Below are 55793 nucleotides of genomic sequence, written 5' to 3'. Positions count from 1 at the left end.
ACAGCACAACCGGTCGCCGAGCCAGACAGGCCGACGTCCGCTCCAGGGAAGGACCCTTCGTGAGCGACACCACCGATCTGATGGGCGTGACTGCCGACACGCCCGCCACGGACGCCTCTGCGGCGCCTGCCACCGGTGCTTCGGCCGGGTCCCGGCGGCGCCGCGGCACCGGCCTCGAGGGCATGGTGCTGGCGGAACTGCAGCAGGTCGCATCCGGCCTCGGTATCAAGGGCACCGCGCGGATGCGCAAGAGCCAGCTGATCGAGGTCATCAAGGAGGCGCAGGCCGGCGGGGGCGCCCCCGCGAAGAGTGCCGCGCCGTCCACGGACGCCGAGACCAAGCCGAAGCGCCGCGCCACCTCCAAGGCCCGCACGGGCGAGGACGCGGCTGCCGGCGCCAAGGCCGAGAAGGCCGAGAAGGCGGAGACCACCGCGGGCGGCAAGGCCGAGGAGGCCGTCACCCAGCAGCAGATCGACATCCCGGGCCAGCCCGCGGGTGCCGACAAGGGCGAGCGTCGGCGCCGCCGGGCCACCGCGGACGCGGGCAGCCCCGAGACCGTCACCGCCGAGGCGAAGAGCGAGCCCAAGGCCGAGGCCAAGCAGGACGCGCAGGCCGAGGGCCGCGGCGAGGGCGACGGCGGCGCGGAGGGCCGCCGGGACCGCCGTGACCGCCAGGGCCGTGGCCGCGACCGCGACCGCCGGGGCGGCAACAAGGGCGACGACCAGCAGGGCGGTGGCCGTCAGGACCGTCAGCAGGGCGGTGGCCGGCAGGACCGCCAGGACCGTCAGGGCCGGGACAACGGACCGCAGGACGACTTCGACGACGAGGCGGGCGGCCGTCGCGGGCGTCGCGGCCGGTACCGCGACCGCCGTGGCCGCCGTGGGCGCGACGAGTTCGGCGCCAACGAGCCGCAGGTCTCCGAGGACGACGTACTGATCCCCGTCGCGGGCATCCTGGACATCCTCGACAACTACGCGTTCATCCGTACGTCGGGCTACCTTCCCGGCCCGAACGACGTGTACGTGTCGCTCGCCCAGGTCCGCAAGAACGGTCTGCGCAAGGGTGACCACGTCACCGGCGCGGTCCGTCAGCCCAAGGACGGCGAGCGCCGCGAGAAGTTCAACGCGCTCGTCCGCCTCGACTCGGTCAACGGCATGGCGCCCGAATCCGGGCGCGGGCGCCCGGAGTTCAACAAGCTGACGCCCCTTTACCCGCAGGACCGGCTCCGCCTGGAGACCGACCCGGGCATCCTGACCACCCGCATCATCGACCTCGTGTCGCCGATCGGTAAGGGTCAGCGAGGGCTGATCGTGGCGCCGCCGAAGACCGGCAAGACCATGATCATGCAGGCGGTCGCCAACGCGATCACCACCAACAGCCCCGAGTGCCACCTGATGGTCGTCCTGGTCGACGAGCGTCCGGAAGAGGTCACCGACATGCAGCGGTCGGTGAAGGGCGAGGTCATCTCCTCGACCTTCGACCGCCCGGCCGAGGACCACACCACGGTCGCCGAGCTGGCCATCGAGCGCGCCAAGCGTCTCGTCGAGCTGGGTCACGACGTGGTCGTCCTGCTCGACTCGATCACGCGTCTGGGCCGTGCCTACAACCTGGCGGCGCCCGCCTCCGGCCGCATCCTGTCCGGTGGTGTCGACTCGACCGCGCTCTACCCGCCGAAGCGCTTCTTCGGTGCCGCGCGCAACATCGAGGACGGCGGCTCGCTGACCATCCTGGCCACCGCGCTCGTCGACACCGGCTCGCGCATGGACGAGGTGATCTTCGAGGAGTTCAAGGGCACCGGCAACATGGAGCTCAAGCTCGACCGGAAGCTCTCGGACAAGCGCATCTTCCCGGCGGTGGACGTCGACGCGTCCTCCACCCGCAAGGAAGAGATCCTGCTCAACAGCGAAGAGCTGGCGATCGTCTGGAAGCTGCGCCGGGTGCTGCACGCGCTCGACTCGCAGCAGGCCATCGAGCTGCTTCTCGACAAGATGAAGCAGACGAAGTCGAACGCCGAGTTCCTGATGCAGATCGCGAAGACGACGCCGACGCCGGGCAACGGCAACGACTAGTCGTAGCGACACAGCAGCGCGAAAAGGGCCGCCCCCGTCATCCGACGGGGGCGGCCCCTTTCGTATGCCCATAGGCCAAAGGGCCTGACGAGAGACCTTGGCCACACACATAAGAGATTCTCACGGTCACGGGCAGTAGCCCGGTCGGCGAAGAATTCGCAGGTGGGACGCTTGAAGGAGGAAGTGGAGTGCACGATGCGTCACCCGTGCGCTCCGGGGGCGCACACAACGCGCTGTGCAACCCTTCAAGCGGTTTGCACGTCTGACAAGTGACGACAAAGCCACGCCTGACCCTGAAAGCAGGGGGTAACCGACCCGACGAGGACTGAGGAGCACATGACCGACGAGACCGCGCCCGAGGATACGAAGCCCCAGCGCGCCCGAGGCGGTGGCGGCCGGCGCCGCAAGCCGCGCACCAGGCGGCACAAGGCCCTCGTCATCACGGTGTGGACCGCCGCATCGGTGATCGTGCTCGGCGGTGCCGGCCTCGGCTTCGTGTACTTCAAGCTCAACGGCAACATCAGGGGCGTCGACATCAACGCGGCGCTCGGCACCGACCGCCCCGCGAACGTCGACAACGGCTCGCAGGACATTCTGGTGCTCGGCTCCGACTCCCGCTCCGGGGACAACGGGAAGTACGGCAAGGACGAAGGCGCGGCCCGCTCCGACACGGCGATGATCGTGCACGTCAACAAGGGCCACAAGTCGGCCAGCGTCGTCTCCATACCCCGCGACACCCTGATATCCCGCCCCGAGTGCAAGACCGAGGACGGCGGGACCGATCCGGGCGGCCAGCGGCAGATGTTCAACACGGCGTACGAGGTCGGCGGCCCGGCCTGCGCCGTCAAGACCGTCGAGAAGATGTCCGGCATCCGCATGGACCACTACATCGAGGTCGACTTCACGGGCTTCAAGAAGCTCATAGACACCCTCGGCGGCGTCGAGATCACCACCAAGAAGGCGATCAACGACAAGGACAGCCACCTCAACCTGGAGGCCGGCAAGCACCAGCTGACCGGCGAGCAGGCACTCGGCCTCGTCCGCACCCGGCACGGCGTCGGCGACGGCAGCGACCTCGGCCGCATCCAGCTCCAGCAGGCCTTCATCAAGGCCCTGCTCAACCAGGTCAACGACATCGGCCTCTTCGGCAACCCGAAGAAGCTGTACGACCTCGCGGACGACGCGACCAGCGCCATCACCACTGACTCCGACCTGAACGACGTCAAGAGCCTCGCGAGCTTCGCGAACGGCCTCAAGGGCATCGGCGCGGGCGACATGCACATGGTCACAATGCCGATCCAGTACGACCCGGCCGACCCCAACCGCGTACTGCCCCTGGAGAAGGCCGACCAGCAGGTCTGGGCCGCGCTCAAGGCCGACAAGGCGATACCGAAGTCCGCCACCGAGCAGTCCGCGGGCGACAAGGGCGACGCGAGCGACGTCGTGACGAGCAACTGAACCGTCGCGACCAGTGACTTAACCGTCGTGACCAGCGGCTGAGCCCCGGGAAAGCCCGCCGGGAATAGATCCGTGCCCACCCCGGTTTGGGCAGATGCGACCAGTCCTGGCAGACTGGTACGTCGGCCCCGGTTCACGTACGAGCAATCCGCGCGTACGACCCGGCGCCCTCCCGAAACTAGGAGACACCTTGAAGCGCGACATCCACCCCGAGTACGTCGAGACGCAGGTCAGCTGCACCTGTGGCGCGTCGTTCACCACCCGCAGCACGATCTCCAGCGGCACCGTCCGTGCCGAGGTCTGCTCCGAGTGCCACCCGTTCTACACGGGCAAGCAGAAGATCCTCGACACCGGTGGCCGCGTGGCCCGCTTCGAGGCCCGCTTCGGCAAGGCTGCCGGCGCCAACAAGTAGCGAGCCACTGCGCCGGTCTTCGGCCGCCCTCGGGAGGGGGTGGCCGGGACCGGCGCTTTTGCCGTCCCGCAGCCGAATTCGCGTAGAACCTTCGCGTTGAGAACGCAGAAAACCAGGAGCCCCCGATGTTCGAGGCGGTCGAGGAACTGATCGGCGAGCACGCCGATCTGGAGACGAAGCTCGCGGACCCCGCGGTCCACGCCGACCAGGCCAACGCGCGCAAGCTCAACAAGCGCTACGCCGAGCTGACCCCGATCGTGTCGACGTACCGCGCCTGGAAGCAGACCGGCGACGACATCGCGACGGCCCGTGAACTCGCCGCGGAGGACCCGGAGTTCGCCGCCGAGGTCAAGGACCTGGAGCGGCAGCGCGAGGAGATCACCGAGAAGCTGCGGCTGCTCCTGGTGCCGCGCGACCCGTCCGACGACAAGGACGTCATCCTCGAGGTCAAGGCCGGCGCCGGCGGCGACGAGTCGGCTCTCTTCGCCGGCGACCTCCTGCGCATGTATCTGCGGTACGCGGAGCGCGTGGGTTGGAAGACCGAGATCATCGACGCCACCGAGTCCGAGCTGGGCGGCTACAAGGACGTCCAGGTCGCCGTGAAGACCAAGGGCGGCCAGGGCGCGACCGAGCCCGGCCAGGGCGTCTGGGCCCGCCTCAAGTACGAGGGCGGTGTGCACCGCGTGCAGCGCGTGCCCTCCACCGAGTCGCAGGGCCGCATCCACACCTCCGCCGCCGGTGTCCTGGTGACGCCGGAGGCCGAGGAGATCGACGTCGAGATCCACGCGAACGACCTGCGGATCGACGTCTACCGCTCCTCGGGACCCGGCGGCCAGTCCGTCAACACGACCGACTCCGCGGTGCGCATCACGCACATTCCCACCGGAGTCGTCGCCTCCTGCCAGAACGAGAAGAGCCAGCTGCAGAACAAGGAGCAGGCGATGCGTATCCTGCGCTCCAGGCTCCTCGCCGCGGCCCAGGAGGAGGCGGAGAAGGAGGCGGCGGACGCCCGTCGCAGCCAGGTCCGCACGGTCGACCGGTCCGAGAAGATCCGTACGTACAACTTCCCGGAAAACCGGATCTCGGACCACCGCGTCGGCTTCAAGGCGTACAACTTGGACCAGGTGCTCGACGGAGACCTCGACGCGGTCATCCAGGCCTGCGTCGACGCGGACTCCGCCGCCAAGCTCGCGGCCGCGTAAGCACCCGACAACCGCACTGCCCCCGGAGGACCAGCGTGAACCTGCTGCTCGCGGAAGTGGCCCAGGCCACCCAGCGGCTGGCCGACGCCGGCGTGCCCTCGCCGCGCAACGACGCCGAGGAGCTCGCCGCGTTCGTGCACGGCGTGAAGCGGGGCGAGCTGCACGCCGTCAAGGACGGCGACTTCGACGCGCGCTACTGGGAGGCGATCGCCCGCCGCGAGGCCCGCGAGCCGCTCCAGCACATCACCGGGCGTGCCTTCTTCCGCTACCTCGAACTCCAGGTGGGGCCCGGTGTCTTCGTGCCGCGCCCGGAGACCGAGTCGGTCGTCGGATGGGCCATAGACGCCGTGCGCGCGATGGACGTCGTCGAACCGCTCATCGTCGACCTGTGCACCGGCTCGGGCGCCATCGCGCTCGCCATGGCGCAGGAGGTGCCGCGCTCGCGGGTGCATGCCGTGGAGCTGTCCGAGGACGCCCTCAAGTGGACGCGGAAGAACGTCGAGGGGTCCAGGGTCAAGCTCGTCCAGGGAGACGCCAGGGAGGCCTTTCCCGAGCTCGACGGCCAGGTCGACCTCGTCGTCTCCAATCCGCCGTACATCCCGCTCACGGAGTGGGAGTACGTCGCTCCGGAGGCCCGCGACTACGACCCGGAGCTGTCGCTCTTCTCCGGGGAGGACGGCCTCGACCTGATCCGCGGCATCGAGCGCACCGCGCACCGGCTGCTCCGCCCCGGCGGCGTCGTCGTCATCGAGCACGCGGACACCCAGGGCGGCCAGGTCCCGTGGATCTTCACCGAGGAGCGGGGCTGGGCCGACGCGGCCGACCACCCCGACCTCAACAACCGCCCGCGCTTCGCGACGGCCCGCAGGGCGATGCCGTGAGGACCGCGACTTCTGACCAGCAGTACCTGGACCAGCAGTACCTGTACGAGGAGGCCCGCTAGATGGCACGGCGATACGACACCAACGACGCGACCGACCGTACGACCGGTCTGCGCGAGGCCGCGTCCGCCGTCCGCCGTGGCGAGCTGGTCGTGCTGCCCACCGACACCGTCTACGGCATCGGTGCCGACGCCTTCACGCCGGAGGCCTGTGCGGATCTCCTGGACGCCAAGGGCCGGGGCCGCAATATGCCCACCCCTGTCCTCATCGGCTCCCCGAACACGCTGCACGGCCTGGTCACCGACTTCTCCGAGCAGGCCTGGGAGCTCGTCGACGCCTTCTGGCCGGGCGCCCTGACGCTGGTCGCCAAGCAGCAGCCGTCGCTGCAGTGGGACCTCGGGGACACCCGCGGCACGGTCGCCATCCGCATGCCGCTGCACCCCGTCGCCATCGAGCTGCTCACCGAGGTCGGCCCCATGGCCGTCTCGTCCGCCAACCTCACCGGACACCCGGCTCCCGAGGACTGTGACGCCGCGCAGGAGATGCTCGGGGACTCCGTCTCCGTGTACCTGGACGGCGGCCCGACGCCGGGCATCGTCCCGTCCTCGATCGTCGACGTGACCGGGAAGGTGCCGGTGCTGCTGCGTGCCGGTGCGCTGACCGCGGAGGAGCTCCGCAAGGTCGTACCCGACCTCGAGGTGGCGAATTGACAGCCCCTGAGACGGGGCGTGGCATAGCGGCTTACCGGGACTCGTTCCGCATCCTCCACGTCAGCACCGGCAATGTGTGCCGCTCGCCGATCACCGAGCGGCTGACCCGGCATGCCCTGGCGGACCGCCTCGGCGACCCCTTCACCGGCGGCCTGATCGTGGAGAGCGCGGGCACCTGGGGGCACGAGGGCGCGCCCATGGAGACCAACGCCGAGACGGTCCTCGCGGACTTCGGGGCGGACGCCTCCGGCTTCATGGGCCGTGAGCTGCTCGACGACCACGTCATCCGGGCGGACCTCGTCCTGACGGCGACGCGGGACCACCGGGCGCAGGTCATCTCGATGGGCCACTCGGCGGGCCTGCGCACCTTCACCCTCAAGGAGTTCACCCGCCTGGTCCGCGCCATAGACCCGGCCACGCTGCCGGACCCCGAGGGCGGCATGGTCGAACGGGCTCGCGCGCTGGTCCGCGCGGCGGCGGCGCTACGGGGCTGGCTCCTCGCCCCGAGCGTCGAGGCGGACGAGGTGTACGACCCGTACGGGGCACCCCTGCCCTTCTTCCGCTCGGTGGGCGACGAGATCAACGAGGCACTCGATCCGGTGGTGACGGCACTGACGGGAGTCCGGGCAAAGGCTTGAACCTTTCCCCGGCCCGCCCACGGCGGCGCGCGAGGGGCGTGGGGCAGGCCTACATTGGAGGGACTTCCATACCTCCGCGAGGCCCGGAGCCCATCATGTCGGTCACCATGGAAACGCTGCCCCCCGCGGGAGCGGACGCGCTGCGGCGCGAGGACCCGCAGATGGCCGAGATCCTGCTCGCCGAGGCCGAGCGGCAGGCGACCGGCCTGCAGCTCATCGCCGCCGAGAACTTCACTTCACCGGCGGTCCTCGCGGCCCTCGGCTCACCCCTCGCCAACAAGTACGCCGAGGGCTACCCCGGCGCCCGCCACCACGGCGGCTGCGAGCTGGTGGACGTCGCCGAGCGCATCGCCATCGACCGCGCCAAGGCCCTCTTCGGCGCCGAGCACGCCAATGTGCAGCCGCACTCCGGATCGTCCGCCGTCCTCGCCGCGTACGCCGCCCTGCTGCGCCCCGGCGACACCGTCCTCGCCATGGGGCTGCCGTACGGCGGACACCTCACGCACGGCTCGCCCGCGAACTTCTCCGGCCGCTGGTTCGACTTCGTCGGGTACGGCGTCGACCCCGAGAGCGGCCTCATCGACTACGAACAGGTGCACACCCTCGCCCGTTCGCACCAGCCGAAGGCGATCGTCTGCGGGTCCATCGCCTACCCCCGGCACATCGACTACGCGGCCTTCCGCGACATCGCCGACGACGTGGGCGCCTATCTCATCGCCGACGCCGCGCACCCCATGGGCCTGGTCGCCGGGGGAGCGGCCCCCACCCCCGTGCCGTACGCCGACGTCGTCTGCGCCACCACCCACAAGGTGCTGCGCGGCCCGCGCGGTGGCTTGATCCTGTGCGGGGCCGAGCTGGCGCAACGTATCGACCGGGCGGTCTTCCCGTTCACCCAGGGCGGCGCCCAGATGCACACCATCGCCGCCAAGGCCGTGGCGTTCGGCGAGGCGGAGACCCCCGCCTTCACCGCGTACGCCCATCAGGTCGTCGCCAACGCGAGAATCCTCGCCGAGGCCCTGGCCGCCGGGGGCTGTCTCATCTCCACCGGCGGCACCGACACCCATCTGATCCTGGTGGACCCGGCCCCCCTCGGCGTCGACGCGAGCACCGCCCGCGGCCGTCTCGCCGCCGCGGGAATCGTCCTCGACACCTGTGCCCTGCCGTACGGCGACGGGCGCGGACTGCGGCTCGGCACGGCCGCCGTCACCACGCAGGGCATGGGCGACGCCGAGATGGTGCGCATCGCCGGGCTCTTCGTCGACGCGCTGCGCGAGGACCCGGGAGCACGAGAGGAAGTGCGCGAATTGGCGGGCAGATTTCCGCCGTATCCGGGCTAGGTCGGGGTAGACGCGTCCGGGAAGGGCGCGTACTCGTGCAACCATCGTCGCTACCCGGAAGTCCCCAGCCATATGCCCGCAGAGCTAGGCTGTGGGGCTGAGATGGCCAGCGATACCTGTGGGGAAGCCCGTGCGTGAATACCTGCTGACGCTCTGCATCACGGCCGCGGTGACTTACTTGCTGACCGGCCCGGTGCGGAAGTTCGCGATCGTGGCCGGCGCCATGCCGGAGATCCGCGCCCGCGACGTGCACCGGGAGCCCACGCCCCGGCTCGGCGGGATCGCGATGTTCTTCGGCCTGTGCGCGGGTCTGCTCGTCGCCGACCACCTGCCGAACCTGAACGACGTCTTCGAGCGGTCCAACGAACCGCGCGCGCTGCTCTCCGGCGCCGCGCTGATCTGGCTGATCGGCGTCCTCGACGACAAGTTCGAGATCGACGCGCTGATCAAGCTGGGCGCCCAGATGATCGCCGCGGGCGTCATGGTCATCCAGGGTCTGACGATCCTGTGGATCCCCGTGCCGGGCTACGGAATGGTCCTTCTGGACCAGGGGCAGGGCACGCTCCTGACGGTCGCCCTGGTGGTCATCACGATCAACGCGGTGAACTTCGTGGACGGCCTCGACGGCCTGGCCGCGGGCATGGTCTGCATCGCCGCCACCGCGTTCTTCCTGTACGCCTACCGCCTCTGGTACGGCTACGGCATCGAGGCCGCGGCCCCCGCGACGCTCTTCGCCGCGATCCTGATCGGCATGTGCCTGGGCTTCCTGCCGCACAACATCCATCCCGCCAGGATCTTCATGGGGGACTCCGGCTCGATGCTGATCGGCCTGGTCCTCGCGGCCGGCGCGATCTCGGCCACCGGGCAGATCGACGGCGACGCCCTGAAGCTGAACTTCGGCGGCACCCGCGATGCCACGCACGCGATGCTCCCGGTCTTCATCCCGCTGCTGATGCCGCTGACGATCATCGCCATCCCGTTCGCGGACCTGGTCCTCGCGATCGTCCGCCGTACGTGGAACGGCAAGTCGCCGTTCGCCGCCGACCGGGGCCACCTGCACCACCGGCTCCTGGAGATCGGCCACTCGCACAGCCGCGCGGTGCTGATCATGTACTTCTGGTCCGCGCTGATCGGCTTCGGCACGGTCGCGTACTCGGTGCACTCCACCAGCATGTGGATCCTGCTGGCGATCGTGGCGCTGAGCGCCGTGGGTCTGGTGCTCCTGCTGCTTCCGCGCTTCACTCCGCACATCCCGGGCTGGGCCGAGTCCTTCGTGCCGCCGCGCTACCGGCGCCGCCGGGCCGCGAAGCTGGAGGCAGCCGCGGCGAGCGATGAGACGAACGCGACAGCCGGGACGGCTGAGCAGAGGGAGACGGAAGTGGAGTCGGACTCCCGTCCTCCGGTCGGCGCAGCCGTCAACGGAGCGACCGCCGTGGGCACCCGCTCGCGCTTCGAGGATCGGCACAGGGCCGAGTCGTCGAGCTGACGCCGACAGCCAAACGGTCCCAATACCAGACAAGTCACCCCGCTGCATGCACAGACGCGCGGATTAGCTCTCATGTGTGACAGCGAGCACACCTGACAGGTAAAGACCTCATCAAATAGTTTGTGATACCGTTCACGAAACCAGGGGATAGAGCCGAAGGACCGTAGTGCGACGGTCCACCGGCCCGAGGGACGCTCTCGACCCCGGACTACGCTCGTCCATGACGACACCCTGCCCCCATCAGTAAGCGGAGCTGCCGCCATGCCGTCTCAAGACACCCGAACTCTCCTGCAGACCGCCGTGCCCACGGCTGCCGCCGGCGCGATCGTCGCCGCCGTCAGCGCTGTGGTCGCCGGCGGCAAGGGAGCGCTCGGCGCTGTCGTCGGCACTCTGGTGGTCATCGCCTTCATGGGCCTCGGAATGTTCGCACTGCAGCGGACGGCCAAGTCGCTTCCCCATCTTTTCCAGATGATGGGGCTGCTGCTCTACGTCCTCCAACTGCTGCTGCTTCTCGTCTTCGTGGCCCTTTTCAAGGACACCACGCTGTTCAACCCCAAGACCTTCGCAGTGGGCCTTGTGGTGGCGACCGTCGTATGGATGGCGTCGCAGGCTCGCGCACACATGAAGGCCAAGATCCTTTACGTCGATCCCGACTCCGGGCAGCAGGACAAGCCGGAGAAGTCGGGGTCCTCGACGTGAAGGGTAGGGCCGGGATAAATGCCCGTTCGAGATGCTGCTATCGTCCGGTGCCAACTGCGGCACTGCTGGCGCGGGCATCTGAGCTGACGCCTGCACGATCGCGAGGCTCGATGCCTGAACGCCGCGCCCACATCCGAAACACCAGTCTGGTGCCGAATCGCGGCTTCGCGCCGCGCCGACACGACAACGAGGTTGCCGTACCTATGCGTCACGCCGAAGGAGCCCGCGGTGAGTGCTGACCAAACTGAGCTCGCCTTTGACTGGAGCTGTCGGATCATGTCCGACAACGGCTGTGGCTTCCCGGCTCCGGGCCTGCACTCGTTCCTCTTCAAGCCGATCTTCGAGGTCGGCGGGTTCGAGTTCAACAAGGTCATGCTGCTCGCCCTGCTGACCACGCTCGTCGTCGTCACCTTCTTCTACTCGGCGTTCGGCAAGGCCAAGGTCGTCCCGGGCAAGCTGCAGATGATCGGTGAGGCCGGCTACGACTTCGTACGCCGCGGCATCGTCTACGAGACGATGGGCAAGAAGGAGGGCGAGAAGTACGTCCCCCTGATGGTCTCGATGTTCTTCTTCATCTGGATCATGAACATCTGGTCCGTGATCCCGCTGACCCAGTTCCCGGTCTCGTCGATCTTCGCGTACCCGGTCGTCCTGGCCGCGATCGTCTACTTCATCTGGGTGCCCCTGACGTTCAAGCGCCACGGTTTCGTCGGCGGCTGGAAGAACATCACCGGCTACGACAACTCGCTCGGCCCGATCAAGTGGCTCGTCTCGTTCATCGAGTTCTTCTCGAACCTGCTGGTCCGGCCGTTCACGCACTCGGTGCGACTCTTCGCCAACATGTTCGCCGGTCACCTGATGCTGGTGATGTTCACCGTCGCCTCCTGGTACCTGCTGAACAGCTTCATGATCCCGGCGGCCGGTGTCTCCTTCGTGATGACCATCGCCATGATCCTCTTCGAGCTCTTCGTGCAGGCGGTTCAGGCGTACGTCTTCGTGCTGCTCTCCGCCACCTACATTCAGGGCGCTCTCGCCGAGCACCACTGAGTGCCCCCCCGGCTCTCTAGCCCCCCAGATCGCCCGGTGGCCAACCCCCACCGGTCCTTGAAAGAGAAGGAAGTAACGGCATGTCCGCGACCCTCGAACTCGCCGCAGGCGTCTCCGGCTCCCTCGGTTCCATCGGCTACGGCCTCGCCGCGATCGGCCCCGGCATCGGCGTCGGCATCGTTTTCGGTAAGGGCACCGAGGCCCTGGCCCGTCAGCCCGAAGCTGCCGGCCTGATCCGTTCGAACCAGATCCTCGGCTTCGCCTTCTGTGAGGCGCTCGCCCTCATCGGCATCGTTATGCCGTTCGTGTTCGGTCAGTAATAACTGCTTACCGACACTTCGACGAAAGGCACTGATGTGATCGCCAACCTGGTGCAGCTGGCGGCCGAGGAGAAGCAGAACCCGCTGATCCCGCCCGGCCCCGAGCTGCTCGTCGGCGCCATCGCCTTCGCCATCGTCTTCTTCTTCTTCTGGAAGAAGCTCCTCCCGAACATCAACAAGGTTCTGGACGAGCGCCGTGAGGCGATCGAAGGCGGTATCGAGAAGGCCGAGGCCGCTCAGACCGAGGCCCAGAGCGTGCTCGAGCAGTACAAGGCTCAGCTCGCCGAGGCCCGGCACGAGGCCGCGCGTCTGCGCCAGGAGGCGCAGGAGCAGGGCGCCCAGCTCATCGCCGAGATGCGGGCCGAAGGCCAGCGTCAGCGCGAGGAGATCGTCGCCGCCGGTCACGCGCAGCTCGCCGCCGACCGCAAGGCCGCCGCGCAGACGCTGCGTCAGGACGTGGGCCAGCTGGCCACCGACCTGGCCGGCAAGCTCGTCGGCGAGTCCCTCGAGGACCACGCCCGGCAGAGCCGCACCATCGACCGCTTCCTCGACGAGCTCGAGGAGAAGGCCGAGGCTGCTCGATGACAGCGCACGGAGCTAGCCGCGAGGCCTTGGCCGCCGCGCGCGAGCGCCTCGACGCGCTGACCGACAACACGTCGGTCGACGCGAAGAAGCTGAGCGACGAGCTGGCCGCTGTCACCGCGCTCCTGGGCCGTGAGGTCTCCCTGCGTCGGGTCCTGACCGACCCGTCGCAGAGCGGCGAGGCCAAGGCCGAGCTCGCCGGGCGGCTGCTCGGCGGGCAGGTGGGCGGCGAGACCGCCGACCTGGTGGCCGGCATGGTCCGCTCGCGCTGGTCGCAGTCGCGTGACCTGGTGGACGCCCTCGAGGAGCTCGCCAACCTCGCCGACCTGACCGGTGCGCAGAAGTCCGGCGCGCTGGACGACGTCGAGGACGAGCTGTTCCGGTTCGGCCGGATCGTCTCTTCGAACCCCGCCCTCCGGTCCGCGCTCACCGACCGCGGCGCCACCGGCGCGGCCAAGAGCGAGCTGCTGCGCAGCCTGCTCGGCGGTCGTGCGAACGCGGTGACGGAGCGGCTCGTCGAGCGCCTTGTGACCGCGCCCCGTGGACGTAGCCTGGAAGAAGGACTCGAGTCCCTCTCCAAGCTCGCCGCGGACCGCCGCGACCGGATGGTCGCCGTCGTCACCTCTGCCGTTCCGCTCTCGGACCAGCAGAAGCAGCGTCTCGGTGCCGTCCTTGCGAAGGTCTACGGCCGCCAGATGCACCTGAACCTGGATGTGGACCCCGAGGTCCTCGGTGGGATCACGGTGCAGGTCGGCGACGAGATCATCAACGGCAGCATCGCGGACCGCATCGAGGACGCGCACCGCCGCATGGCGAGCTAGCAGTAACTCAACACGTAGTAATGACGGCCCTAGTTGGGCCGTGCAGAGGATTCACCTCGTTGCTTGGGGGGAGTCCCCAGACCCCCAAAGTGAAACTTCGGGCCCAACAAGGAGAGCAGGGAACCCAGATGGCGGAGCTCACGATCCGGCCGGAGGAGATCCGGGACGCACTGGAGAACTTTGTCCAGGCGTACAAGCCGGACGCGGCCTCGCGCGAGGAGGTCGGTTCGGTCACCGTTGCCGGTGACGGCATCGCGAAGGTCGAGGGCCTGCCCTCGGCCATGGCCAACGAGCTGCTGAAGTTCGAGGACGGCACCCTCGGTCTCGCCCTCAACCTTGAGGAGCGCGAGATCGGCGCCGTCGTCCTCGGCGAGTTCAGCGGCATCGAAGAGGGCCAGCCGGTCACCCGTACCGGCGAGGTCCTGTCCGTCGCGGTGGGCGAGGGCTACCTCGGCCGCGTCGTCGACCCGCTCGGCAACCCGATCGACGGCCTCGGCGAGATCGAGACGTCCGGCCGCCGCGCCCTCGAGCTGCAGGCCCCCACGGTCATGGACCGCAAGTCGGTCCACGAGCCGATGGAGACCGGCTACAAGGCCGTCGACGCGATGACCCCGATCGGCCGTGGCCAGCGTCAGCTGATCATCGGCGACCGCCAGACGGGCAAGACCGCCCTGGCCGTCGACACGATCATCAACCAGCGCGACAACTGGCGCTCGGGCGACGTGAACAAGCAGGTGCGCTGCATCTACGTCGCCGTCGGTCAGAAGGGCTCCACCATCGCCTCTGTGCGCGGTGCCCTCGAAGAGGCCGGCGCGCTCGAGTACACGACCATCGTCGCCGCCCCGGCGTCCGACCCGGCGGGCTTCAAGTACCTGGCGCCCTACACCGGTTCGGCCATCGGCCAGCAGTGGATGTACGAGGGCAAGCACGTCCTCATCGTCTTCGACGACCTCTCGAAGCAGGCCGACGCCTACCGCGCCGTGTCCCTGCTGCTCCGCCGCCCGCCGGGGCGCGAGGCCTACCCGGGTGACGTCTTCTACCTGCACTCGCGTCTGCTCGAGCGCTGCGCGAAGCTCTCGGACGAGATGGGCAAGGGCTCGATGACGGGTCTCCCGATCGTCGAGACCAAGGCGAACGACGTGTCGGCGTTCATCCCGACCAACGTCATCTCCATCACCGACGGCCAGTGCTTCCTGGAGTCGGACCTGTTCAACGCCGGTCAGCGCCCCGCGCTCAACGTCGGTATCTCCGTCTCCCGAGTCGGTGGTTCCGCGCAGCACAAGGCGATCCGTCAGGTGTCGGGCCGCCTCCGCGTGGACCTCGCCCAGTTCCGTGAGCTGGAGGCGTTCGCCGCCTTCGGTTCCGACCTGGACGCCGCGTCGAAGGCCTCCCTCGAGCGCGGTCAGCGGATGGTCGAGCTGCTCAAGCAGCCGCAGTACCAGCCGATGGCCACCGAGGACCAGGTCGTCTCCATCTGGGCCGGTACCACGGGCCGCATGGACGAGGTCCCGGTCGCCGACATCCGTCGCTTCGAGACCGAGCTGCTCGAGTACCTGCACCGCAAGGAGCAGGGCCTCATGACCTCCATCAAGGAGGGCGGCAAGATGTCCGACGACACGGTCACGGCCATCGCGGACGCCGTCGCGGAGTTCAAGAAGCAGTTCGAGACGTCGGACGGCAAGCTGCTCGGCGAGGACGCCCCGGCCGGCCCGGTCGCCGTCAACGCGTCCAAGTGACGACGGAAGGGACCTGACTCATGGGAGCCCAGCTCCGGGTCTACAAGCGTCGCATCAAATCCGTCACCGCGACCAAGAAGATCACCAAGGCGATGGAGATGATCGCTGCCTCGCGCGTCGTCAAGGCGCAGCGCAAGGTGGCGGCCTCCACTCCGTACGCGACCGAGCTCACGCGCGCGGTCACCGCGGTGGCCACGGGTGCGAGCGACAAGCACCCGCTGACCACCGAGGCCGAGACTCCGACCCGGGCCGCTGTCCTGCTCCTCTCGAGCGACCGCGGTCTGGCCGGCGCCTTCAACTCCAACGCCATCAAGGCCGCGGAGCAGCTGACGGTGAAGTTGGAGAGCGAGGGCAAGGAGGTCGACACGTACATCGTCGGCCGCCGTGGCATCGCGCACTACAACTTCCGTGAGCGCACGATCGCCGGGCAGTGGACGGGCTTCACGGATGCCCCTTCCTACGCGGACGCCAAGGCGATCGCCGGACCCCTGATCGAGGCCATCGAGAAGGACTCTGTCGAGGGCGGCGTGGATGAACTCCACATCGTCTACACCGAGTTCATCTCGATGATGACGCAGGACGCGGTCGGTTCCCGGCTGCTCCCGCTGAGCCTCGACGAGGTGGCGAAGGAGGCGGGCACGGCGGACGAGGCCCGCCCGCTGTACGACTTCGAGCCGTCGGCGGAGGACGTCCTCGACGCCCTGCTGCCGCGCTACGTCGAGAGCCGCATCTACAACGCGCTGCTTCAGTCGGCTGCTTCCAAGCACGCCGCCACGCGCCGTGCGATGAAGTCGGCGACCGACAACGCGGGTGACCTGATCACTGCGCTCACCCGCTCTGCCAACGCGGCCCGCCAGGCCGAAATCACCCAGGAAATCAGCGAGATCGTCGGTGGCGCCAGCGCCCTGGCCGACGCGACCGCGGGGAGTGACAAGTAATGACGACCACTGTTGATACGGCCGTTGCCACGGGCCGCGTCGCCCGGGTGATCGGCCCGGTCGTCGACGTGGAGTTCCCCGTCGACGCGATGCCGGACATCTACAACGCCCTGCACGTCGAGGTCGCAGACCCGGCTCAGGACGGCGCCCTGAAGACGCTGACCCTTGAGGTCGCCCAGCACCTGGGTGACGGCATGGTCCGCGCGATCTCCATGCAGCCCACCGACGGTCTGGTCCGCCAGGCCCCGGTGACCGACACCGGCGACGGCATCACCGTCCCGGTCGGTGACATCACCAAGGGCAAGGTGTTCAACACCCTCGGCGCGATCCTGAACGAGCCGGAGGCCGAGAAGGACGTCACCGAGCGCTGGGCGATCCACCGCAAGGCGCCGGCCTTCGACCAGCTCGAGTCGAAGACCGAGATGTTCGAGACCGGCCTGAAGGTCGTCGACCTTCTCACCCCGTACGTCAAGGGTGGAAAGATCGGTCTGTTCGGTGGTGCGGGCGTCGGCAAGACCGTCCTCATCCAGGAAATGATCATGCGTGTGGCCAAGCTGCACGAGGGCGTTTCCGTGTTCGCCGGTGTCGGCGAGCGCACCCGTGAGGGCAACGACCTCATCGACGAGATGGAAGAGTCGGGCGTTCTGGACAAGACCGCCCTGGTCTTCGGCCAGATGGACGAGCCGCCGGGCACGCGTCTGCGTGTCGCCCTCGCCGGTCTGACCATGGCGGAGTACTTCCGCGATGTGCAGAAGCAGGACGTGCTGTTCTTCATCGACAACATCTTCCGCTTCACGCAGGCCGGTTCCGAGGTCTCGACCCTGCTCGGCCGTATGCCCTCCGCGGTGGGTTACCAGCCGAACCTGGCCGACGAGATGGGTCTCCTCCAGGAGCGCATCACCTCGACCCGTGGTCACTCGATCACCTCGATGCAGGCGATCTACGTCCCCGCGGACGACCTGACCGACCCGGCCCCGGCCACCACCTTCGCCCACCTCGACGCGACGACGGTTCTCTCCCGTCCGATCTCCGAGAAGGGCATCTACCCGGCCGTGGACCCGCTGGACTCCACGTCCCGCATCCTGGACCCGCGCTACATCGCGCAGGACCACTACGACGCCGCCATGCGCGTCAAGGGAATCCTGCAGAAGTACAAGGACCTCCAGGACATCATCGCGATCCTCGGCATCGACGAGCTCTCGGAAGAGGACAAGCTCGTCGTCTCCCGCGCCCGTCGCGTGGAGCGCTTCCTGTCGCAGAACACCCACGCGGCCAAGCAGTTCACCGGCCTCGACGGTTCGGACGTGCCGCTCGACGAGTCGATCACCGCGTTCAACGCGATCATCGACGGCGAGTACGACCACTTCCCCGAGCAGGCGTTCTTCATGTGCGGTGGCATCGACGACCTGAAGGCGAAGGCCAAGGAGCTGGGCGTCTCCTGAATCGGCGGCTCAGTCCGCTGAGCCTCGACTCCCGGGAGGGGTGGGTGCGTCCCGCCCCTCCCGGTACGCCCACTAGAATTTGACCCAACACCCGGCGATACCGCCGGGTGGTGACCCGAGGAGCCACCCTTGGCTGCTGAGCTGCATGTCGAGCTGGTCGCCGCGGACCGCAGTGTCTGGTCCGGCGAGGCCACCCTGGTCGTCGCGCGCACCACGTCCGGCGACATCGGCGTCATGCCCGGTCACCAGCCGCTGCTCGGTGTGCTGGAGTCGGGCCCGGTGACCATTCGTACGGTGGACGGCAACACTGTCGTCGCCGCGGTCCACGGAGGATTCATCTCCTTCGCGGACAACAAGCTGTCGCTGCTTGCTGAGATCGTCGAGCTGTCGGACGAGATCGATGTCCAGCGCGCGGAGCGGGCGCTCGAGCGCGCGAAGGCGGAGGCCGACGCCTCCGCCGAGCGCCGTGCGGACGTCCGACTGCGGGCGGTGGCGACGCGCTGAACCCAGCGTGTCGGCGTTGACGTGACTCAGCCGCGGCCAGGTCCGGAGCAATCCGGACGGGCCGCGGCTGAGGCAATGCGGGTGCAATGTTGGTCCGTTTCGGAGAGGCGAGGAGGTCGGTGCCGATGATCCTCACTCTGCTCGTGTGCGGACTCGTATTGGTCGCGTTGGTATTGGTGGGGCTCTTCGTCTTCGGACTGCGCCGCCGGCTGATCCAGCGCTCGGGCGGCACCTTCGACTGCAGCCTGCGCTGGAACGCCCCGGAGAAGGGCGACACCTCCGGCAAGGGCTGGGGCTACGGGGTCGCCCGCTACAACGGCGACCGGATCGAGTGGTACCGCGTCTTCTCGTACGCTCCCCGCCCGCGCCGTGTCCTTGAGCGCTCGGCCATCGAGGTCGTCGACCGCCGCGCCCCGGACGGCGAGGAGGAGCTGGCCCTGCTCTCCGACGCGATCGTGCTCGGCTGCCTCCACCGGGGGGTACGCCTTGAGCTGGCGATGGGCGAGGACGCGCTGACGGGCTTCCTGGCCTGGCTGGAGGCTGCGCCGCCGGGGCAGCGAGTGAACGTGGCCTAGTACGCGAGAAGCCGGGGAGACAGGGGGCGTTCCTGTCTCCCCGGCTTCGTTCTGGGGTGGGTTACTTCAGGCCGTCATTGATGGCAGACACCAACTCCCCGTTCGCGGTGTCCCCGCTGAACTCCCAGAAGAAGGCCCCGCCGAGCCCCTGCTGCTTGGCCCAGGCCATCTTGCTCTTGACCGTCGCAGGAGTGTCGTACGACCACCAGTTGCTGCCGCAGTGCGCATAGGCGGTCCCGGCGACCGTGCCGTTGGCGGGGCAGGAGTTCTTCAGGACCTTGTAGTCCTCGATGCCCTGCTCGTACGTGCCGGCGGCGGGCCCTGTCGCCGTGCCGCCCGGTTCCTTCTGCGTGACGCCCGTCCAGCCGCGTCCGTAGAAGCCGATGCCGAGCAGCAGCTTGGCGGAGGGGACGCCCTTCGCCTTCAACTTGGCGATCGCGTCGGCGGAGTTGAAGCCTTCCTGCGGGATGCCGGGGTAGGAGGTGAGGGGGGAGTGCGGGGCCGTCGGGCCCTTCGCCGCCCACGCGCCGAAGAAGTCGTACGTCATCACGTTGTACCAGTCGGTGTACTGCGCGGCGCCGCCGTAGTCCGCGGCGTCGATCTTGCCGCCGTTGGAGGCGTCGGCGGTGATCGCCGCCGTCACCAGGGCGTCCTTGCCGAACTCGGTGCGGAACGCCTGCATCATGGTCTTCATCGCCGCCGGGCCGCTGGTGTCGCAGGTCAGGCCGCAGGCGTTGGGGTACTCCCAGTCCAGGTCGATGCCGTCGAAGACGTCGGCCCAGCGCGGGTCCTCCACCAGGTCGTGGCAGGACTTGGCGAAGGCGGCGGGGTTCTTCATCGCCTCGCCGAAGCCGCCGGACCAGGTCCAGCCGCCGAAGGACCAGATGACCTTGAGGTTCGGGTGCTTGGCCTTCAGCTTGCGCAGCTGGTTGAAGTTGCCGCGCAGCGGCTGGTCCCAGGTGTCGGCCACGCCGTCGACGGACTGGTCGGCGGTGTAGGCCTTGTCGTAGTCGGCGTACGCGTCGCCGATGGCGCACTTGCCGCCGGTGACGTTGCCGAAGGCGTAGTTGATGTGGGTGATCTTGGCGGCGGAGGCCGAGGTGTCGATGTTCTTCACGTGGTAGTTGCGTCCGTAGACGCCCCACTGCGCGAAGTAGCCGAGCTTGACCTTGTCACCGGGGCCGGGGCCCGGATCGGTGCCGCCCGTGGTGCGCACCTTCACGGCGCCGGATGCGGGTCCGGTCTGGTCGGCCGTGTCGCGGGCCTGGACCGTGTACGAGTAGTCCGTGCCGGCGGTCAGACCGCTGTCGGCGTACGAAGTGCCGGTAACGGTGGCGACCTTGGCGCCGTCGCGCAGGACGTCGTAGTTCTTGACGCCCTTGTCGTCGGTGGCCGCCTTCCAGGCCAGCTTCACCGACGTATTGGTGATGTCGGAGGCGGTGGGGGTGCCCGGGGCGCTCGGCGGGTTGTCGCCGGGGACGCTGCCGCCGTCACAACTGCCGCCGTTGAGCGAACAGTTGGCGGGCGAGCCGGAGCCCGTGCCGTTGAACCCGAAGGAGACCGAGGCGCCGGGGGCGAGCGTCCCGTTCCAGCCGAGGTTCTTGGCGGTCCAGCGGGTGCCGGAGTTGGTGACCGTGGCGTCCCAGGCGGAGGTGACCTTGGTGTCGGCGGGGAAGTCCCACGCGACGGTCCAGGAGCTGATCGTGGTCGTGCCGGTGTTCTTGACGGTCCACTTGCCCTCGAAGCCGCTGCCCCAGTCCTGGGTCTTGGCGTACGTGGCAGTGGCTTCCGGGGCGGCTTCGGGTGCCGCTTCGGCGGGACCCGAAAGGGCCACCAGGGTGGCGAGGGGGAGCAGCAGGGTGGTGAGGCCTGCCACGGCTCTGTGTCTGAAGCGCACAGTGTGCTCCTCGGGTGAGATACGGGGGTTAGGGGTGGGACCCTGCGCCGCCCGTGAGCACGTGGAACACGTGGGGGAGTGCTCACCGCAGTGCGGTGAGAATAGAAAGGTCTGGACCAGCGGTCAAGAGGTCTGAACCAATGGCCGAATCACGCCCCCGGTCCCGGCCTCAGACGCCCAACTCCTGTGCGAGGACGGCCGCTTGGACCCGGCTGCGCAGCTCCAGCTTCCCGAGCAGCCGGCTGACGTGGGTCTTCACCGTCGCCTCCGCCATCGCGAGCCGGCCCGCGATCTCCGCGTTGGAAAGCCCCTGGCCCAGACAGGAGAGCACCTCGCGCTCCCGCCGCGTCAGACAGTCGAGCACCGCGGGATCCGGCGCGTTCTCGCTGCGTACGACCGTCTTCGGGGCGGCGAACTCGGCGATCAGACGCCGTGTCACGGCAGGCGCGATCAGGCCCTCGCCGCGCCCGACCGCTCGGACCGCGTCAAGCAGGTCCTTGGCCTCGGTGTTCTTCAGGAGGAACCCGGAGGCGCCCGCGCGCAGCGCCCCGAAGACGTACTCGTCGAGGTCGAAGGTGGTCAGGACGAGCACGTCGGCGAGGCCGTCGGCGACGACCTGCCGGGTCGCGGAGACGCCGTCGAGCCGTGGCATCTGGATGTCCATGAGGACCAGATCGGGCCGGAGTTCACGGGCGAGCGCCACCGCCTCCTCGCCGTCGGCCGCCTCGCCGACCACCTCTATGTCGGGCGCGCTGCGCAGGATCAGGACAAGTCCCGCGCGTACGGCGGACTGGTCCTCGGCGACGAGCACTCGGATCATTCGTACGACACCTCTTCGTCTGCGGGGTCGACGGGCAGGGTCGCGGACACGATCCACACCTTGCCGTCAGGGCTGTTCTCCGGGCCCGATGCGAAGCTGCCGCCGAGCAGTTCGGTGCGCTCGCGCATGCCCACCAGACCGGCTCCGGAGCCGGGGGCGCGGGGCCCGGCCGGATCGTCGTACGGGCTGGTGACACGGATGACCAGGGCGCGGGGCGGCTGGTCGAGCGCCACGGTGACCCGGCCGGGGGAGGCGTGCTTGAGGGCGTTGGTCAGGGACTCCTGGACGATGCGGTACGCGGCGAGCTCGACCGGGGCGGGGAGCTTCGCGCCCCCGGGAGCGCGGGTGTCGTCCAGGGTGACGTCGAGACCATTGGTACGGGCGCCCGCGAGCAGGGCGCCGAGTCCGTCCAGGGTGGGGGCGGCCGCCGGCTCCCGGTCGTCGCTGGAGTCGCGCAGGATGCCGATGAGGCGGCGCATCTCGGCCAGGCCCTCGACGCTGTTCTCGCGGATGACGGCGAGGGCGTCCTTGCTCGTCGCCGGGTCGTCCAGGGAGAGCGCGGCCGTGGAGTGGATGGCGATCGCCGAGAGGTGGTTGGCGACCATGTCGTGCAGCTCGCGGGCCATCCGGGCGCGCTCGGCGGTGACGGCCTGGACACGGTCCATCTCGGCGAGCAGCGCGGTCTGCTCGGCGCGCAGCTTCGCGGCCTCGGCGGCCTCGCGATGGTTGCGTACGAGCACACCCGTGGTCGCGGGGCCGAAGGACACCACGCCCGTGATGACACCGATGAGGATGGCCTCCGGCTTCTGGAACCAGGCCAGGAAGCCGATGGTGACTGCCACGGTCACCAGGCCGGTGGTGACCGGGATGCGGCGCGCGGCGGCCGGAGTGCCGTAGACGACCGCCGCGTACACGAGGTCCGTGAACATCATGATCGAGGCGAGATTGCCCTCGGTGAACTGGTCGGCGACTAGCGCGAGGGTGCCGACGCTGAGGGCGAACTGCGGGGCCGTCCGGCGCATCAGCTCCAGGCACGCCAGGACGGCGAGCGGGATCAGCGCCCAGGTCGCGTCGAGCGCCCGGCCCGGCGTCGTGTGCAGCCCGAGCGCCCACAGCACGAGCCCGCTGAACAGGCTGACCGACGCGATGGTGACGTCGACGCGGTGCGGGCGGGCGAGGGGCAGGGCCATGGCCTCCATCCAACACGGGACGCGCGGCCGATGCCTGATCCTGAGGGAGGAACTGCCCGCTACATCGAAGGATGCAGTCGGGTTTCGTCACTGGTGACGACGATCAGCGGCCGCCCCGCAGGGAGCCTTGAAGGGTGACCGAGAGGAGCGAACCGTGATCGTCACACTGATCATCATCTGCGAGGTCGGCTTCTGGCTGCTCCTTGCCGGCGGCCTTGCCCTGCGCTACTGGGCGAAGATGCCGCGCGCGAGCGTCGCCGTGCTGCTCTGCGAGCCGATCCTGGAGGTCGTCCTCTTCGTCGTCACCGCGATCGACCTGAAGAACGGCGCGGAGCCGGACTGGAAGCACGGTCTGGCCGCGGTCTACATCGGCTACTCGATCGCGCTCGGCCACTACACGATCAAGTGGGTCGACGTCCGCGTCGCCCACCGTTTCGCGGGCGGTCCGCCGCCGTCGACCCCGAAGTACGGCATGGCCCGCGCGATCCACGAGTGGAAGATCGCCGCCCGCTGGATCCTGGCGGGCCTGATCGCGATGGCGCTGCTGCAGGGCGCGGTCTGGTACGTGGGCGGCGACGGCGACATCGGCTCGCTGCGGATGTGGCAGCAGAAGATGCTGTGGCTGATCGGCATCAACGTGATCATCGCCGGGAGCTACACGCTCTTCCCGAAGAAGTCACCTGCCGCCGAGCCCGAGCGCCCCAAGTCCCTGAGCGGGCTCTGAGGGCTACCGCTCGCCGCCGGGAACCCACAACACGTCCCCGACCTCCTTGTTCGCAATCCGCGCCAGGATGAACAGGAGGTCGGAGAGGCGGTTCAGATAGGTCGCCGTCAGGGGGTTCATGACCTCCCCGTGCACCTCGAAGGCGGCCCACGTCGACCGCTCGGCCCGCCGCACCACCGTGCACGCCTGATGCAGCAGCGCCGCCCCCGCCGTGCCGCCCGGCAGGATGAAGCTCCGCAGCTTCTCCAGCTGCTCGTTGAAGTGGTCGCAGTCCGCCTCCAGCTTGTCGACGTAGAACTGCTCGACCCGCAGCGGCGGGTACTCCGGGTTCTCGACGACCGGCGTGGACAGGTCGGCGCCCACGTCGAAGAGGTCGTTCTGGACCCGGACCAGGACCTTCACGACCTCTTCGGGGAGCCCGCCGAGCGCGATCGCCGTGCCGATGACCGCGTTGGCCTCGTTGGCGTCGGCGTACGCGGAGATCCGCAGATCGGTCTTCGCGGTCCTGCTCATGTCGCCGAGGGCCGTCGTGCCCTGGTCGCCGGTGCGGGTGTAGATGCGCGTCAGATTGACCATGGGGCCAGCGTAGTTACGCTCCGGCCTTCCGGAAGACACGTGTGCCCACCGTCACGGACAGCAGCACGAAGCCGAGGGCCATCAGCACGCCGTACAGCATGGTCGTGGTCGCGTAGTCGCCCACATAGCCCGCGCGGACCGCGTCGACCAGATAGCGGAACGGCATGAAGTGCGAGAGCACGTCGAGCCACGCGGGTGCGAGCGCCATCGGCAGCATCAGGCCGGAGAGCAGCATCGAGGGCATGCTCACCGCGTTCACGGCGGGCCCGAACTCGTGCGGCTTGGAGACCTTCATCGCCAGTGCGTACGACAGTGACGCGAGCCCCGCCGTCAGGAGCGCCACGAACGCGAACCCGATGAGGATGCCGCCGACCGGCGCCCTGAGCCCCATCACCAGCGCGGCGAGCACCAGCAGCACCGCCTGGAAGACGAAGAGCATGGCATCGCGCAGGATCCGGCCGAGAAGCAGCGCGAGCCGGCTGACGGGCGTCACCCGCATCCGCTCCACCACGCCGAACTGCTTCTCGATGATGAGCGCGAAACCGCTGAACGTGGCGCCGAACAGGCCGAGTTGGAGCAGCAGCCCCGGCACGAGCACCTGCCAGGAGTCGCCCTGCGAGCCGAGCGGCAGATCGGTGAGCAGCGGGCCGAAGAAGAGCAGATAGAGCAGCGGCGTCAGGACGCCGAAGAAGATCTGGAACTTGGAGCGCAGGGTCTGCCGGGCGTACCGCCCGAAGACCAGCGCGGTGTCGGAAAGAAGTGTGGGCATTTCTCTGGGGTCCCGGGGTGTCAGACGGCGACCGGCGCCGTGTCCTTGGGGGCGATGTCCCGGCCGGTGATGGCGAGGAAGGTGTCCTGGAGCGTGGCGTCGATCGAGCCGCCGTAGCGGAGCTTGAGCGCGCTGGGCGTGCCCTCGGCGACCACGACGCCCTTGTCGACGACGACCAGTCGGTCGGAGAGCGCGTCGGCCTCGTCGAGGTAGTGCGTCGTGAGGACGACCGTCGTGCCGTGCTCGTCGCGAAGGCGTCGCACCAGCGCCCACAGGTCGGCCCGGCTGCCCGGATCGAGGCCGGTGGTCGGCTCGTCGAGGAAGAGCACGGCGGGCCGGTGGGTGAGCCCCATGGCGATGTCGAGCCGCCTGCGCTGGCCGCCGGAGAGCGCGGCGCAGGGGCGCTCCAGCAGCTCGGTCAGGCCGAGGTCGCGGGCCAGCTCGTCGGCGCGGGCGGCGGCCTGAGCCTTTGTCAGGCGGTAGAGCCGCCCCTGGGTGACCAGCTCCTCGCGTACGGAGATGTTGAGGTCGACGCCGCCGGACTGGGCGACGTAACCGATCTTCTCGCGGACGCCGGCGGGGTCCGTGGCCAGGTCGAATCCTGCGACGGTGGCGGCGCCGCCGGTGGGCGGCAGGAGCGTGGTCAGCATGCGCAGCGTCGTCGTCTTGCCCGCGCCGTTCGGCCCGAGGAAGCCGATGATCTCGCCGGGTTCGACGCGCAGGTCGATGCCGCGCACGGCCTCGACCGGGCCGCCCTTGGTCCGGAAGGTCCGGGCGAGCCCGGAGGTACTGATGATTGCCATGGCGACCACAAAAACAGAGTCGCTTAAATTTTGCAATGCCACCAAACTTTGCGGCGTCACCAATATTCCAGTCACCCAAGCCGATGGGCTTAGGGTGGGGTCATGGCTGAGGGGCTCAGGGAGCGGAAGAAGCGGCAGACGAAGCAGCGGATCTCGGACATCGCGACCGGGCTCTTCCTGAAGCACGGCTTCGTCACGGTGACGGTCGCGGAGGTCGCCGATGCCGCCGACGTCTCCGTGAACACGGTCTACAACTACTTCCCGGCCAAGGAGGACCTCTTCCTCGACCGCGGCGAGGCCGTCGTCGACCGGCTCTCCGGCTATGTGCGCGGCCGCCGCCCGGGGGAGTCCGCGGCCGCCGCCGTGCTGCGCGCACTGCGCTCGGACGTGGAGAGCGTCTCGCCCACCATCGGCCTCTTCGCGGGCTGGGCCGACTTCATGAAGGTCATCCACGAGGCCCACCCGCTGCGCGCCCGGCTCTGGGAGATCCAGCAGCAGGCGCTCGGCCACCTCGCGAAGACCATCGCCGACGAGGTGAAGGCCGCCGACGACGACCCCATGCCCGGCCTGATCGCGGGCCAGCTCTCCTGGGTCCACAGCACGCTCATGGCGTGGATCGGCGACGAGATGACCAAGTGCCGGGCGCCCGCCGAGGTCTCCCGCGACGCCCTCGTGCTGCTCGACGAGATGGAGGACCTGCTGAGCGAAAAGGTCCTCAACTACGCGGTACGGGACGCCGGATGAGCCGTATCGACGGGCGTACCAGTGTGATGTCCGTCATCTGAGACGTGACGCGCATCTCTTCACCGCCAACTCGGCGCTCACGACCGCTAATGTCCGGCGAACAGGCAAACGTAAACAGCGTGTAAGCCAGTCGTGATAAGCGGTAGGGGAGTCGGAACAGTGGCAGGGAAGCTCGCCGTCATCGGAGCCGGACTCATGGGGTCCGGCATCGCTCAGGTCTCCGCACAGGCGGGCTGGGACGTCGTCCTGCGCGACGTCACCGACGAGGCGCTGACCCGGGGCACCGACGGGATCAAGGCCTCGTACGACAAGTTCGTGAGCAAGGGCAAGCTGGCCGCCGAGGACGCCGAGGCGGCGCTCGGGCGGATCACGACGAGCACCGACATGGACGCGGTCGCGGACGCCGACATCGTCGTCGAGGCCGTCTTCGAGAAGCTCGAGGTCAAGCACGAGATCTTCCGTACGCTCGACAAGCTCGTCCGCGACGACGCGGTGCTCGCCTCCAACACCTCCGCCATCCCGATCACCAAGATCGCGGCCGTGACGGAGCGTCCGGAGCGGGTCGTCGGCGCGCACTTCTTCTCGCCGGTGCCGATGATGCAGCTCTGCGAGCTGGTCCGCGGCTACAAGACCAGCGACGAGACGCTCGCCCGCACCAGGGAGTTCGCCGAGTCCGTCGGCAAGACCTGCATCGTCGTCAACCGCGACGTGGCCGGCTTCGTGACGACCCGTCTGATCTCGGCGCTCGTCGTCGAGGCCGCCAAGCTGTACGAGTCGGGTGTCGCCACTGCCGAGGACATCGACATCGCCTGCAAGCTCGGCTTCGGGCACGCCATGGGACCGCTCGCGACCGCCGACCTGACGGGCGTCGACATCCTGCTGCACGCCACCAGCAACATCTACACGGAGTCCCAGGACGAGAAGTTCGCGCCGCCCGAGCTGATGCGCCGGATGGTTGACGCCGGTGACATCGGCCGCAAGAGCGGGCAGGGGTTCTACAAGCACTGACGTCTGCTCCCTCCCTTGCGGCCTCACCCCTCGGAGTGAATTCGGTATCGGTTCGCTTACAGACGGCAACTTCCTTGCCCAAGTGGCAGTCAGTTGCAGTGACATACGCAGACGCCTTACGGAACAGACGTCACAGGAAACTCAGCACTCTCGGGGAGCGCATATGCACATCAGGGGCGACCAGGCCCAGCTGGTCGTCGGGGGACGCCTCGACGTACGAAGCGCGGCGGACGCCCGAACGGTCCTGCACTCGGCCGTCGACGACGGAGCCGGCGACCTGGTGCTCGACCTGTCCGAACTCGACTCGTGGGACGCCACGGGACTCGGCGTGATCATGGGCGCGCACCGGCGCGCGGGACGGTGCGGACGCCGCCTCGTGCTGCGCGATGTACCGCCCCAGATGCAGCGCCTCCTCGTGGCCACCCGGCTGCACCGGATCCTCGCCATCGAAGGTGGCATCGGGGTCGAATCGCTTCCTCGCGTTTGATCCCGGCGATCCGGGTATGAAACACCCCTCGCGCACAATCCTCACGAGACTGTGACGTCTCGGACGGCGCGGTACCCCGCCCGTTCGTAGATACTGAGCCAAGGTCTAGGGTTCGGTCGCCACCGATGTGAGAACCCGAGCGGGGGCACCGGACCAGAAGCGACAGCGCAGTGTGCACAAGGCCGGAGGGGGCTGTGTACACCACGCATCTGGGGGGCTTTGACCATGGACCCGATGAACCGGGGACCGGAAGAGTACGGCCAAGACGGCATGAATGACGACGATTCGGCGCGCCGATCGCGGCCACCCCGCGATCCTCTGACTCCTGATTTCGGGCAGCCCGCACCCGCGCTCGCCCGCACTGTCCAGCTCATATCCGGCGATTTTCTGCTCACCGTGAACCCGGTCGACGGCAGCGAGATCGAACCCTGCCCGCCCGGCGAGCTGCCCGCACACCCCGCCAAGCGCACCGCCGCCGAGCGTGCCGAGCTGCGCCGCGCGTCGGCGCCGCCCGTGCCACCGGGTCCCGCACTGCCCCGGCTGCCGCTGCTCGAACGCCAGGAGGAGCGCGAGCGGCTCGTACGCCTCCTCGCACGCGGGCGCTCGGTCCGGCTCACCGGCCCCGCCGGCTCGGGGCGCACGGCGCTCCTGAACACCGTCGCCGAGGACTGCGCCGACCTCGCACCGGACGGCGTCGTCAGGCTCTCCGGCTACCACAAGAGCCCCGGCGACCTGCTCCAGGACCTCTTCGCCGCGGTCTACAACGCGCCGCTGCACCGCCCCGACCGCACCCTGCTGCTCGAACTCGTCCACGAGATCGGCGCGGTCGTCGTCCTCGACGACCTGGAGTTCGGCGGCTCGGGCCTGGAGGAACTGCTCGACGCGACACCCGAGTGCGCCTTCCTGATCGCCGCGACGCCCGACGTCGCGGCCCCGTCACCCGACTCGCACCTCGAAGAGGTCTTCCTCGGCGGCCTCGACCGCGGCGCGGGCCTCGCACTCCTCGAGCGCGGCGTCGGCCGCGTCCTCACCGACGACGAGGCGAGCTGGGCCGGCGACCTCTGGTTCGAGTCCGAGGGCCTCCCGCTGCGCTTCGTGCAGGCGGGCGCCCTGCTGCGCCAGCGCGACCAGCTGCGCGCCGACCCGCACGCCTTCGACGAATACGGCTATTACGAAGGGCCGGGGGCGGCCCCGGTCGACGCGCCCTTCGACTCCGACGGCCACGACGTCCCGCTGCCCTCGCTCGCCGACGGAGCGGCACCCGCCGCCCTGCTCGCGTCGCGGCTCAGCCCGTCGGCCCGCACCACCCTGCGGTTCGCCGTCGCGCTCGGCGGCGAGCTGCCGCACCAGGCGCATCTGCCCGCCCTCGTCGGCGACACCCACGCGGACGCGGCCCTCGCCGAGCTGGTCGCCACCGCCCTGGTCACGCCGGTCGGCGCGCACTACCGCCTCGCGGCCGGGGTGCGCACACAGCTGGAGATGTCCGGGTACGCCGACGACACGACCGAGCGCGCGCAGAGCGCCGCCCAGCACTACGCCTGGTGGGCCGGGCACCCCTCGGTCACCCCCGAGCGGGTCGCCGCCGAGGCGGACGCGGTGCTCGCGGCGCTCGGCGTCCTGGTCGGCGGGCGGCCGGAGCAGGCGTCCGGGTCCACCGGCGGCGAGCAGAGCGCCGCCGTGCTGCTCGCCCGCACCGTCGCGCCCGCCTTCGCCGCCGGACTGCACTGGGGCGCGTGGGAGCGTGCCCTGCGGTCGGGCCAGGAGGCGGCGCGCACCGCGGGAGAGGTCGCCGAAGAGGCGTACTTCCACCATGAGCTCGGCATCCTCGCGCTCTGCGGCGGCCACCTCGACCGGGCCCGTGCCGAACTCGAGGCCTCCATCGGTCTGCGCGGCGCCCTCGCCGACAAGCGCGGCATGATCGCGGGCCGCAGGGCGCTCGCCCTGGTCGCCGACCGCTCCGGCGGCGCGCTGCCCGGCGGACGCACGGCCGCGGGCGAGGAAGTGCCGGACGCGCGCTACGAGGAGTCGGCTTCGCCCCCCGGTGGCGTCCCGGCCGCGTTCTCGCTGCCGCAGCCGCCGCCTCCGGAGCCCGAGACGCTGGTGACCCGCAGGGCCACGCCGTCCCCGGGGGCCGGTGCGGCGCCCACCCGCCGCTCCATCGTCAGCGGCACCCGGCGCAACCTCGTGGCGGCGGGCGCGGGAGCCCTCCTCGCCGCGGTGCTCGGCACGGTGGTGACGCTCGGCGCGACCTCCGGCAACGACGATCCGCCGCCGGACAAGGTCAAGACGGAGCAGTCCGCGAGCGAGGACCGCGACGACGACGGCCTGACGGCGGACAAGCCGGCGAAGGACTCGACGAGCCGTCCCGGCGACACGGACCAGGGCGTGCCCAGCACGGAGGACGGCGGAGAGCCGAGCGACAGCGGGAAGCCGTCGGACGACCCCAGCGACAGCGGGAAGCCGTCGGACGACCCGAGCGACAGCGGTGAGCCGTCGGACGACCCGACGACGACCAAGCCGCCGACGACGAAGCCCCCGACCACGAAGCCGCCGACGACGAAGCCGCCGACCACGAAGCCGCCCACGACGAAGCCGCCGACGACGCCTCCGCCGACGACCACGGAGCCGGACCCGGATCCGCCGTCGTCGAACGCGCCGCCGTCGTCCCCGGACACCTCGGACTCGGCGAGCGGCCCGGCATCGAGCAGCGCGCCCGAGTCGCCGAGCGGTTCGAGCACGTCGACGGTGATCTGACACGGCGTACGGAAGCAACGGCGTACGGAAGTAACGGCGTACGGAAACGAGGAGGGCCGGGTCCACCAGGACCCGGCCCTCACGTACGTACCGTGCAACTCAAGGCAAGTCAGAACAGCCGCAGCTTGTCGTCCTCGATGCCCCGCATCGCGTCATAGTCGAGGACCGCGCAGCCGATGCCCCGGTCCGTGGCGAGCACGCGGGCCTGCGGCTTGATCTCCTGCGCGGCGAAGATGCCCTTGACCGGCGCGAGGTGCGGGTCGCGGTTGAGGAGTTCGAGGTAGCGGGTGAGCTGCTCGACGCCGTCGATCTCGCCGCGGCGCTTGATCTCCACGGCGACGGTCTGCCCGTCGGCGTCGCGGCAGAGGATGTCCACCGGGCCGATCGCGGTCATGTACTCGCGGCGGATCAGCGAATAGCCCTCGCCGAGGGTCTCGATCCGGTCGGCGAGCAGCTCCTGGAGATGGGCCTCCACACCGTCCTTGATGAGACCGGGATCGACGCCCAGTTCGTGCGCGGAGTCGTGCAGGATCTCCTCCATCGTGATGATGAGCTTCTCGCCCGCCTTGTTCACGACGGTCCAGACTCCGGCGTCGTCCCCTGATCCCTCCTTCAACGTGCAGGGCGGGGACATCCAGTTGAGGGGTTTGTAGGCCCGGTCGTCGGCGTGGATCGAGACACTGCCGTCGGCCTTCACAAGGATCAGGCGGGGGGCCGACGGGAGATGGGCGGTGAGCCTGCCCGCGTAATCCACGGAGCATCGGGCAATGACGAGACGCATGGGGCGCAACGCTACTCGACACGAGGTGGTGCGCGCGATTTCTCCGTCGATGAGGCTGTTCGATCCTGGCCGGTTATGTGCCCGATCTCCTGGTGCGGTGAGGTTGTGATGCTTACCGTATAAGCAGGAGGTCGTCATGCGTGCACGCTGCGTATGCGGGCTTCTTCCCTGTCCGTAAGCCCCCGCTCCCCGGGGGTGCGAGAGGAGAACCCATGTCGCTCGACGTCTCACCGGCGCTGTTGGAACAGGCCGAGCGAGGCGAGGTCGACGAAGCGGAATTCGTCGACTGCGTCCGGACCTCCCTGCCCTACGCATGGGAGATGATCAGCTCCCTGGTGGCCCAGCTGAAGGTGGACGGCGGAGAGTTCGCCGACAACCAGACGCCGCCGCCGGACGAGCAGGCGCGTGGCCAGCTGCTGCGCGCGCTCGCGAGTGACGCGATCCGTGGTGCCCTGCAACGACACTTCGGAGTGCGCCTGGCTTTCCAGAACTGCCACCGTGTGGCGGTGTTCCCGCTGGACGCGTCCGTGGATGACCGGCTGGCCCGATTCACCTCGATCCGGGGCCAGTTGCTCAACCAGTCGCCGGAACTGCGGGACTGCTGACGGTTGTTGCTGCCGCTCCGTACGCGGGAGGTGCTCTAGTACTGGAGCGGCAGCTCCCCGCCGTCAGCGGCTCAGCCGAGCTGGGGCAGCACTTCGGCGCCCAGCCTGCGGACGTTCTCCTCCGTCGTCGCGAGGTCTCCCGAGCCCTCGACGAGCAGCGCGAAGCGCGTGATGCCGGTGCGCTCCGACGTGGCCGCGATCCGGTCCGCGCACACCTGGGGCGTGCCCACCGGGTGGATCCCGCAGAGCAACTCCGTGTACGCGAGCGGATCCCGCATGGCCCGCACCCGGCCGTCGACCGTGACATGCGCGTCCAGGCCCTGCTTGAGCCAGCCCGGCATCGCCTTCTGCAGGGTCTCCGCCGCCTCCAGACGGCGGTCGGCGATCTGCGCGACCCCTGCCGAGACGTGCGCGGCCGCATGGACCTCCTCCGGCGTACGCCCCGAGGTGCGCGCGTGCCGCTGCCACAACGCCACCATTTCGGCCTTCTCCTCGTCGCCGACATGCATGCCGAGCAGCATCGGCAGACCGCGCTCCGCGGCGAGCCGCACGCTCGACGGCGAGGTGCACGCGACGATCACCTCGGGGCCCTCTACCGCCTCCGGGGCGTCGCCGTCCGTGCGGGGCAGAGCCTCCTGCGGGCGGGGCACCACGGCGACCTCGCGGAAGGCGAAGCGGCCCGCGTCGCTCGCGACCCGGGGCTCGCTCAGCCACCGCAGCAGCAGGTCGAGGGATTCCGGGAAGCCCTTCTCGTACGCGTCCAGACCCGAGCCGAAGACCTCCAGGTCCACCCACGGCCCGCCGCGCCCCACGCCCAGCGAGAAGCGCCCGCCGGACGTCAGATGCAGCAGCGCCGCCTGCTCGCCGAGCGCGACGGGATGCGCGGTCGGCAGGACGCTGACGGCCGTGCCGACGCGGATCCGTCGCGTACGCCCGAGAAGGAGCGCGGCGAGGGTCACGGCGGACGGACAGGTGCCGTACGGCACGAAATGGTGCTCGGCGAGCCAGACGGAGTCGAGACCCGCCTCCTCCGCCACCTCGGCCGACCGCACCGCACGGTGCAGTGCCTCCCCCTGTCCCTGTCCCGGGAACTGGGCGGCCAGAACAAAACTACCTACACGCATCGCACTCCTGCCTCCTTGGCGCCGACGCAGGTACTCCCCCTACGGGCAACAACGCGTGACACGTGCCAAAGGCACGGCCTGGCATGAAGATTGACGGATTTTCTGCGCAGCGCGCGGGGGCCGGGCGGGGGCCGGTGCAGGACGCCTACCCCTGGGCACGGCGCGTAGGCTGGACACACCCCTGACCCCCGTACATCCAGTGAGGTGTTCCGTGTCCCCGCGTCGCAACCGCCCCAAGGGCGCCGGAGCAGAAACGCCGCGTCCGGACGCGGAGCAGAGCGGCCGCTACGGCGGCTTCCAGCGAGCCGAGAGCTGGCAGGGCGAGGAGTGGAGCGTGCGCCACGTCGCGGGCGCGAGCGCGGCCGGCAAGACCTATCGCTGCCCCGGCTGCGACCAGGAGATCCCGTCCGGCATGGCCCATGTGGTGGCCTGGCCCGAGCACTCGGGCGTGGACGAGCGCAGGCACTGGCACAAGGCCTGCTGGAACGCGAAGGACCGCCGCACCTCACGGGTGCAGCGGTCCAGGAACGCGCCTCGGTACTAGCCGCCGGGGACTACACGTCGCGCTTCTCCAGGAGCGCGAAGGCGCCGACGATCGCGATCAGCGTCACGACGATCAGCAGCACCAGCTGAGAGTTCCCGTTGCCCGCGCCGGTGTCGATCTGGAAGATCTTGGCGAGCGAGTTGGGCGCGTTGTAGTCCATCATCTTCTCGCCGACCTTGCGGGTGCTCTCCGAGATCAGCAGGAACGCGGGCAGGATCGCGGGGACCAGGACCAGGCCGAGCATCGCGGTGATCGCGCCCGCCGAGTGGCGCAGCATGGAGCCGACCGCGAGGGCCAGGACGCCCAGGAGCGAGACGTAGAGCCCGCCCTTGAGGACCGTGCCGCCCCAGGCCACGTCGCCCGCCTCGGAGCCGCTGTGCATACCCGACGTCATCGCGCCGACCAGGAAGATGGCGACCGCCGAGACGATGAAGGCGATCACGAAGAAGACGATGATCTTCGCGGCGAGGACGCGGTAGCGCTGCGGGGACGCCGTGAACGTCGTACGGATCATGCCCGTGCCGTACTCGGACGAGGTCACAAGGACGCCCAGCGTGATCAGGCAGATCTGGCCGAGGACCAGGCCGAAGAAGGCCGGGATGGTGAACGGCACGTCCGCGTAGTCACCCGGCTGCGTCTGCGCGGCGACGAGCAGGCCGATGCCGATGACGAGCAGGAGGAAGACGCCGAGCGTCCACATCGTCGAGCGGACCGACTTGATCTTCGTCCACTCGGAGGCGAGCGCGTTGCCGAGGTGGGTCTTCTTGACCGGGATCGGCGAGGTGTAGGCGTTGTTCATCGCCTGCTGCCAGGCGGACGGCGGCGCGGGGGCCGCGGGCGGGGGAGCCATCGGGGCGCCCTGCATCGGAGCGCCCTGCATCGGGGCGCCGGCCTGTGCGTACGCCTGCTGGGGCTGCGGGGCCTGCTGGGGCTGCGCCTGCGGCTGCTGCGGAGTCGGAGGCGTGGTCATCGCGGTGCATCCTCGTTGTCGGTGGCGCGCTTGGTCATGTCGGGGGCGGCGGGGGCAGCCGCGGCGGGAGCCTGCGGCGCGGCGGCGTACGGGTTCGGCGTCCCGGACGCGTCCTGCGGCATCGCGAACGGCTGTCCGCCCTGCTGGGGCGGCGGCGGTGCGTACCAGCCCGGCTGGCCCTGGCCGGGCAGCGGCATCGGGGCCTGGCCCTGCGGCGGCATCCCCTGCTGCACCGGCTGCTGCAGGCCCGCGCGCTGGTCGGCCGTGGAGCGGTAGTCGACGGCGCCCTGCGTCATCCGCATGTACGCCTCCTCCAGCGAGGCCTGGTGCGGGGAGAGCTCCCACACCCGGACGTCCGCGCCGTGCGCGAGGTCGCTGATGCGGGGGAGCGGCAGGCCGGTCACCCGCAGGGCGCCGTCCTGCTCGGGCAGGACCTGGCCGCCGGCCTCGGTCAGCGCGGCCGTCAGCTTCTCGCGCTGCTGCTGATCGCCGTCCGGCGTCCGTACGCGGGCGAAGTCGGCGGAGTTGTGCGAGATGAAGTCCTTGACGCTCATGTCGGCGAGCAGCTGCCCGCGGCCGATCACGATGAGGTGCTCGGCGGTCAGCGCCATCTCGCTCATCAGGTGGGACGACACGAAGACCGTGCGCCCCTCCGCCGCGAGGGACTTCATCAGGTTGCGGACCCAGAGGATGCCCTCGGGGTCCAGGCCGTTGACCGGCTCGTCGAAGAGCAGCACCTGCGGGTCGCCGAGCAGCGCCGCCGCGATGCCGAGGCGCTGGCCCATGCCGAGCGAGAAGCCCTTGGAGCGCTTCTTCGCGACGTCCTGGAGACCCACGACGCCGAGCACCTCGTCGACCCGGCGGGCCGGGATGCCGGAGAGCTGCGCGAGGCAAAGCAGGTGGTTGCGGGCGTGCCGGCCGCCGTGCACCGCCTTGGCGTCGAGCAGCGCGCCGACCTGGCGGGGGGCGTTGGGCAGCTTGCGGTACGGGTAGCCGCCGATCGTCACCTGGCCCGTGGTGGGTTGGTCGAGCCCGAGGATCATGCGCATCGTCGTCGACTTGCCCGAGCCGTTGGGGCCCAGGAAGCCGGTGACGGTGCCGGGTCGCACCTGAAAGGAAAGGTTGTACACGGCTGTCTTGGCGCCGTAGCGCTTCGTCAGGCCGACTGCCTCGATCATTCTCCGCACCCATCGAATGGTTCAGGACGTCGGGGCACACGCCCCCGTAAGGGTTAGGAGGATATAGGTGGGCTGACGGTTCCAGCCAAGAGCAGGCAAAACCGTGGCCTCACGGAAACCCGGGCTGCGGGAGCGCCCAGCCCGCTTCGGCGATGGCCCGCGTGCCGCGCTCGCGCAGCGCCGGGTCCGCGGCGGCCCTGCGCACCCAGTCGGCGGGCCCGGGCCCGAGCAGCCTGCGCAGCACGGCCGAGCCCGCGACGAGCGAGGCGAGCAGCGCCGCCTGGTCGCCGCCGGGGCGGGGCCGGCCGGTCGCCGGGTCGGCGAGGACACCGTACGAACTGATGTAGACGTACGCGTCGTCGAGCCGCTCCCCGGACGGCAGCGTCATCGCGAAGTCGCCGCCCGGCAGCAGCGCCCGCCGGTAGTTGGGCAGCTCCGTCGCGTCGACCGCCCGCAGCTGGTCCTGATCCAGCCAGCTGACGACGAGGGAGGTTTCGGCCGCCGGATCGAGATACGGGGCCGCCGCCACGTACCCGGCGCGCCCGATGTGCGCCGAGCAGCCGACGGCGATGCCGCGCACGGTCACCGGCACCATCGGCACCGCCGACGGCAGACCGAGCCGGCCCAGCTTGTACGCGATCTGCGCCGGGGAGGCGTTCGAGCCGACGGCGACGACACGGGTGCGGTCGCCGGTGACGGCCTGGCCGAGCCCGTGCAGTGTCTCGTCCAGCGACCGCCCGCCGACCGGCCACCGGCCCACCGGCAGCCGCCGCACGCCGAGCGGGAGCAGCTCCTGGCCGGTGAGCAGGGCGGGGTGCGGGACGGGACGCCCCGGATAGGTCAGGGGCAGCAGGGCGGGCACTTGGTCGAGGCCCAAGGCGGTGAGGCTAGGCATCCCGCTTCTTAAGAAGCGCGTAGCCGCCGATCAGTACGACCACCACCCACGCCACCATGATCGCGAGGCCGCCCCACGGACCGTAGGGGGTGTCGTCGTCCAGCGGCGTCTTCACCTGCATGATCTTGCTTCCTGCCTGGTCGGGCAGGAAGCGGCCGATCTTCTTCGTGGCCGAGACGTTGCCGAGGATGCTGGAGATCAGGAAGAAGAACGGCATCAGGATGCCGAGGGAGAGCATCGGGCTGCGCAGCATCGTCGCGACGCCCATCGAGAACATCGCGATCAGCGCCATATAGAGCCCGCCGCCGATGACCGCCCGCAGCACTCCGGGGTCGCCGATCGCCGCCTTGTGCTCGCCGAGCATCGCCTGCCCCACGAAGAACGTGATGAAGCTCGTGACCAGACCCACCGCCAGGGAGAGCAGGGTGGCGACAGCGACCTTGCTGAACATGAACGTGCCGCGCTGCGGGACGGCCGAGAGCGAGGTGCGGATCATGCCGGTGCTGTACTCGTTCGACACGACGAGCACCCCGAAGACGATCATCGCGAGCTGGCCGAGGCTCATCCCGGCGAAGCTGGTGAACGTCGGGTCGAAGACCCTGCGGTCCTGGGCGTTGAGGCTGTCGTAGTCGTTCTTCGCGAGGATGCTGATCAACAGGCCGAGCCCGACCGTGACGACCAGGGCGAGGCCCAGCGTCCACACGGTCGACGCGACCGAGCGGATCTTGGTCCACTCCGACTTCAGGACCTGTGTCGCGGCCATCGATCAGGACCCCTTCTTCTGCTGCCAGCTCTCGCCCCAGCCCGCGGCCTGCTGCTGCGGTGGCGGCGGTGCGCCCGGCCCGCCCGGCCCCTGGTGGTCGGCGTGCGCGTGGTACTCCACCGACTCCGCGGTGAGCTGCATGAACGCCTCCTCCAGCGAGGCCTGCTGAGGGCTCAGTTCATGCAGCACGAGCTGATGCCGGGCGGCGAGTTCGCCGAGCTTCTCGGCGGGCGTCCCGTCGATCTCCAGCGAGCCGTTGCCCGCCTCGACGGCGGTGATGCCCTCCCGGTGCAGCACGTCGAGCAGCTGCTCGCGCTGCGGGGAACGCAGTCGGACGTACGACCGTGAGTTCTGCTGGATGAAGTCCGACATGGAGGTGTCGGCGAGGAGCCGGCCCTGGCCGATGACGACCAGATGGTCGGCGGTCAGCGCCATCTCGCTCATCAGGTGCGAGGAGACGAAGACCGTACGGCCCTGCGAGGCGAGGGACTTCATCAGGTTGCGGATCCAGTGGATGCCCTCGGGGTCGAGCCCGTTGACCGGCTCGTCGAACATCAGGATCTCGGGGTCGCCGAGCAGCGCGCCCGCGATGCCGAGCCGCTGGCCCATGCCGAGCGAGAAGCCTTTGGCCTTCTTCCTGGCGACCTGGGTCAGCCCGACGGTGTCCAGGACCTCGTGGACGCGGGCGCGCGGGATGCCGTTGCTCTGCGCGAGGCAGAGGAGGTGGTTGAAGGCGCTGCGCCCGCCGTGCATGGCCTTGGCGTCGAGCAGGGCGCCGATGTACTTCAGCGGGTCCTTCAGCTGCGCGTAGTGCTTGCCGTCGATGCGGACGGCTCCCGCCGACGGGTTGTCGAGCCCGAGCAGCATCCGCATGGTCGTGGACTTGCCGGCGCCGTTGGGGCCGAGGAAGCCGGTGACGATGCCCGGGTGCACGGTGAAGGTCAGATTGTTGACGGCGACCTTCTCGCCGTACCGCTTGGTCAGCCCCTCGAGCTCGATCATGCGCTAACGCTAAAACGGGGCAAAGCCCCCTGCCACTTAGGAGCGGCAGGGGGCTTTGCCCCGTAAGGGGCGCGGGGAGCTGCGCGACCAGCCACAGCGGACGCGCAGCTCCCCCGCAACCTCAGCGGGTCTGCTGCGCAGGCACCCCACGAGAAATCGGCTCGTCCTCCGCGGGCGTACCCGCGGCGGCGACAGCCGCACCGGTAAGCGTCGCCAGCATCTCCCGCACATTGGTGAGCTGAGCGTTGATGGAGTCACGCCGATTCGTGAGCGCCGCAAGCTCCCGCTCGGATTCCGAGCGGATCCGGTCGGCCTTGGCGTTCGCATCCGCGACGATGTCCTCGGCCTGACGCTGAGCCGTCTCCACCGTCTGGCGAGCGCGACGCTCGGCGTCCGTACGGAGCTTCTCGGCCTCAAGGCGAAGCTGCTCCGCCCGGTGCTCGATCTCCGCGAGCCGCTTCTCCGCCTTCGCCTGACGCGAGGCCAGATCACGCTCGGACTGCTCGCGGCGCTTGGCGAGGTTCGTCTCGAAGTCGGCGGCGGCCTGCGCGGCCTTCGCGCGGGTCTCCTCGAAGAGGGCGTCCGCCTCCTCGCGCTTGGACTGCGCGTCCTTCTGCGCCTCGGTGCGCAGCGCACCGGCCTCGCCCTTGGCCTTCTCGACGATCCGGACGCCCTCGTCCTCCGCCTTGGCCTTGCGCTCGGCGGCGAACGCCTCCGCGTCGTTGCGCACCTGCTGGGCCGCCGACTCCGCGAGCTCGCGGTGCTGCTCGGCCGCGCGACGGGCCTCCTCGCGCAGGTCCTTCGCCTCCTCCTCGGCGAGGCGGAGGATCTTCTCGACGCGCGCACCGAGACCGGCGTACGACGGCTCGGCGTCGGCTACCTGGGCCTGGGCGTTCTGCGTCTCGAGGTGCAGTTCCTCGATGCGCTTTTCCAGAGCAGTGATACGAGCAAGAGCGCTGTCACGGTCGGAGACGAGCTTGGAGATACGTTCGTCCACCTGAGCGCGGTCGTACCCACGCCGCACAAGCTCGAAGCCGTAGGGGGAAGTGTCGCTCATGGGGTTCCTGTCGAATGAGACCGGTGAGGTGATAGAGGGAATCCTAGGGGTCCAAGCGGCGTGTCATCGAGCAGATGCCCGTTTGATCTGGAGAATGACACCCCTTTTGAGTGGCTAACCGCCAGAGCACTTGCCAGTGACAGTGCCGAAGGTCCTTTCAAAGCACGGCAGATGTTCTTTGGCTAGCCCTCAGACGTCTTGCCACCCGATCGAGTTGCCCCTGCCGTGGCACCGGCCTTGACGCCCCCCGCGCCGGAGCCGCCGTTGGACGGCGCCTTCGCACCGGCCGACGGGGCCTCAAAAGACTCCAACGCCTCCAGCACGTCCTGGACACGGGAGATCTCCGCGTTGATGTCCTCGCGGCGCCGGACCAGGACCTCGAGCTCGCGTTTGCCCTCGGTGACCATCCGCTCGGCCTCGGCCTCCGCCTCCGCCTTGACCCGCTCGGCGTCGTGCACCAGCGTCGCGACCTTCGTCTCGGCCTCCTTGAGCAGCGCCTCGGCCTTCTTCACGGCGGCGATACGCACCTTGCCGGCCTCGGAACTCGCGTCCGACACCAGCTCCTTCGCCTTTGCCTCGGCCTCGGCGAGCTGCTCCTCGGCGGCCTTCACCAGAGCGTCACAGCGTTCGCCCGCGGTCTTCATCGCCTCGGCGGACTCGCGGCGCGCACGCTCGTGCAGCTCCTCGATCTCCGCGGTGATGCGGTCGCGCTGCTCCTCGGAACGCTCCCTTATGGCCGTCGCGTCGCGGCGGGCGCCGACGAGCAGCTCGTCCGCGTCCGTACGCGCCTTCTCCACCCGGGAGTTGCCCTCGACGGTCGCCTCGGAGACCAGCCGGTCGGCCTCCGTGCGGGCCGCGCCGACCATCGTGTCGGCCTGCGCCTCCGCGTCCGTGGTCGCCTTGAGCGCCTTCTCCTGGGCGTCCTTCGTCAGCTTCTCCGCCTCGGCCGCCGCCTCCGTGATCAGCGTGTCGACCTGCTCGGCCGCCTCCGAGCGGCGCTTGTTGGCCGCCTGGCGCGCCTCGTCCAGGGTGCGCTCCGCCTCGTCCCGCGCCTGCGACGTGAGCCGCTCGGCCTCGGCCGCGGCCTCCGCCTTGACCCGCTCGGACTCGGCCCGGATGCGCTCCGCGTGCTGCTGGGCGGAGCCCACCGTCTCGGCGGCGTCCGCGCGCAGCCGCTCGGCGTCGCCCGTGGCGTCCGAGATGAGCTTCTCGGCCTTCGCCACCGACTCCGTGCGCTGCCGCTCTGCCTCGGCGGCGGTCTCGCTCTGGAGCCGCTCGACCGCCGCAGCGGTCTCCGTACGCAGCCGCTCGGCCTCCGCGGCCGTCTCGGTCTGCAGCCGCTCGGCCTCGCCGCGTGCCTCGCCGATCAGCTGGTCGGCCTGGTTCGCGGCGTCGCTGCGGATGCGGTTGGCGTCCTCGCGGGCGTCGGCCCGCGTGCGCGAGGCGTCCTGCTCGGCCGACGCGATCGCGTCCGATGCCTCCGTACGCGAACGCTGGGCGTGCTCGGAGGCCTCCGTACGCAGCCGCTCGGCCTCCGCGATCGCCTCCGAAACCGTGCGCTCCGCCAGCGACTTGGCGGCCTCCGCCTCCTCGTTCGCCTCGCGCCGGGTGCGGCCCGCGTCCTCGGACGCGCGCTCCCGCTCGGCGTAGGCGTCCGAGCGGACGCGGTCCGCCTCCTCCTGCGCCTCGGTCCGGGTGCGCTCCGCCGCGTGCTCGGCGGCGCTGCGCAGGCCCGCGACCTCTTCCTGCGCCGTCTCGTGCAGACCGGCCACGGAGTCCCGTACGGACTGCGCGGTCTGCTCGGCGGCGGAGACCAGCTCGGTCGCCCTGCGGTCCGCCTCCTCGACCAGGCGCACGGCCTCGGCCTGCGCCTCGTCGACGCGCTTGCGGGCGGAGGCGAGCAGCTCCTCGCTCTGCTCGCGGGCGCGCTCGCGCTCCTGGTCGGCCTCGCCGCGCGCTGAGCTGAGGGTCTCCTCGGCCTCGCGGCGGCGCCGGGCGGCCTCCTCCTGGGCGGCGGACAGCGCCTCGGCGGCCTCCGTGGCGATGCGCTCGGCGGCGGTGGCCGCCTCCGCGCGGACCCGGTCGGCCGACTCCTGGGCCTCCGTCTTCAGCCGCTCCGCCTCGGCCGCCGCCTCGGACCGCAGCCGTACGGCGACGGACTCGCCCTCGGCGCGCGCCTGCGAGGCGTCCGCTGCGGCCTCGGTGCGCAGCCGCTCGGCCTCCGTCTCGGCCTGCGCCTGCAGCGTGCGGATCCGCTCGGCGGACTCGGCGCGCAGCCGGTCCGTCTCGTCGGAGGCCTCCTTGCGCAGCCGCTCGGCCTGCGCGCGCGCGTCGGTCAGCGCCTGCTCGGCGGAGGTCACCCGCTCCTCGGCCTCCGTGCGAAGCCGCGCCAGCTCGTCGGCCGCCTCGGACTGCCGTGCCGCTATCGCCCGCTCGGTCTCCTCGCGCAGGGCCCGCGCGGCCTCCTCGGCCTGAGACTTCGTGGTCTCGGCCTGCTCGGCGGCCTCCTCGCGGTGCCGCTCGGCCTCGGCGCGGGTGCGCTCCAGGGTCTCCTCGGCCTGGCCCCGCAGCGTCGTGGCGCGCTCGATGGCCTCGGTGCGGACCCGCTCGCTCTCGGCCGTCGCCGCCGTCTTCAGCTCGTCCGCGTCGGCCTTCGCCTTGGCGAGCAGCTCCTCGGCGGACTTGGCCGCCTCCTCGATCTTCTGGACGGCCTCGCGCCGGGCCTCGCCCCGGATCCGCTCGCCCTCGGTGACCGCGTCGGCCCGCAGCTGCTCGGCCTCGCCGCGCAGCCTGCGCGCCTCCTCCTGCAGCTCGACCGTCTTGGCGCGGTACTCCTTGGTGTCGTCCTTCGCCGTGCCCTTGAGCTGCTCGGCGAGGTCGTGCGCCTCGGCGCGCAGCCGGTCCGCCTCGGCCTCGGCCTCGCCGCGGATCCGCTCGGCCTCCTCGGTGGCGGCCTTCGTCGTCTCCTTGGCGTCCTTCGACGCCTTGTCGAGCACGTCCTCCGCGGTGCGGGCGGCCTGGGCGAGCTGGCCCGCGGTCTCCTCCGCGGTGATCGTGCGCGCCTTCTCGCCGGCGTCCTTGATCAGCTTCTCGGCCTCGGCGCGGGCGTCCGTGACGAGCTGCTCGGCCTCGGACTTGGTGGACTCGGCTTCCTTCGTGGCCTCGCCGACCAGCCGGGCGACCTGCTCCTTCGCCGTACGCGTGCGCTGCTCGCCCGCGGCCTCGGCGGCGGCGAGCTGCTTGGCCGCGGCGTCCTTCGCCTCGGCGACGAGCTTCTCGGACTCCGTGCGCGCCTCGCGCAGCGCCGTCTCGGCCTCCGTCATCCGCTGCTCGGCGGCGCGGGCGGCCTCGGCGGCCTGGCGGCGCGCCTGCTCGGACTCGGTGGCCGTGGTGGAGCGCAGGTTCTCCGCGTGGTCGGTGGCCTCCTGGGCCTGCGTCGACGCCGCGTTCAGGAGCCGCTCGGCGTCCGTGCGGGCCCGGCGCAGGGTCGCGTCGGCCTCCGCGCGGGCCGACTCGGCGTCGCTCGCCAGGCGCTGGCGGGCCTCCTCGGCGACGCGCTCGGCCTCGGCGCGGGCGGCGGCCAGGGACTGGTCGGCCTCGGCGCGGGACTCGTCGAGCAGGCGGCGCGCCTGTTGCTCCGTACGCGCGCGCAGCTGCTCGGCCCACGCCACGTTCTCGTTGACGTGCGACTCGACGGTCTGCCGGCGCTCGGACAGCTCCTGGTCGAGCTGCTGACGGCGCGACACCGCCTCGGCGTGCAGCTCCGACTGGAGCCTGGCCTGCTGCTCCGCGTGCTCCTGGAGGATGCGCTGGGTCTGCGCCCTGGCGTCCCGCAGCTCGCGCTCGGCGTCCGCGCGCAACTGGTCGGCCTGGATCTGGGCGTTGCGGAGCAACTGCTCGGCCTGGTAGCCGATGTCCGCGCCGTCGTAGGCAGGGCGGGACGCGAGGCTGCGGCGCGCCTCGTGCAGCTTGGCGCGCAACACCTCGACCTGGTAGCCGAGGTCCTCGGCGTGCTGGACGGCCTTCTCCCGCTCGGTCTTCAGCCGGTCCATCTCGGCCTCGAACCGCGAAAGACTGTCGGTCTCAGCCCGCGAGCTCTCTTGGCGTTCGTAGCCCCGCACTGCGCGGTCCCATCCTTCCCCGAGCTCTCGGCTCCGCTCGAGCAGGGGAGGCCCCACTCTGGCCGCAAGTCTCTGACGTACGAGCCCAGTCCATCCGCCGAACGGGGCCCACGGGGAATGGTGTCAGATCAACAGCGGAGTCTGGGCTGCTGCCCCGACGCTCGTCCCCCGAAACCCGGACCCCGGCACGCGGTCGCCCAGCGTACGGACGACCGGCCGCCCAGAGTTCGGACGGCCGCCCCCAACCCTACCGGCCCAAGTATGCGGAGGTCAGTGCTCCGGTGACTCCTGAGCTGCCGAGGTGACGAGTTCGGTGAGCACGCCGTGGCAGTCCTTGGGGTGCAGGAAGGTGATGCGGGACCCCATGGACCCGATCCGGGGCTCCTCATAGAGGACGCGTACGCCCTTGTCCTTGATGGCCGCGGCGTCGCCGTCCACGTCCGCGGTGCCGAAGGCGATGTGGTGCACGCCCTCGCCGTTCTTGGCCAGCCACTTGCCCACCGCGGAGTCGTCGCGGGTGGGTTCGAGGAGCTGGAGGTAGGAGGCGCCGCCGTCCGAGGTCTCATTGATCTTGAGCATGGCCTCGCGCACGCCCTGCTCTTCGTTGACCTCGGTGTGGAACACCGTGAAGCCGTAGGTATCGCGGTAGAACTCGACGGTCTTGTCGAGGTCGAAACAGGCGATCCCGATGTGATCGATTCGCGTCAGCATGTTTTCAGTGCAGCCCTTCCGGCGGCGATTACGCAACGTGCGCGCGATCACACCCAACGCCCGATGACGCACGGCGTACCGCTCAGTACATTCAAGTAAACCCTCATTAACCTCCTCCTCCCAAGGGGTCGTGGCACATGTCTGGAACGACCGGTACCACCTCAGTGATCGTCGCGGGCGCGCGCACGCCCATGGGCCGCCTGCTCGGCTCCCTCAAGTCCTTCTCCGGCGCGGACCTCGGCGGCTTCGCCATCAAGGCCGCGCTCGACCGGGCCGGCATCGGCGGCGACCAGGTGCAGTACGTGATCATGGGCCAGGTGCTCCAGGCCGGGGCGGGGCAGATCCCGGCGCGCCAGGCCGCAGTCAAGGCGGGCATCCCCATGAACGTGCCCGCGCTCACGGTCAACAAGGTGTGTCTGTCCGGGCTCGACGCGATCGCGCTCGCCGACCAGCTGATCCGCGCGGGCGAGTTCGACGTCGTGGTCGCCGGCGGCCAGGAGTCCATGACCAACGCCCCGCACCTGCTCCCCAAGTCCCGCGAGGGCTACAAGTACGGCGCGATCGAGATGCTCGACTCGATGGCGTACGACGGTCTGACGGACTCCTTCGAGAACGTCGCCATGGGTGAGTCCACGGAGAAGCACAACACCCGTCTGGGCATCGCCCGCCCCGAGCAGGACGCGATCGCCGCGGCCTCGCACCAGCGGGCCGCCGCCGCCCAGAAGAACGGCCTGTTCGAGGCCGAGATCACCCCGGTCGAGATCCCGCAGCGCAAGGGCGACCCGGTGCTCTTCTCGCAGGACGAGGGCATCCGCGCGGAGACCACCGTCGAGTCCCTGGCCAAGCTGCGCCCCGCCTTCGCCAAGGACGGCACGATCACGGCGGGCACGTCCTCGCAGATCTCCGACGGCGCCGCGGCGGTCGTGGTGATGTCCAAGGCCAAGGCCGAGGAGCTCGGCCTCGACTGGATCGCCGAGATCGGGGCACACGGCAACGTGGCCGGCCCGGACAACTCGCTGCAGTCGCAGCCGTCGAACGCGATCCAGCACGCCCTGAAGAAGGAGGGCCTGGGCGTCGAGGACCTCGACCTCATCGAGATCAACGAGGCCTTCGCCGCGGTCGCGGTGCAGTCAATGAAGGACCTCGGGGTGTCCTCGGAAAAGGTGAACGTCAACGGCGGTGCGATTGCCCTGGGGCACCCCATCGGCATGTCCGGCGCACGCGTGGTGCTGCACCTCGCCCTGGAGCTGAAGCGGCGCGGCGGCGGCGTGGGCGCGGCGGCGCTGTGCGGTGGCGGCGGTCAGGGCGACGCGCTGATCGTGAAGGTGGCGAAGGCCTGACGCGTTCGCGTACGTCTTCTCGTACGTCCGTCTGGTCTTGTCCGTACGACATGGAACGGAGCTGTCAGCAATGCAAGACGTCCCCTCCCTGGTGGCACAGGCCCGCGAGGGCAGGCCGCGGGCCGTGGCCCGGCTGATCTCACTGGTCGAGGGGGCGTCACCGCAGCTCCGTGAGGTCATGGCGGCGCTGGCTCCACTGGCGGGCCATGCGTACGTGGTGGGCCTGACCGGTTCGCCCGGTGTCGGCAAGTCGACTTCGACGTCGGCGCTGGTGTCGGCGTACCGGAAGGCGGGGAAGCGGGTCGGCGTCCTCGCCGTCGACCCCTCCTCGCCCTTCTCCGGCGGCGCGCTCCTCGGCGACCGCGTACGCATGTCGGAGCATGCCTCCGACCCCGGCGTCTACATCCGCTCGATGGCGACCCGCGGCCACCTGGGAGGTCTGGCCTGGTCGGCGCCGCAGGCGATCCGCGTCCTGGACGCGGCGGGCTGCGACGTGATCCTGGTGGAGACGGTCGGCGTCGGCCAGTCCGAGGTGGAGATCGCCTCCCAGGCGGACACGTCGGTGGTGCTGCTTGCTCCCGGCATGGGCGACGGCATCCAGGCGGCGAAGGCCGGAATCCTGGAGATCGGCGATGTGTACGTCGTGAACAAGGCGGACCGCGACGGCGCCGACGCGACCGCGCGCGAGCTGAACCACATGCTGGGCCTCGGCGAGTCCCGCGCGGCGGGCGACTGGCGCCCGCCCATCGTGAAGACGGTGGCCGCGCGGGGCGAGGGCATCGACGAGGTCGTCGAGGCCCTGGAGAAGCACCGGGCGTGGATGGAGGAGCGGGGCGTCCTCGCGGAACGCCGCTCGGCGCGCGCGGCCCGCGAGGTCGAGACGATCGCCGTCACGGCGTTGCGCGAGCGAATCGCCGACCTCCACGGAGACCGACGCCTGTCGGCACTGGCGGAGCGGATCGTCGCGGGGGAACTGGACCCGTATGCGGCGGCGGACGAGCTGGTGGCGGGGTTGACGTCGGGCTGACCGGGACACGGAAGCGGGGCCGCCCTCCAGGGGAGTAAGGGCGGCCCCGAGCATGTGGTGTGCGACCGGTCAGTCGTCCTGGCCGTCGTTGTCGTCGCGGTCGTCGTGGTCGGCACCGTCGTCGTCGTGGTCGGCGCCGTTGTCCGAGCGGTCGGCCGTGACCTTGCCCGACTGCAGGTCCACCTGCCAGTCCGACTCAACCCCGCCGGAGGCGACCGTCTCCGCGTCCCACGCGGTGGCCGTGCCGTCGTCGTCCAGGTCCACCGACGTCACCGTGCCCTTGGCGGCGGCGGCCTGCGCGGCGTCCTCGGCGGTGGTGGAGGCGTTCTTCAGCGCGGCGGCAACGCGCGCCGCGTCGCCGTCCTCGTCCTGCTCGGTGTGCGAGCCGAGCACCTTGCCGGTGCCGGGGTCGACCTGGACGCTGTGCCAGCTGCCGCCCTTGCCGAGCACGTCGACGTCCCAGTAGAGGCTGCCGCCGTCCTCGTCGTCGAGCTCCGCGGAGACCGCCGTACCGGACTGCTTCGCGAGCGCCGCCTTGATCGCGTCGGCGGCGGAGACCTTCGCGGCCTTCGTCTCGGCCTGGTTCTCGGCCGCGTCGTCCCGGCCGTCGTCGTCCTTGACCTGGACGCTCGACTGCTTGGCGGCGGTCGACTCGTCGTCGCCGCCGACGGCAAGCGCGGTCGCGGTGCCGCCTCCGACGAGGGCGACGGCGGCGACGGTGGCGATGACGATGTTGCGCTTCATGAGGGTTCCTCCCGAGTCGGTCCGACCGTCGTTCCGGCCGTTCGTTTTCGACGAGGACCAATCTGGCCCAGTGATGCTGAAGCCAGCCTGAAGGTCCCTGAAGAACTCTTCAGGTTGGCTCTGCGACCCTGAACGCATGCGCCTGTTGATCGTGGAAGACGAGAAGCGCCTCGCGTTGTCCCTGGCCAAGGGGCTGACCGCCGAGGGCTATGCCGTGGACGTCGTGCACGACGGCGTCGACGGACTGCACCGGGCGAGCGAGGGATCGTACGACCTGGTCATCCTCGACATCATGCTGCCCGGTATGAACGGCTACCGCGTCTGCTCCACCCTGCGCGCGGCCGGTCACGACGTACCGATCCTGATGCTGACCGCGAAGGACGGCGAGTACGACGAGGCGGAGGGCCTGGACACGGGCGCCGACGACTATCTGACCAAGCCCTTCTCGTACGTCGTGCTGGTGGCCCGCGTGAAGGCGCTGCTGCGCCGCCGCGGCACCGCCGGCCCGTCCCCGGTGCACACCCTCGGCGACCTGAAGGTCGACACCGCGGCGCGCCGCGTCTTGCGGGGCGAGGACGAAGTGACGCTCACCGCCAAGGAGTTCGCGGTCCTCGAACAGCTCGTGCTGCGGAGGGGCGAGGTGGTCTCCAAGGCCGACATCCTCGAACACGTCTGGGACTTCGCCTACGAGGGCGACCCCAACATCGTCGAGGTGTACGTCAGCGCCCTGCGCCGCAAGCTCGGCGCACCGCTGATCAAGACGGTGCGCGGCGCCGGCTACCGACTGGAGGCCCCCCGATGAGGCGCTGGTTCAGCTCCGTACGGGCCAGGGCCACCCTCGGCGCGAGCATCGTCGTCGCCGTCGCGCTGATCGCCGCGGGCGCCGCCGTGCTGCTCTCGCTGCGCGGCAGCCTCGTCGAGCGGGCGCAGACCGAGGCGGACGGGGCGGCCCGCAGGGTGGCGCAGCAGATCACTCCGGACATCGCGTACGACAAGCTGGAACTGCCCGATGACGACGACACCCCGGTGCAGGTCCTGGACGCGGACGGCCGCCTCGTCGCGGTCAGCGAGGACCTGGAGCGCATCAGCGGCACGGCCACGGACGCGGTGAAGCCCGAGCGGGCGGCCACGGCACCCGACGACGACGATGACGACGACAGTGCGGAGGACGGGCTCGAACCGGGCGAGCTGTCCGGGAAGACCAAGTACACCGACGGCTCCGCGACCATCGACGGCGAGACGGAGGACTACCGCTTCGCCGAGGTCGAGGTGAACGTCGAGAAGAAGGGCGATCTGACCGTCTACGCCGGTGGCTCTCTCGCCTCCGAACAGAGCGCGGTCTCCACGGCGCTGACCTCCATGCTCATCGGTTTTCCGCTGCTCCTGGCCGTGATCGCCGCGGTGACCTGGCTGGTCACGCGGCGGGCGCTGCGCCCGGTGGACGCGATCCGCTCCGAGATGGCGGCGATCACCGCCTCGGAGGACCTCGGCCGCCGGGTGCCCGAGCCGGACACGCACGACGAGATCGCCCGACTGGCCAGGACCACGAACGAGACACTCGCCGCCCTGCAGACCTCGGTGGAGCGCCAGCGCCGCTTCGTCGCCGACGCCTCGCACGAGCTGCGCAGCCCCATCGCGTCCCTGCGCACGCAGCTCGAAGTGGGCGCCGCACACCCGGAGTTGCTGGATGTGGATGGCGCGGTCGAGGACACCGTACGACTGCAGGAACTCGCCGCCGACCTGCTGCTTCTCGCCCGCCTGGACGCCGGAGAGAAGCCCGGCGCGGCACGGGTCGACCTGGCGGCCCTCGCCCGCGAGGAGTTGTCGCAGCGGACGAGGGACCGGGTCGAGGTGCTCACCGACCTGAAGGGGGTCGAAGTCGCCGGATCACGCGGCCAGTTGGCGCGGGTGCTCGGCAATCTCGTGAACAACGCGCAGCGTCACGCCCGTACTCGGGTCACCGTCGCGACCCGCGCCGAGGGCGCCTGGGCGGTGCTCGCCGTCTTCGACGACGGAGCAGGCGTACCGGAGAGCGAGCGCGAGCGGATCTTCGAGCGGTTCGTGCGGCTCGACGACGCGCGGACCCGTGATGACGGCGGGGCGGGTCTGGGCCTCGCCATCGCGCGCGATGTGGCGGCGCGGCACGGCGGCACGCTCACCGTCCGGGAGGCTCCCGGCGGGGGAGCGCTCTTCGAGCTCAGGGTGCCGGTCGCCGCGCAGGGCGGCTGAGCGTCAGGGCTTTCCCCTTTGCGCCCGCAGATGTTCCGCGATCGGGGTCAGGGCCTTGTGGAGTTCGCCGAGCGCCTCGGGCGAGATGAGGTCGATGAAATGCGAGCGGACCGAGGCCACGTGGTGCGGGGCGACCCTCTTCATGGTCTCCATGCCCTCGTCCGTCAGGACGGTGTAGAGGCCGCGCCGGTCGGACTCGCAGTTCTCCCGGCGGACCAGTCCCGCGTTCTCCATGCGGGTGATCTGGTGGGACAGGCGGCTCTTGGACTGCAGCGTGGAGGCCGCGAGGTCGCTCATACGCATCCGCTTCTCGTCCGATTCGGAGAGATGTACGAGGATCTCGTAGTCGTTCATGGTCAGGTTGAACGGCTGGAGGTCTTTCTCGAGCTGATATGTCAGCATCCTGTTGACCTCCACGTGGGCGCGCCAGGCGCACTGTTCCTCGTTGGTCAGCCACTGCGGGGCCGTATCGGTCTCCATGGAATCGATTCTACCTAAGAAGTTGAAAGGTGAACGAATGGCGGGGTGTGACACGCGCCTCGCACCCCCCTGGTGACGGAGGGGTACAGGCGTTCGCCGTCACACTCCGCAGACTACCGCTCACAGGCCGAAGCGACGCTGGAGGTCCCCCAGTTGTCCGGGAAGGCGCGGTTGCCCCGACTGCTGTCCGTGTTGACCCGGTGCGCCATGCCCTCCGGGCACCCCGGCCTGCTGCGGCACCGCGCCCGTCGCCTGCTCGGCCAGCAGCGCCTCCGAGGACTGCAGCAGCACCGTGCCCGCGCCCACGAACTCGAACTGGTGCTCCTCGCCGGAGGTTCCGCCGATGCCGGTCAGTGCCCGCACGCCTCCTAGGACCCCCGTCAGATAGCCGTGGTCGTAGTGATGGCAGGGCGAGGGGCAGTCGGCCCAGCCCACCAGCGCCTGCGGATCGACACGGATCGGCGGCTCCATGAACACCACCGGACCGTTCGACGCGGCCACGAACTTTCCGGTTCCGATCAGCGTCAGGAAGCCCGGAACGATCGACTGCTTCAGCGCGAGAGTTGGCTGAAAAGCGAGGAGGTTGCCGGAGCGAATGGTCAGGTTGCCGTCTTCGAGGTCGTACGAATTCACGTCGAAGGCCCGGTCGGCGAGGAGCATCTTGCCCTGGCCCTCCGCCACGACCCAGTCGCTCGCGTGCAGCGGCGAATGAAAACTCGTGCGCACCAGACGGTCCAGACGGCCGTGCCCGATGCCGTTGAAGTCGATCGACCCGTAGTAGGCGATCATCTTCCCCTTCTGCAGGAACCACTGGCTTCCCTTGAGCTCCACGCAGAAGGTGTACGCGTTCACGCTGTCGTCGCTCGGCAGCGTCATCGGGTCGAAGACCGCGGGCGTCGTGGGGGTCACAGCTTGTCCTCCGAAGCTTGTACGAACACCGCGCCGTTCCCCGACAGTTCCAGCTGGAAGGCCTCGCCCGAGCCGCGCCCCACCATGTCGCGCCAGCCGAGCGCGGTGGAGAGTCTGTTGCGCACGTCGCCGTGGTGGGCCACATACGCCTGGGGGTCGACGTGCACCGGGCGCTGTGGGGTGATCGGCACCTCGATGACCCCGCCGTGCGCCATGACGGCCACCGCGCCGTGTCCCTTGAGGGTCGTCGTGAAGAGCCCCTGACCCGTCACCTGGCCCCGGACCATGCCCATGACGCCGCCCTGCGAGCCCAGGAACATCGTGCCCTGCTGCAAGGTCCCGTCGAAGGCGAGCAGCCGGTCCGCCTCCACATAGAGGGTGTCTCCGGAGAGGCCGATCACCTGGATGTGATGGCCGCCGTGCCCGAACAGGACCGTGCCGCTGCCCTCGACCGTCATCAGGGGCGTCGCCTCACCCGCGACCCGGCGCCCGATCATGGACATCACGCCGCCCTGCCCGCCCTGGACGTTGGGGGTGAAGGACACGTCTCCCTTGTACGCGAGCATCGCGCCGCGCTGGCTGTAGATCTTGGCGCCCGGCTGGACCGTGGCCTCGACCATCTTCGAGTTGATCTCCCGGAAGGGCATGTCAGACGTCCCCCGCGATCGTGTTCCGCTCGCTCGGCTGGACGTACACCAGTCCGTCGCCCTCGAAGCGGATCTGGAAGGCCTCGCCGCCGCCCTCGCCCATCAGCGTGCGGAACGTGACGCCCGACTGGAGATGCTGGCGCAGGTCGCCCTGATGTGCGACGTACGCCCCCGGGTCCACCGTCAGCGGAAACTGCCGGCTCACCCGCAGCACCACCGCCGGGCCGTCGGACATGATCGCCGCCTGGCCCGTGCCCTCCACGGTCGTGGTGAACAGGCCGTTGCCCTGCGAGGCGCCGCGCACGCCCGTGAAGTGGGTGCCGGTGCGCAGGCCCGCGTCCGTGCACAGCAGGTTGTCGGACTCGACGAAGAGCTTCTCGCCGTGCAGCTGGACCAGATTGATCTCCGTGGCCCGGTCGGCGAACCAGCACGTCCCGTGCCCCTTCACCTCCATCACCGTCATCTGCTCGCCGGTGAGGCGCCGGGTCACCATGCCCCGTATCCCCTCGCCGCCGCCGGACATCTTCTTGAAGGCCATCTGGCCGTCGTACGCCACCATCGAGCCGTTCTTCGCCTTGACGGCGTCGCCGGTCATGTCGACCGCGAGCACTCTGCTCCCCTGGAGCCGGAACGTAGCCACGCATCGACGGTAGCCGCCACGTACCCGCCCAGAACAGGGTGAAGGCCCCTGACCGAACCCGGAGAACACCCCGATGTCACAATGGGGGTCGCTTGTGCGCGCATTCACAAGATCAGCGCGCGTCGAGCGTCCGCCCCTCCGCCGCCCGCCCACCCCGAAGGTGATCCGTGGACATCAAGACCGCTTCCGCACTCCGCCGGCTCCGCCTGGTCTCGGCCCCCGAGGCCATCTCCTTCCTCCTGCTGCTCGTCTGCTCGGTGCTCAAGCGGACCACGGACTTCAACGCCGTGCCGGCGATGGGCATGATCCACGGCGTGCTCTTCGTGCTCTACGTGCTGTTCTGGCTCGACGCCTGGAACCGCACGAAGTGGGACGTGAAGACGGCCGCCCTCTACTTCGTCCTCTCCGTCCTGCCGACCGGCGGCTTCTTCGCCGAGCGCAAGCTGAAGCGTGAGGCCGAGGCCGCCGTGATCGCGTCGCGCGCCCGCCGCGAGGGGGTCGTCAGCGCATGATCGTCGCCTTCTCCGTGACGCCGCTCGGTGTCGGCGAGGACGTGGGCGAGTACGTCGCCGACGCGGTCCGCGTCGTCCGCGAATCGGGCCTGCCCAACCGGACCGACGCGATGTTCACGTCCGTCGAGGGCGAGTGGGACGAGGTCATGGACGTCGTCAAGCGCGCCGTCGCGGCGGTCGAGGCGCGGGCGCCGCGTGTCTCCGTCGTGATGAAGGCGGACATCCGCCCCGGAGTGACGGACGGCATGACGTCGAAGGTCGAGACGGTGGAGCGCCATCTTTCGCGGTGATTCCGAGCAGTACCCCTGAGAGCCCTCGCCGGGAACGGCGGGGGCTCTTTGCGTTGCCGGCGGTCGTGGTGGGCGGATTCCCGGTGGTCGCCGGCGGACGGACTTGAGCGACTGCTCAAACCGGCGTACCGTCTGGCGTGCGCACTGTTTAAGCAGTCGCTCAAAAAGGCATTGACCTGGGGGTACGTCATGAGCCTGTACGTCGAAGCGCGGATAGCCGCCGATCTCGATGAGCTCTGGGCGCGTACGCAGGAGCCCGCGCAGCACCAGCGCTGGGACCTGCGCTTCACCGAGATCGACTACCTTCCGCCGGTGGCGGGGGAGCCGCAGCACTTCCGGTACGGCACCCGAGTGCTGCCGTTCCTGACCATCGCGGGGACCGGGGTATCGGCGGGGGAGAAGCGCCGGCCCGACGGCACCAGAACCTCGGCGCTGCGGTTCGCGTCACCGCATCCGCTGTCGCTGCTCCGGGAGGGCTCGGGCTACTGGCGTTACGTCCCCACCGCCGACGGCGGCGTCCGCTTCCTCACCGGGTACGACTACGAGCCGCGCTGGGGCCGCTTCGGTGCCTGCGCCGACCGGATCGTGTTCCGCCCGCTGATGGGCTGGGCCACCGCCTGGTCCTTCGACCGGCTGCGGCTGTGGCTGGAGCGGGGGATCACGCCCGAGCGGCAGCTCCGGTACGCGCTCGCGGAGGTCGCCTTCCGCGCGGGGTGCGTGCTCGCGGCGGTCCTCGCGGCGCCGATGGTGGCCCTGGCCGTGCTGGCCCTCGTGTTCCTGCTGCCGCCGCTGCCCACGACGCCGGCGGCGCGCAGGTGTCTGCGTACGCCACCGCCACGCACGCGTGCACCCCGTGTTCTGACCACCCTCCGGGAGCAGCAGTCATGAAGCCGTCGATCTTCCGTACCGTGCTCGGCCCCGACTTCGACCGGCTCCACCCGGAGCTGCGGCGCCGCTTCTCCGTGGGGCTCGCGAGCGGCGAGGCGTGCACCGGCACGGGCGTCATGGACCGGATCTGGCACGGCAGGGGTTTCGTGAAGCCGTTCCTCGCCGTGGGCGGCACCCGCAACATCCTGGTCCCGCGTGCGGGCCGCGACGTCCCCTTCGTCATCGAGAACGTGCCGTACGTCGACTCGTTCGGCCGTGAGACGGTGACCTTCGTGCGCACCTTCGACCTGCCGGGCCGCTCCCGGCGCTTCGACGCCCAGATGGTCCTCGGGCCCCGGGGCGACCGGATCCTCGACTACCTAGGCACCCATCAGCACCTCGCGAGCGATCTCCACCTGCGGGTGGAGCGGGACGGGTCGCTGCTGATCCGCTCCGGAGACCATCGCTTCCGGGAGGGGCCGGTGGATGTCCGCGTCCCGGAACTGATCGGCGGCGACGCGGAGGTCCGCGAGTCCTTCGACGAGTCGACGGGCCGCTTCCGCATCCAAGTCCGGGTGGTGAACCGGTACTTCGGGCCGCTCTTCGGCTACGAGGGGTCCTTTACGGCGACGTACGCGGATGTGTCGTCCTGCGGGGTGCGGCCGGGCCTGCGGCCGGTCCGGGAAGAGGCGAGAGCATGAGCCCGGACACCAAGACGAGGCTACTCGAAGGCGCCTTGAGCACGCTCATCGAGCACGGCATCGCCAAGACGTCGGCACGCACGATCGCGGCTGCCGCCGGCGTCAATCAGGCGCTGGTGTTCTACCACTTCGGGTCGGTGGACGAGTTGCTGGCGGCGGCGTGCAGGCACGGTTCCGAGCAGCGGGTGGCACGCTACCGGGACCGCCTGGCGGCGATCTCGTCCCTCTCCGAACTCCTGTCCTTCGGGCGGGAGATGCACGAGGAGGAGCGGGAGGCGGGCCATGTCGCGGTCCTCGGCCAGCTGCTGGCAGGCGCGCAGACGCAGCCGCGTCTCGCCCCCGCGACGGCGGCGGGTCTGTCCCTCTGGATAGAGGAGCTGGAGAAGGTCCTGACCCGAGTCCTCTCCGCCTCCCCCCTGGGGGAGTTCACGGACCCACCGGGCCTGGCCCGCGCCCTGGCGGCATCCTTCGTGGGCATCGAGCTGTACGAGGGCGTGGACTCGCAGGGAGCGAACCGCGCGCTGGACGCCTTGGAGCAGCTCTCCGTCCTGGTGACGGCAGTGGAGGACCTCGGCCCCCTGGCGCAACGAGCGGTACGCCACCGCCTCCGCAGGACGTCGCCCCGGGTCGGGTGACTTGGTGGGGGTGCGAGGCCTGCGTCGACGGAGGGGGGCGGAGGTGTTGCCGCTGCCGCTGGGGCTGTCGCTGCCGCTGGGGCTGTCGCTGTAGCTGTCGCTGGGGCTGGGGCTGGGGCGGTGCGTTGCGTACCGGGCCGGGGGTGCGATGGGGCCGGGTTTTGGCGGCGCCCCCAGCTCCCCACCTGAAGCTGAACTGCCGTTCCTGGCAGGGGTGGAGGCGCAGAGTGGTGGGCGTTGGGGCGGTTGCTTGGGGGTGGGCCGGTGTCGTTGTTGGTGGCCGGTGCCGCCCGGTTTTGGGGAGTGTGGCGGTTGCGGCGTGCCTGTAAAGGGCGCTCCCTTCGGTCGCGTCGGCTTCGCCGATTCCGCTTGCGCTCCACCCTTGACAGGCC

The 55793-nt window shown here is 70.0% G+C and carries 56 protein-coding genes; 35 read left to right on the top strand and 21 right to left on the bottom strand.

Annotated features, from left to right (window positions below; genetic code table 11):
* Positions 1–59: 59 nt before the first annotated feature.
* From rho to ACIBKX_RS18640, 19 genes are all read left to right on the top strand, one after another.
* Positions 60–2069, top strand: a complete 2010-nt coding sequence (rho, locus tag ACIBKX_RS18730) for a transcription termination factor Rho (RefSeq protein ID WP_363275196.1) — start codon at positions 60–62, stop codon at positions 2067–2069.
* A gap of 336 nt (positions 2070–2405) precedes the next feature.
* Positions 2406–3527: an LCP family protein gene (locus tag ACIBKX_RS18725; RefSeq protein WP_363275195.1), complete on the top strand. Its 1122-nt coding sequence runs from the start codon at positions 2406–2408 to the stop codon at positions 3525–3527.
* A 190-nt stretch (positions 3528–3717) separates the two neighbouring features.
* The gene (rpmE, locus tag ACIBKX_RS18720) at positions 3718–3939 is read left to right on the top strand and encodes a 50S ribosomal protein L31 (protein WP_098244794.1); all 222 of its coding nucleotides are present in this window, start codon (positions 3718–3720) and stop codon (positions 3937–3939) included.
* A gap of 125 nt (positions 3940–4064) precedes the next feature.
* Positions 4065–5141 (top strand): peptide chain release factor 1, encoded by a 1077-nt coding sequence (prfA, locus tag ACIBKX_RS18715; RefSeq protein WP_363275194.1) that lies wholly within the window; start codon positions 4065–4067, stop codon positions 5139–5141.
* A 35-nt stretch (positions 5142–5176) separates the two neighbouring features.
* Entirely contained in the window at positions 5177–6022 is an 846-nt protein-coding gene (prmC, locus tag ACIBKX_RS18710; protein ID WP_363275193.1) for a peptide chain release factor N(5)-glutamine methyltransferase, read from the top strand.
* Between the two features lie 62 nt (positions 6023–6084).
* Positions 6085–6732, top strand: a complete 648-nt coding sequence (locus tag ACIBKX_RS18705; protein WP_363275192.1) for an L-threonylcarbamoyladenylate synthase — start codon at positions 6085–6087, stop codon at positions 6730–6732.
* Positions 6729–7370, top strand: a complete 642-nt coding sequence (locus tag ACIBKX_RS18700) for a protein-tyrosine-phosphatase (protein ID WP_363275191.1) — start codon at positions 6729–6731, stop codon at positions 7368–7370. The genes ACIBKX_RS18705 and ACIBKX_RS18700 overlap by 4 nt, the downstream gene beginning before the upstream one ends.
* Before the next feature lie 95 nt (positions 7371–7465).
* Positions 7466–8707 carry a serine hydroxymethyltransferase gene (glyA, locus tag ACIBKX_RS18695; protein ID WP_363275190.1) on the top strand — a complete coding sequence of 414 codons (1242 nt, stop codon included), beginning with the start codon at positions 7466–7468 and terminating at the stop codon, positions 8705–8707.
* A 130-nt stretch (positions 8708–8837) separates the two neighbouring features.
* Positions 8838–10193 carry an MraY family glycosyltransferase gene (locus tag ACIBKX_RS18690; RefSeq protein ID WP_363275189.1) on the top strand — a complete coding sequence of 452 codons (1356 nt, stop codon included), beginning with the start codon at positions 8838–8840 and terminating at the stop codon, positions 10191–10193.
* Positions 10194–10454: 261 nt separating this feature from the next.
* A complete protein-coding gene (locus ACIBKX_RS18685) occupies positions 10455–10892 on the top strand; it encodes a hypothetical protein (RefSeq protein WP_363275188.1) in 438 nt (145 codons plus the stop codon).
* Positions 10893–11168: 276 nt separating this feature from the next.
* Entirely contained in the window at positions 11169–11939 is a 771-nt protein-coding gene (atpB, locus tag ACIBKX_RS18680; RefSeq protein ID WP_135331187.1) for a F0F1 ATP synthase subunit A, read from the top strand.
* Between the two features lie 80 nt (positions 11940–12019).
* Positions 12020–12259: an ATP synthase F0 subunit C gene (gene atpE / locus ACIBKX_RS18675; protein ID WP_361181421.1), complete on the top strand. Its 240-nt coding sequence runs from the start codon at positions 12020–12022 to the stop codon at positions 12257–12259.
* 36 nt (positions 12260–12295) lie between these two features.
* On the top strand, positions 12296–12844 hold the full coding sequence (locus tag ACIBKX_RS18670; protein ID WP_363275187.1) for a F0F1 ATP synthase subunit B: 549 nt from the start codon (positions 12296–12298) through the stop codon (positions 12842–12844).
* Positions 12841–13662 (top strand): F0F1 ATP synthase subunit delta, encoded by an 822-nt coding sequence (locus ACIBKX_RS18665; protein ID WP_363275186.1) that lies wholly within the window; start codon positions 12841–12843, stop codon positions 13660–13662. Before ACIBKX_RS18670 ends, ACIBKX_RS18665 begins: the two co-directional genes overlap by 4 nt.
* Positions 13663–13790: 128 nt before the next feature.
* Positions 13791–15398: a F0F1 ATP synthase subunit alpha gene (atpA, locus tag ACIBKX_RS18660; RefSeq protein WP_363275185.1), complete on the top strand. Its 1608-nt coding sequence runs from the start codon at positions 13791–13793 to the stop codon at positions 15396–15398.
* Between the two features lie 20 nt (positions 15399–15418).
* Positions 15419–16336, top strand: a complete 918-nt coding sequence (locus tag ACIBKX_RS18655; protein WP_363275184.1) for a F0F1 ATP synthase subunit gamma — start codon at positions 15419–15421, stop codon at positions 16334–16336.
* Positions 16336–17778 (top strand): F0F1 ATP synthase subunit beta, encoded by a 1443-nt coding sequence (gene atpD, locus ACIBKX_RS18650; RefSeq protein ID WP_363275182.1) that lies wholly within the window; start codon positions 16336–16338, stop codon positions 17776–17778. Before ACIBKX_RS18655 ends, atpD begins: the two co-directional genes overlap by 1 nt.
* A gap of 129 nt (positions 17779–17907) precedes the next feature.
* Positions 17908–18282 (top strand): F0F1 ATP synthase subunit epsilon, encoded by a 375-nt coding sequence (locus ACIBKX_RS18645; protein WP_363275181.1) that lies wholly within the window; start codon positions 17908–17910, stop codon positions 18280–18282.
* A 125-nt stretch (positions 18283–18407) separates the two neighbouring features.
* Positions 18408–18857: a DUF2550 domain-containing protein gene (locus ACIBKX_RS18640; RefSeq protein ID WP_135331165.1), complete on the top strand. Its 450-nt coding sequence runs from the start codon at positions 18408–18410 to the stop codon at positions 18855–18857.
* 61 nt (positions 18858–18918) lie between these two features.
* Here the strand turns inward: ACIBKX_RS18640 and ACIBKX_RS18635 are convergent, their stop codons facing one another.
* From ACIBKX_RS18635 to ACIBKX_RS18625, 3 genes are all read right to left on the bottom strand, one after another.
* Complete coding sequence (locus ACIBKX_RS18635; RefSeq protein WP_363275180.1) at positions 18919–20754, bottom strand: glycoside hydrolase family 18 chitinase; 1836 nt, start codon at positions 20752–20754, stop codon at positions 18919–18921.
* 169 nt (positions 20755–20923) lie between these two features.
* On the bottom strand, positions 20924–21574 hold the full coding sequence (locus tag ACIBKX_RS18630) for a response regulator transcription factor (RefSeq protein WP_363275179.1): 651 nt from the start codon (positions 21572–21574) through the stop codon (positions 20924–20926).
* Positions 21571–22764: a histidine kinase gene (locus ACIBKX_RS18625; protein WP_363275178.1), complete on the bottom strand. Its 1194-nt coding sequence runs from the start codon at positions 22762–22764 to the stop codon at positions 21571–21573. Before ACIBKX_RS18625 ends, ACIBKX_RS18630 begins: the two co-directional genes overlap by 4 nt.
* 154 nt (positions 22765–22918) lie before the next feature.
* Here ACIBKX_RS18625 and ACIBKX_RS18620 point away from each other — a divergent pair, with 154 nt between their 5' ends.
* Positions 22919–23488, top strand: a complete 570-nt coding sequence (locus ACIBKX_RS18620) for a hypothetical protein (RefSeq protein WP_363275177.1) — start codon at positions 22919–22921, stop codon at positions 23486–23488.
* A gap of 3 nt (positions 23489–23491) precedes the next feature.
* On the opposite strand, the gene ACIBKX_RS18615 is transcribed toward ACIBKX_RS18620, so the two are convergent.
* From ACIBKX_RS18615 to ACIBKX_RS18605, 3 genes are read right to left on the bottom strand one after another with little or no spacing between them, the layout of a single operon-like run.
* Positions 23492–24064: a cob(I)yrinic acid a,c-diamide adenosyltransferase gene (locus tag ACIBKX_RS18615; RefSeq protein ID WP_363275176.1), complete on the bottom strand. Its 573-nt coding sequence runs from the start codon at positions 24062–24064 to the stop codon at positions 23492–23494.
* 13 nt (positions 24065–24077) lie between these two features.
* The gene (locus tag ACIBKX_RS18610; protein WP_363275175.1) at positions 24078–24833 is read right to left on the bottom strand and encodes an ABC transporter permease; all 756 of its coding nucleotides are present in this window, start codon (positions 24831–24833) and stop codon (positions 24078–24080) included.
* Between the two features lie 20 nt (positions 24834–24853).
* Entirely contained in the window at positions 24854–25636 is a 783-nt protein-coding gene (locus tag ACIBKX_RS18605; RefSeq protein ID WP_363275174.1) for an ATP-binding cassette domain-containing protein, read from the bottom strand.
* 102 nt (positions 25637–25738) lie between these two features.
* Between ACIBKX_RS18605 and ACIBKX_RS18600 the strand changes: the two genes are divergently transcribed.
* The 4 genes from ACIBKX_RS18600 to ACIBKX_RS18585 all read left to right on the top strand — a co-directional run bounded on the left by ACIBKX_RS18600 (position 25739) and on the right by ACIBKX_RS18585 (position 30629).
* Positions 25739–26380 carry a TetR/AcrR family transcriptional regulator gene (locus ACIBKX_RS18600; protein ID WP_363275173.1) on the top strand — a complete coding sequence of 214 codons (642 nt, stop codon included), beginning with the start codon at positions 25739–25741 and terminating at the stop codon, positions 26378–26380.
* A gap of 159 nt (positions 26381–26539) precedes the next feature.
* On the top strand, positions 26540–27388 hold the full coding sequence (locus ACIBKX_RS18595) for a 3-hydroxyacyl-CoA dehydrogenase family protein (RefSeq protein ID WP_363275172.1): 849 nt from the start codon (positions 26540–26542) through the stop codon (positions 27386–27388).
* Positions 27389–27551: 163 nt separating this feature from the next.
* Positions 27552–27875 carry an STAS domain-containing protein gene (locus tag ACIBKX_RS18590; protein ID WP_016643271.1) on the top strand — a complete coding sequence of 108 codons (324 nt, stop codon included), beginning with the start codon at positions 27552–27554 and terminating at the stop codon, positions 27873–27875.
* Positions 27876–28100: 225 nt separating this feature from the next.
* Positions 28101–30629 carry an ATP-binding protein gene (locus ACIBKX_RS18585; RefSeq protein ID WP_363275171.1) on the top strand — a complete coding sequence of 843 codons (2529 nt, stop codon included), beginning with the start codon at positions 28101–28103 and terminating at the stop codon, positions 30627–30629.
* 109 nt (positions 30630–30738) lie between these two features.
* Here ACIBKX_RS18585 and nucS read toward each other — a convergent pair whose 3' ends face one another.
* Complete coding sequence (nucS, locus tag ACIBKX_RS18580; RefSeq protein ID WP_363275170.1) at positions 30739–31410, bottom strand: endonuclease NucS; 672 nt, start codon at positions 31408–31410, stop codon at positions 30739–30741.
* A gap of 212 nt (positions 31411–31622) precedes the next feature.
* On the opposite strand from nucS, the gene ACIBKX_RS18575 reads away from it, so the two are divergent.
* Positions 31623–32015 (top strand): SCO5389 family protein, encoded by a 393-nt coding sequence (locus tag ACIBKX_RS18575; RefSeq protein ID WP_266870828.1) that lies wholly within the window; start codon positions 31623–31625, stop codon positions 32013–32015.
* Between the two features lie 71 nt (positions 32016–32086).
* On the opposite strand, the gene ACIBKX_RS18570 is transcribed toward ACIBKX_RS18575, so the two are convergent.
* Positions 32087–33139, bottom strand: a complete 1053-nt coding sequence (locus ACIBKX_RS18570) for an LLM class flavin-dependent oxidoreductase (RefSeq protein ID WP_363275169.1) — start codon at positions 33137–33139, stop codon at positions 32087–32089.
* Positions 33140–33350: 211 nt separating this feature from the next.
* Here ACIBKX_RS18570 and ACIBKX_RS18565 point away from each other — a divergent pair, with 211 nt between their 5' ends.
* A complete protein-coding gene (locus tag ACIBKX_RS18565; RefSeq protein ID WP_363275168.1) occupies positions 33351–33683 on the top strand; it encodes an ATP/GTP-binding protein in 333 nt (110 codons plus the stop codon).
* A 10-nt stretch (positions 33684–33693) separates the two neighbouring features.
* Here the strand turns inward: ACIBKX_RS18565 and ACIBKX_RS18560 are convergent, their stop codons facing one another.
* The 8 genes from ACIBKX_RS18560 to mce all read right to left on the bottom strand — a co-directional run bounded on the left by ACIBKX_RS18560 (position 33694) and on the right by mce (position 44380).
* Positions 33694–34533 (bottom strand): ABC transporter permease, encoded by an 840-nt coding sequence (locus ACIBKX_RS18560; RefSeq protein WP_399375852.1) that lies wholly within the window; start codon positions 34531–34533, stop codon positions 33694–33696.
* Between the two features lie 116 nt (positions 34534–34649).
* Positions 34650–35831 carry an ABC transporter ATP-binding protein gene (locus ACIBKX_RS18555; RefSeq protein WP_363275167.1) on the bottom strand — a complete coding sequence of 394 codons (1182 nt, stop codon included), beginning with the start codon at positions 35829–35831 and terminating at the stop codon, positions 34650–34652.
* Between the two features lie 109 nt (positions 35832–35940).
* Positions 35941–36726, bottom strand: a complete 786-nt coding sequence (locus tag ACIBKX_RS18550; RefSeq protein ID WP_363275166.1) for a hypothetical protein — start codon at positions 36724–36726, stop codon at positions 35941–35943.
* Positions 36719–37489 carry an ABC transporter permease gene (locus ACIBKX_RS18545; RefSeq protein ID WP_363275165.1) on the bottom strand — a complete coding sequence of 257 codons (771 nt, stop codon included), beginning with the start codon at positions 37487–37489 and terminating at the stop codon, positions 36719–36721. The genes ACIBKX_RS18550 and ACIBKX_RS18545 overlap by 8 nt, the downstream gene beginning before the upstream one ends.
* 3 nt (positions 37490–37492) lie before the next feature.
* Complete coding sequence (locus ACIBKX_RS18540) at positions 37493–38491, bottom strand: ABC transporter ATP-binding protein (RefSeq protein ID WP_363275164.1); 999 nt, start codon at positions 38489–38491, stop codon at positions 37493–37495.
* A 121-nt stretch (positions 38492–38612) separates the two neighbouring features.
* A complete protein-coding gene (locus ACIBKX_RS18535; protein WP_363275163.1) occupies positions 38613–39548 on the bottom strand; it encodes a cellulose-binding protein in 936 nt (311 codons plus the stop codon).
* 182 nt (positions 39549–39730) lie between these two features.
* Entirely contained in the window at positions 39731–43669 is a 3939-nt protein-coding gene (scy, locus tag ACIBKX_RS18530) for a polarized growth protein Scy (RefSeq protein ID WP_363275162.1), read from the bottom strand.
* A 270-nt stretch (positions 43670–43939) separates the two neighbouring features.
* Positions 43940–44380 carry a methylmalonyl-CoA epimerase gene (gene mce, locus ACIBKX_RS18525; RefSeq protein WP_363275161.1) on the bottom strand — a complete coding sequence of 147 codons (441 nt, stop codon included), beginning with the start codon at positions 44378–44380 and terminating at the stop codon, positions 43940–43942.
* A gap of 137 nt (positions 44381–44517) precedes the next feature.
* Here mce and ACIBKX_RS18520 point away from each other — a divergent pair, with 137 nt between their 5' ends.
* Both ACIBKX_RS18520 and meaB read left to right on the top strand, forming a co-directional pair.
* Positions 44518–45720, top strand: a complete 1203-nt coding sequence (locus tag ACIBKX_RS18520) for an acetyl-CoA C-acetyltransferase (protein ID WP_363275160.1) — start codon at positions 44518–44520, stop codon at positions 45718–45720.
* A gap of 70 nt (positions 45721–45790) precedes the next feature.
* Positions 45791–46747 carry a methylmalonyl Co-A mutase-associated GTPase MeaB gene (gene meaB / locus ACIBKX_RS18515; RefSeq protein ID WP_363275159.1) on the top strand — a complete coding sequence of 319 codons (957 nt, stop codon included), beginning with the start codon at positions 45791–45793 and terminating at the stop codon, positions 46745–46747.
* A gap of 69 nt (positions 46748–46816) precedes the next feature.
* Here the strand turns inward: meaB and ACIBKX_RS18510 are convergent, their stop codons facing one another.
* A complete protein-coding gene (locus tag ACIBKX_RS18510) occupies positions 46817–47491 on the bottom strand; it encodes a PepSY domain-containing protein (RefSeq protein WP_363275158.1) in 675 nt (224 codons plus the stop codon).
* A gap of 136 nt (positions 47492–47627) precedes the next feature.
* Between ACIBKX_RS18510 and ACIBKX_RS18505 the strand changes: the two genes are divergently transcribed.
* Together ACIBKX_RS18505 and ACIBKX_RS18500 are read left to right on the top strand one after the other, a co-directional pair.
* Positions 47628–48293 (top strand): response regulator transcription factor, encoded by a 666-nt coding sequence (locus ACIBKX_RS18505; protein WP_363275157.1) that lies wholly within the window; start codon positions 47628–47630, stop codon positions 48291–48293.
* Positions 48290–49720, top strand: a complete 1431-nt coding sequence (locus tag ACIBKX_RS18500; RefSeq protein ID WP_363275156.1) for a HAMP domain-containing sensor histidine kinase — start codon at positions 48290–48292, stop codon at positions 49718–49720. The genes ACIBKX_RS18505 and ACIBKX_RS18500 overlap by 4 nt, the downstream gene beginning before the upstream one ends.
* A 3-nt stretch (positions 49721–49723) precedes the next feature.
* Here the strand turns inward: ACIBKX_RS18500 and ACIBKX_RS18495 are convergent, their stop codons facing one another.
* The 4 genes from ACIBKX_RS18495 to ACIBKX_RS18480 form a co-directional block, all read right to left on the bottom strand.
* Positions 49724–50200, bottom strand: a complete 477-nt coding sequence (locus ACIBKX_RS18495) for a MarR family transcriptional regulator (RefSeq protein WP_363275155.1) — start codon at positions 50198–50200, stop codon at positions 49724–49726.
* Positions 50201–50320: 120 nt separating this feature from the next.
* Positions 50321–51076, bottom strand: coding sequence for an AIM24 family protein (locus ACIBKX_RS18490; protein WP_363275263.1), 756 nt, complete (start codon positions 51074–51076; stop codon positions 50321–50323).
* A gap of 29 nt (positions 51077–51105) precedes the next feature.
* Complete coding sequence (locus tag ACIBKX_RS18485; protein ID WP_363275154.1) at positions 51106–51756, bottom strand: AIM24 family protein; 651 nt, start codon at positions 51754–51756, stop codon at positions 51106–51108.
* 1 nt (position 51757) lies between these two features.
* Positions 51758–52396, bottom strand: a complete 639-nt coding sequence (locus ACIBKX_RS18480) for an AIM24 family protein (protein WP_363275152.1) — start codon at positions 52394–52396, stop codon at positions 51758–51760.
* Positions 52397–52563: 167 nt separating this feature from the next.
* On the opposite strand from ACIBKX_RS18480, the gene ACIBKX_RS18475 reads away from it, so the two are divergent.
* The 5 genes from ACIBKX_RS18475 to ACIBKX_RS18455 all read left to right on the top strand — a co-directional run bounded on the left by ACIBKX_RS18475 (position 52564) and on the right by ACIBKX_RS18455 (position 55401).
* Positions 52564–52908 (top strand): DUF3817 domain-containing protein, encoded by a 345-nt coding sequence (locus tag ACIBKX_RS18475; RefSeq protein WP_363275150.1) that lies wholly within the window; start codon positions 52564–52566, stop codon positions 52906–52908.
* Complete coding sequence (locus ACIBKX_RS18470; protein WP_363275149.1) at positions 52905–53198, top strand: MTH1187 family thiamine-binding protein; 294 nt, start codon at positions 52905–52907, stop codon at positions 53196–53198. Before ACIBKX_RS18475 ends, ACIBKX_RS18470 begins: the two co-directional genes overlap by 4 nt.
* Before the next feature lie 189 nt (positions 53199–53387).
* Complete coding sequence (locus ACIBKX_RS18465) at positions 53388–54086, top strand: hypothetical protein (protein ID WP_363275148.1); 699 nt, start codon at positions 53388–53390, stop codon at positions 54084–54086.
* Complete coding sequence (locus tag ACIBKX_RS18460; RefSeq protein WP_363275147.1) at positions 54083–54766, top strand: DUF4166 domain-containing protein; 684 nt, start codon at positions 54083–54085, stop codon at positions 54764–54766. The genes ACIBKX_RS18465 and ACIBKX_RS18460 overlap by 4 nt, the downstream gene beginning before the upstream one ends.
* Positions 54763–55401: a TetR/AcrR family transcriptional regulator gene (locus ACIBKX_RS18455; protein WP_363275146.1), complete on the top strand. Its 639-nt coding sequence runs from the start codon at positions 54763–54765 to the stop codon at positions 55399–55401. Before ACIBKX_RS18460 ends, ACIBKX_RS18455 begins: the two co-directional genes overlap by 4 nt.
* Positions 55402–55793 lie beyond the last annotated feature (392 nt).

Source organism: Streptomyces sp. NPDC050658, from assembly GCF_044457025.1.
In the GTDB taxonomy this organism is placed as follows: domain Bacteria; phylum Actinomycetota; class Actinomycetes; order Streptomycetales; family Streptomycetaceae; genus Streptomyces.
The sequence above is the reverse complement of the archived record's forward strand: the minus strand, read 5'-3'. Positions and strand labels throughout refer to the sequence as shown.

Excerpts from the sequence above, each read along its gene's own strand:
- ACIBKX_RS18665 (WP_363275186.1), top strand. The coding sequence starts at position 12,841 with ATGACAGCGCACGGAGCTAGCCGCGAGGCCTTGGCCGCCGCGCGCGAG.
- ACIBKX_RS18540 (WP_363275164.1), bottom strand. The coding sequence starts at position 38,491 with ATGATCGAGCTCGAGGGGCTGACCAAGCGGTACGGCGAGAAGGTCGCC.
- glyA (WP_363275190.1), top strand. The coding sequence starts at position 7,466 with ATGTCGGTCACCATGGAAACGCTGCCCCCCGCGGGAGCGGACGCGCTG.
- atpD (WP_363275182.1), top strand. The coding sequence starts at position 16,336 with ATGACGACCACTGTTGATACGGCCGTTGCCACGGGCCGCGTCGCCCGG.
- ACIBKX_RS18470 (WP_363275149.1), top strand. The coding sequence starts at position 52,905 with ATGATCGTCGCCTTCTCCGTGACGCCGCTCGGTGTCGGCGAGGACGTG.
- ACIBKX_RS18545 (WP_363275165.1), bottom strand. The coding sequence starts at position 37,489 with ATGGCCGCGACACAGGTCCTGAAGTCGGAGTGGACCAAGATCCGCTCG.
- ACIBKX_RS18550 (WP_363275166.1), bottom strand. The coding sequence starts at position 36,726 with ATGCCTAGCCTCACCGCCTTGGGCCTCGACCAAGTGCCCGCCCTGCTG.
- ACIBKX_RS18495 (WP_363275155.1), bottom strand. The coding sequence starts at position 50,200 with ATGGAGACCGATACGGCCCCGCAGTGGCTGACCAACGAGGAACAGTGC.
- ACIBKX_RS18640 (WP_135331165.1), top strand. The coding sequence starts at position 18,408 with ATGATCCTCACTCTGCTCGTGTGCGGACTCGTATTGGTCGCGTTGGTA.
- ACIBKX_RS18630 (WP_363275179.1), bottom strand. The coding sequence starts at position 21,574 with ATGATCCGAGTGCTCGTCGCCGAGGACCAGTCCGCCGTACGCGCGGGA.
- ACIBKX_RS18500 (WP_363275156.1), top strand. The coding sequence starts at position 48,290 with ATGAGGCGCTGGTTCAGCTCCGTACGGGCCAGGGCCACCCTCGGCGCG.
- ACIBKX_RS18455 (WP_363275146.1), top strand. The coding sequence starts at position 54,763 with ATGAGCCCGGACACCAAGACGAGGCTACTCGAAGGCGCCTTGAGCACG.
- ACIBKX_RS18485 (WP_363275154.1), bottom strand. The coding sequence starts at position 51,756 with ATGCCCTTCCGGGAGATCAACTCGAAGATGGTCGAGGCCACGGTCCAG.
- ACIBKX_RS18460 (WP_363275147.1), top strand. The coding sequence starts at position 54,083 with ATGAAGCCGTCGATCTTCCGTACCGTGCTCGGCCCCGACTTCGACCGG.
- atpA (WP_363275185.1), top strand. The coding sequence starts at position 13,791 with ATGGCGGAGCTCACGATCCGGCCGGAGGAGATCCGGGACGCACTGGAG.
- ACIBKX_RS18705 (WP_363275192.1), top strand. The coding sequence starts at position 6,085 with ATGGCACGGCGATACGACACCAACGACGCGACCGACCGTACGACCGGT.
- ACIBKX_RS18725 (WP_363275195.1), top strand. The coding sequence starts at position 2,406 with ATGACCGACGAGACCGCGCCCGAGGATACGAAGCCCCAGCGCGCCCGA.
- ACIBKX_RS18505 (WP_363275157.1), top strand. The coding sequence starts at position 47,628 with ATGCGCCTGTTGATCGTGGAAGACGAGAAGCGCCTCGCGTTGTCCCTG.
- mce (WP_363275161.1), bottom strand. The coding sequence starts at position 44,380 with ATGCTGACGCGAATCGATCACATCGGGATCGCCTGTTTCGACCTCGAC.
- ACIBKX_RS18585 (WP_363275171.1), top strand. The coding sequence starts at position 28,101 with ATGGACCCGATGAACCGGGGACCGGAAGAGTACGGCCAAGACGGCATG.
- ACIBKX_RS18590 (WP_016643271.1), top strand. The coding sequence starts at position 27,552 with ATGCACATCAGGGGCGACCAGGCCCAGCTGGTCGTCGGGGGACGCCTC.
- ACIBKX_RS18655 (WP_363275184.1), top strand. The coding sequence starts at position 15,419 with ATGGGAGCCCAGCTCCGGGTCTACAAGCGTCGCATCAAATCCGTCACC.
- ACIBKX_RS18575 (WP_266870828.1), top strand. The coding sequence starts at position 31,623 with ATGTCGCTCGACGTCTCACCGGCGCTGTTGGAACAGGCCGAGCGAGGC.
- atpB (WP_135331187.1), top strand. The coding sequence starts at position 11,169 with ATGTCCGACAACGGCTGTGGCTTCCCGGCTCCGGGCCTGCACTCGTTC.
- nucS (WP_363275170.1), bottom strand. The coding sequence starts at position 31,410 with ATGCGTCTCGTCATTGCCCGATGCTCCGTGGATTACGCGGGCAGGCTC.
- ACIBKX_RS18510 (WP_363275158.1), bottom strand. The coding sequence starts at position 47,491 with ATGAAGCGCAACATCGTCATCGCCACCGTCGCCGCCGTCGCCCTCGTC.
- atpE (WP_361181421.1), top strand. The coding sequence starts at position 12,020 with ATGTCCGCGACCCTCGAACTCGCCGCAGGCGTCTCCGGCTCCCTCGGT.
- ACIBKX_RS18600 (WP_363275173.1), top strand. The coding sequence starts at position 25,739 with ATGGCTGAGGGGCTCAGGGAGCGGAAGAAGCGGCAGACGAAGCAGCGG.
- ACIBKX_RS18560 (WP_399375852.1), bottom strand. The coding sequence starts at position 34,533 with ATGGCTCCCCCGCCCGCGGCCCCCGCGCCGCCGTCCGCCTGGCAGCAG.
- ACIBKX_RS18610 (WP_363275175.1), bottom strand. The coding sequence starts at position 24,833 with ATGCCCACACTTCTTTCCGACACCGCGCTGGTCTTCGGGCGGTACGCC.
- ACIBKX_RS18535 (WP_363275163.1), bottom strand. The coding sequence starts at position 39,548 with ATGAGCGACACTTCCCCCTACGGCTTCGAGCTTGTGCGGCGTGGGTAC.
- ACIBKX_RS18615 (WP_363275176.1), bottom strand. The coding sequence starts at position 24,064 with ATGGTCAATCTGACGCGCATCTACACCCGCACCGGCGACCAGGGCACG.
- ACIBKX_RS18520 (WP_363275160.1), top strand. The coding sequence starts at position 44,518 with ATGTCTGGAACGACCGGTACCACCTCAGTGATCGTCGCGGGCGCGCGC.
- ACIBKX_RS18555 (WP_363275167.1), bottom strand. The coding sequence starts at position 35,831 with ATGATCGAGGCAGTCGGCCTGACGAAGCGCTACGGCGCCAAGACAGCC.
- ACIBKX_RS18685 (WP_363275188.1), top strand. The coding sequence starts at position 10,455 with ATGCCGTCTCAAGACACCCGAACTCTCCTGCAGACCGCCGTGCCCACG.
- ACIBKX_RS18465 (WP_363275148.1), top strand. The coding sequence starts at position 53,388 with ATGAGCCTGTACGTCGAAGCGCGGATAGCCGCCGATCTCGATGAGCTC.
- ACIBKX_RS18605 (WP_363275174.1), bottom strand. The coding sequence starts at position 25,636 with ATGGCAATCATCAGTACCTCCGGGCTCGCCCGGACCTTCCGGACCAAG.
- meaB (WP_363275159.1), top strand. The coding sequence starts at position 45,791 with ATGCAAGACGTCCCCTCCCTGGTGGCACAGGCCCGCGAGGGCAGGCCG.
- ACIBKX_RS18570 (WP_363275169.1), bottom strand. The coding sequence starts at position 33,139 with ATGCGTGTAGGTAGTTTTGTTCTGGCCGCCCAGTTCCCGGGACAGGGA.
- ACIBKX_RS18490 (WP_363275263.1), bottom strand. The coding sequence starts at position 51,076 with ATGACGCTGCCGAGCGACGACAGCGTGAACGCGTACACCTTCTGCGTG.
- prfA (WP_363275194.1), top strand. The coding sequence starts at position 4,065 with ATGTTCGAGGCGGTCGAGGAACTGATCGGCGAGCACGCCGATCTGGAG.
- ACIBKX_RS18625 (WP_363275178.1), bottom strand. The coding sequence starts at position 22,764 with ATGGCCCTGCCCCTCGCCCGCCCGCACCGCGTCGACGTCACCATCGCG.